Here is a 51,475-nt window from a genome sequence, read left to right as displayed (position 1 = left end):
TTCACCAATACCAGAAAGTGTAGACCCATTAAAAGATAAGCAGGATTGACTGTATACTTGAATACAGATGATCCTGCTTTTTTGTATCAAAAAATAAATTTCAAGGAGGTTAGAAGTAACATGTCAATTGCTACACAATTTGACTTGATTTTACGTGTGTTAATCGCGGGCGCTTGCGGATTTGCGATCGGATATGAACGAGACGCCCGCGCTAAAACAGCTGGATTGCGAACGCATATTATTATTGCGGTTGGTTCGGCGTTAATGATGATTGTATCTAAATACGGATTTATGGATTTGTTGGGCAATAAAGGGATCGAGTTGGATCCTTCCCGGATTGCGGCTCAAATCGTCAGTGGCATTGGGTTCATTGGTGCTGGAACAATCATTGTCAAACATGAAGATGTCAACGGGTTAACAACCGCGACTGGCTTGTGGACAACGGCTGGCGTCGGGATGGCTATTGGGGCGCGAATGTACGTTGTTGGAATCTTTTCGGCCTTGTTAGTTCTGGGGACTCAGATTATGTTACACCGTGACTTGGCCTGGTTACGATTACCCCACTATAGTGAAATCAGGTTGAAGGTTAAACATGGACATCACAACATTTCGGTGATTCAAAAAGCACTTCAAAAAAATGATATTACCATTGCTAGTATTCGAGTCAGAAAGGCAGAAGCACTAGATAATGTGCGAATGACGGTTCAATACCCAGAAACATTTAGTAAAGAAAAATTAACGGAGATTCTGGAAGCCATTCCGGAAATTGTGGCGATGGAAATTTATTAGAGTCTTTCAAGCATTTTTGTTTTCACATTGGATGGGGAAATGATAGTGTAAATTTAAGAACATAAATAATTACTCAAACTTATCTATAATAGGAGGTTTTTACATGAAAGTATTTGTAATTGGAGCTCATGGCCAGATTGGCAAACTCTTAGTGGCACAATTATTGGCACGTGGCGATGAAGTTGTCGCTGGAATTCGAGATAGTAAACAAAGTGCCTTTTTTGAAGATCAGGGGGCCGAAACTCAGCTGTATGATTTAAACGAACAGCCTGAAGAATTGGCTAAATCCCTAACGAATGTTGATGCAGTTGTGTTCAGTGCCGGATCTGGTGGTAAAACAGGTGATGATCAAACACTTTTGATTGATTTGGATGGTGCTGTTAAAAGTATGGAAGCTACCGAAAAGGCAGGCATTAAGCGATTTGTTTTAGTAAGTGCGATGAATGCTGAAGACCGAACCCGTTGGACAGCGATTAAACCATATTATGTTGCGAAACATTATGCAGATCTCTATCTTAAGGACGAAACAAGTTTAGACTATACCATTGTAAAACCTGGTGCATTGACTAATGATGCTGGCAAAGGTGGTGTTGTTATTGATCAACAAACTGGTAAAATTGCGCGGGAAGATGTGGCAGAAGTACTTATATCAGTATTGCATAATCCTAATACAATCAAAAAAGAATTCGCAGTTAGTACGGGAGAAACGCCAATTAATGAAGCAGTGAGCCAGCTGTAAGCCCTCGTATGAAAGTAGTTAAATCGTTTTCATGAAACATGTTCCAAATAAGGTACTTGAACCTTAAATGGAACATGTTTTTTATTTTGGAAACGCCTGTACAACGGCCAAATATTGAGGTTATAATGTACCTGTTGAAAGCGCTTCATGCTTTGTAACCATTGGCCAAAGGTTTTTCAATTATTTTCTTAGAACATATATAAGCAATTATTATTTGAGGTGATATTAATGAACGATTGGATTAACAACAAACTTCTACCACCAATTATGAAGTTTGTTAATACCAAAGCGATCACAGCCTTAAAGAATGGTATGTTAGTCAGTTTACCATTCATTATGGTTGGATCTGTATTTTTACTGTTGAGTTCATTTCCACTGCCAGCTGTTGCTAATTGGATGAATGCGACAGGGCTGACTCCATATTGGACACAAGCATATAATGCTTCATTTGGTGTTTTAGCTATTTTTGCGGTTGTTGGTATTGCATACAACTGGGTAAAAGATGATGGGTTTGAACCATTACCTGCCGGAATGACAGCATTAGTTAGTTTCTTTCTTGTTATGCGTCCATCAACACCAGTACTGAATGCAGCTGGTAAAACAGTTATTTCAGCAACACAAGCTCCTACAATGTTAGGCGGATTTATTGATCGAACTTGGCTTGGTGGCCAAGGTATGATTGCCGCAATCATTATTGGATTGTTAACAGGCTGGGCTTATTCATGGTTCCTCAAGCATCATATTACGATTAAGTTGCCTGAGCAAGTACCACCTGCAGTATCTGATTCATTTGTAGCTCTGATTCCAGCTTTTGTAATTGTGACAGGCTGGTTGTTAGTGTACATTTTGTTTGATGTTACTGCTCACACAACAATGACACAGTGGATTTATCAAGTAGTACAAACACCATTACAAGGTATGACTGATTCATTTGGTGGTGTCGTAGTTATTGCATTACTGATTCCCTTTTTCTGGTTTTTCGGTGTTCATGGTGCAGTTATTGTTGGTGGAATTATGGGTCCCATTTTGCAGGCCAATGCTCTACAAAACGCTGCAATCTTCAAGGCACATGGTGTTGTTACTGCTGCAAACGGTGGCCATATCTTTATTCAATCACTATTGGATCAGTTTGGTACTGTTACTGGATCTGGTATGACAATTGGATTAGTTGTATTTATGGCGTTCTTCGCAAAATCGGCGCAGATGAAGAGTATCGGAAGATTATCTTTTGTTCCAGGATTGTTTAATATTAATGAACCTGTTCTTTTCGGTGTTCCGGTCGTTATGAATCCGTTGTTGATTGTTCCATTTATGGCGATGCCGCTTATTTCAATGGGATCAACTTATTTATTAATTAAAGTTGGTTTTCTACCATATTTGAATGGTGTCTATATTCCATGGACTACACCACCAATTATTTCTGGATTATTAGTCGGTGGTTGGAAAATGATGATTTGGCAGGCATTTGTACTAGTACTTTCGTTCTTTGTTTACTTGCCTTTTGCACGCAAACAAGATCAAATGTTATTAGCACAGGAAAATGCTGCCGAAGATTCAGAGGCACATACTAAAGAAGCAAATGCCGCTGCAACAACAGAACATGCAACTGATTAATTTAACTAAAAAGTCTATTTATGGCGATGAAAATCAAAGTGAATAGATTTTTTTATCAGAGTAATTGTAAGCGCTATGAAACTTTTGGAAAAAATAAGCATTTTAATGTAAAACGCTTGCAAAAAATCTTATGCTAAAAATATAAAGAATTATAAAAATGAGAGGAGTTTATTGAATATGAGTAAATTAAAGGATGGTTTTCTATGGGGTGGCGCTGTTGCTGCTCACCAACTTGAAGGTGGCTGGCAAGAAGGCGGCAAAGGTGTCAGCGTCGCAGATGTAATGACGGCGGGAGCTAATGGTGTTCCACGTGAGATTACAGATGGTGTACTACCTGGAAAGAACTATCCTAATCATGATGGGATTGATTTTTATCATCGCTATAAGGAAGATGTAAAGCTTTTTGCTGAAATGGGCTTCAAGTGTTTCCGAACATCCATTGCTTGGACACGGATTTTTCCAAACGGCGACGAAGACAGACCAAACGAAGCTGGATTGCGTTTTTACGATGACTTATTTGATGAATGCCACAAATACGGTATTGAACCAGTCATTACATTGGCACATTTTGAGATGCCTTACCATCTTGTTAAAGAGTACGGCGGTTTCGCAAATCGGAAGGTGATCGACTTTTACATGAACTTTGCTGAAACATGTTTTAAACGGTATAAGGACAAAGTTAAATACTGGATGACATTTAATGAAATTGATAACCAGAGTGATTTTAATAGTGAATTTTCACTTGCAACCAACTCGGGAATTTTGTTTAGCAGTGTGAAAAAAGAAGATCGCGAAGCTGCTATGTATCAGGCCGCTCATTATGAACTAGTGGCAAGTGCTAAAGCTGTTAAAGTGGGTCACAAAATTAATCCTGATTTCCAAATTGGTTGCATGATCAACATGACGCCAATTTATCCATTAAATGCGGATCCGAAAAATATTATGTTGGCAGAGCGCATGATGCAACGCCGTTATTGGTTCTCTGATGTGCATGCTAATGGCGTTTATCCAAATAATATTGAAACTTATTTGAAACGCAAAGGCTATCGTAAAGATATTACCGATGAAGATCGCGAAATCTTGAAACAAGGAACCGTTGATTACATTGGTTTGAGCTACTATAACTCTATGACCGTTAAGGCTGACGGCATTGATTTGGATGGCGATATTAATCCGGAAGAGCCAGTGACCAAGAATACGACTTTGCAAACGAGTGAATGGGATTGGCCAATTGATCCAGTTGGATTGCGTTATTCTCTAAACTGGTTAACTGATCGCTATCATTTACCATTGTTCATTGTTGAAAATGGTTTAGGTGCCCGTGACAAGGTTGAGGCCGATGGTAGTATCCATGATCCTTACCGAGTAGATTACTTGCGAGCTCATATTGCTGAAATGGAAAAAGCAGTTGCACTTGATGGCGTTGACCTGATGGGTTACACACCATGGGGCTGCATTGATCTTGTTTCTGCTGGAACGGGTCAGATGTCCAAACGTTATGGCTTTATCTATGTCGATAAAGATGATGACGGAAAAGGCACGTTGAATCGTTCAAAGAAAGACTCATTTGATTGGTATAAAAAGGTGATTGCCAGCAATGGTGAGGGCCTAAAGTAGCGTGTTTCAAAAGGCAAATAGCTTTTGAGCAGTAGCCTAGATAACCGAATGATTCGGGTTAGGAATCGTTTGGTTATCGTAGCTAGGCGGAGAAAGGTGCGACTTGTACTTACCGGTTTTTGGTATAGTACAATCGACATCGACGTGAATACTAGTGCCTTTTTAAACACATTTCAGATAAATTAAGACAGTATATTCAAAAAGTTTAGAAAAAAGAGGATCTGAAATAAAGCATTCCGGTCATCTTGTTGGAACGGATGGCTTAATTTCAATCCTTTTTTCATACATAACATAAATATGAAGGAAGTTAATCACATGAAATATTATATTGGCCTTGATATTGGTGGGACAACGATTAAATATGGCTTGGTTGATGAAACAGGTAAGATTTTGGAGAAAGATGCCGTCAAAACTAGCATTAAAGGCGAAGAAATTCTCAAAAATATTGCTACGATTGTCGATAAGTTTAAAGCAGAAAAAAACATTACAGCAATTGGGGTAAGTGCCCCTGGAATTGTCCAAAAAGATGGTTTCATGACAACCGGTGGCGCCATTAAAGACTTTTTTGGGATTAATTTGAAACAAGAAATTGAAAAGCGCACCAATATTACCACTACAGTTGAAAATGATGCGAACGCAGCTGCTTTTGCAGAACAATGGAAAGGTAATGCAGTTGGTTTTCATAGCTATTATTGCATGGTTGTCGGAACTGGCATTGGTGGTGGCCTGGTCATTAACGATCAGATTTATCGTGGTGGTCACGGGATGGCCGGTGAATTTGGGATGATGTCAGTCATGGATGTGAATGATGATCAGGATCTGCAACTTAACAGCCTTAGTTTCACAGGGGCAACTGTATTTGGTCTACTGAATTACTACAACAAGCACAGTGGTAAGCCAAAAGTGACGGATGCTAGAGTGGTTTACGATTTGGCAGATAAGCAAGACAAAGTAGCGTTAGAAAGCCTGGACTTTTTCTATACAGCCCTTGCAAAAGGAATCATTAATTTGATGGTTGCAATTGATCCAGAAATTGTGCTGATTGGTGGAGGGATCTCTGCTAATCCTAAGTTTCTTGATGGATTGCATGCAAAAATTGCTGACATGAAATCGCGTAACTCTGATGTACGTGATTTAAGGTTTGCGGAAGTAAAACCGGCTAAATTACGGAATGATGCTGGCATTATTGGTGCTGTTTATCGCGCTATTCAAGCAGAAAAATAATCTAAAAAACGCCGGAGATAGACATGCATTGTCTGTCTTTCTGGCGTTTTTATGATCCTAGGAATTTTCGGTTTACCAATGGGGTTATTGCCGTGGAAAAATGAAAACTTGTGTTAAAATGTAAGTGTAAACATTAACAAGGAGGTCCGATCGAATGAAATTGGATTTTTCAGTTGCGGTGCACAGTTTATTTTACTTAGAAGAAAACAGTCCGCGTAAGATTGCTAGCCGAGAATTAGCCGCTTCTTTAGATCTCAATGCCGTGGTCATTCGTAATATTTTATCAGTCCTCCATAAAAAAGGGTACATTGAGGGAACAGTTGGGAAAAATGGCGGTTATCAACTAAAGAGAGCGCTCAAAGATATTAACGTGGGGGAGTTATACGATTTAACAATCCCACCAACTTTAAGTTATGCGCGATTTATTACGGGAAAATCGGAAGGTGTCAATCAATCAGATCATATTTCTGATAATATGTCGGAAACCTTAACTGATTTATTTACACTTGCCGATGATCAGTATCGAGCATTCTATCACCGCTTTACCCTAGCGGACCTGAAGCAGGATTTATATCACCATGGATATTTTAAACAATTAGTCAAAAAAAACGATAAGTGAGATGAGTTTTCTATGGATTATTATGATCAACATGTACATACAGATTTTTCATTTGATTCAGATGAAAAAATGGCTGCATATTTAAAGCTGGCTGGTGAAAACTTTGTCAGTACAGAGCATTTAGATTTTAAGGCAAAGGATGATAAAAGTGGGGATGACCTGTTTGATTATGACGCCTACTCACGTGAAATTAAACGTTTAGAAAAAGAATCCGGTAAGCACATTTTTAAAGGCGTGGAAATCGGCTACTTTGCTGGACGTGAGGCCGACATTCATGCTTATCTGAAACAACATGCCTTTGATATTAAGCTTTTGAGTTTCCATCGAAGTGCTGAGTATGACTTTAGTGACAACATGATTTCCCAGATGGATCCATTGGAAGTAACGGATAAGTACTATCGATTAATGTGGAAGGGAATCAATGCCTTTCACGATGCCGATGTCTTAGCTCACTTTGATTACGGTGTACGTAACCTTAATTTAACTTCAGGGATGTTTGAAACAACGGCGGGTGTATTGTTAGCTAATATTTTGAAGCTTGCTGTCCGTTATAATATGGCCTTTGAATTGAATACAACTAGCATGTATAAATATCATAATATCGGTTTGTACGATTATGCAATTGAAATTTATAAGCAGCTTGGTGGGAAACGTTATACGATCGGGTCAGATGCCCATGAAGCTAATTCATATATGAACAATTATGAAAATGCGGTTGAAATGTTGAAAGCTCATGATATTCATCATGTGAATGTCTATCGGAAAAATGCCATGGTCGTTGTGCCATTGGACGATGTGGATGAAGGTATTAAGTACTAAAATAAAAGAAAAGGCGTTTGAAAATCAGTTTTGATTTTCAAACGCCTTTTTTGCATGAAATTGAAAAGAATGTATAGCAGGCAAACGTTTATTGCCAATTTTTTAACGATAATATTAAAATGTGTTAAGTGAAAGTTTAGTGCCTATACTGATAGATAGGGAAGAGCAGTTGAATTCAACTTTTTAAATGTAATAAAACTCGTTTGTTAATTATTTATGGGGGTGGCTAATTTGAAAAAACACGACAATAACAAGCAGACAATCATTGAGTTGTTTAAGCAACTTAGTATTTTATTTGAAACAAGAGATGATTCAATTAAGATAAGCAGATTTACTTCTGTTTTAGATCAAGGGATTAAAAAAGTCGAATCAGAACAACAAACACCACAATTGGAGGTTCGGGCTGTATACACGAATATAATGGAGTATACATTTGTAGATAAAATAAAACTATCTAAAAAAGAAGCCAAAATATTACAAGAGATTAACGACTTTTCACATTCTAAAGGGGTGTGGGGTGAACTTAACATGTTGTCTACTTCAAACTTTTGGCCAAGTAATTAATAGAGCGTTTTAAAAATTCATAATTTTGGTAATTTGCAAGAAACAATAGAAGATATATTTTTTTACCGTTCATAATTCACGTTGAATTATGGACGGTTTTTCAACTGTATTTAAATTGATCCTCTGAAAAACGCAAATGGTGTAAAATGGGAAATTAGCGGCATCGAAAATAAATTTTAAATTGTCTCACTTTTGAGGGGGAGTAAGCTAATGACTGAAGAAAAAATAATGAAATATGGTTTCTGGTTTGCGATTGTTTGTCTGATTGTATCTCCATGGATAACAGTAGTTGCGGGAAATTGGGGAATTGGAATAATGACGACAGGAATTCTTGCAATTGGAACTTACTATGAATTTTTACCGAAATTTCGCGGAAGTTTCCTTAGAGTATTGGGCGGCATTTTAGCTATATTAGGAGTCTCTTTTTTGGAAATTATTTATACTTTTATCGTTTTAGCTATCTGTCATTCCTAAAATTGACTAAAGAATGACAACTAATAGTTTTAATTTTTAAAATTGAGGAGAAAAATTCGAATGACCAAAGAAAAAATAATGAAATATAGTTTTTGGTTTGCAGTTGTCTGCCTGATCGTGTCTCCATGGATAACAGTAGTTTGGAAAGGATGGGGCAATAGCGTGACGGTAGTTGGGCTCTTTTTAATTGGTACTTATTTTGAATTTTTACCAAGATTTCACGGAAGTTTTCTTAGAACGTTAGGTGGCATTCTAGCCATTTTGGGAGTAATTATTCTGGAAATTATTTATAGCATAATTGTTTCTGCAATAGCTATTCCTAGTTGTTAAGTTCATAAACTTAAGCAGTCTCTTATTAAAAAAGCGGAAGTAGCGTTAAACAACAATTATTCAAAGTTGAGCATCATTCAATTTAACCAAAAGAGGGAAATGATAAGTATGCATATGAGACTTTTAAATTTTAGAACATTACTGCTAAGCCTGTTAACGGCATCTTTAATTGTGATGGCAATTCCCGGTGGTAATCCTGGGAAGACCAATGATTTGCTCCGAATGGTTTCTTTTGGATTAATAGCACTAGCAATGATAGTCGCACTTATCAGTTATTATCAAGATACGCAGATCTGAATACTCAGTAGTTTCTATTTGAGATTACTTGCATAAGAGGAGCTTTTTTAAATGCAAGCGCTGAATTAATAGGAGTAGAGGTGAAAGCATGAAAAAGTTTATACGATCGAAATCGTTGATCACAGTTTTGATGTTTGCCGGTTCTCTAATTATAGCTGCCGATCCGTTGGACAGCTATAATACACGTAATATTGTGGATAATATCATTGGCTGGGGGCTGAATCTAACTGGGGTAATTTTGTACATAATACGTTTATCAAGAGATAAAACAATGACAGCTAGAAAAAGATATTGGTACACGATGACGATATTTTCAATGGCTTGTTTAGCATTTATTTTGTTGGCGCCAGATAATCTAAGACCATATTCACTGAGTATTATTGTTCTTGGACACTTTGTTGCTTATTTTCTAAATAGGTCTCAATCATTAAAAAAATAAGATTATCGAATTTGACGTTAATCACGAACTATCGCACGTTAATCGAAAACATCACTGTTTCTATTGTGTCGTTGATACAATTTAGTTAAACTAAAGAATGTGATGCAAGACGCAGATTTGGTTTAAAGGGAGCCAGGATGAATGAATTTTATGATTCATCTAAACTAACAGATAATGGTAGAATTTGGGATTGGTGAATATCTTGTTGAGAATTTTGCGCTAATTTTTATTGTTTTAAGTACAAATACTTATCTGAGACATGATTTTGGGTTGAAAGTAGTCGCTTTAAATTTTGGTATCAGTATTTTTTGCGCAATTTTAAGTATGATTTTGGAAGATACTGCTCACTTACCGCTAGTTTTGGGGGCAATCATCATCGAAATTGTCAGACAAAGAAAATTGAAAATCAATCCCAAATACGTGAATATGATGCTAATTAGTGTCATTATTCAAATAATCTTAATCTCCATTAGCGGATACATTAGTACGACAATTTTGATGTGGGCAAATCATTTCCATTCCATTAAGGCACTTTCGCATGTCGGCGGGATATTGGTATTTCAGGATATAACAATTGATTTATTTTTTACCATACTCTTATTCATTTGGTTTTATCGACATCGCGTGTGGTGGCGTCATTCGATGAATCAGATTGAAGATTTAGGCTTATCCACTCGGATTTTTTGGATGCTAGTGATGATTTATGGCTCTATTCAAACCATTTTGATTATTAGCGATATTCAGGACATCACAGCGACGATCCAGGCCGCTAGTATCGTTATTTTTATGTTGATTATCATTTTGATGAGTTGGCAGATGCAGTTTTTCATCAAAACATATGCTGCTCAACAAAATATTAAAGATGAAGGAATCAGAAATCAGCAGTTACATGACTATTTAGCCAGCATAGAACAGCAGTATACCGAGCTACGCCAGTTTAAACACGATTATCAAAATATTATGCTTTCAATGACAGAATTGGTAAAACATGATGATCAAACTGAATTGCAGGAATATTTAAACGAATTAAAAAATAAAAAGCATTTAAATGAGTCGCTAAGCAAAGTTAGCATCAGTGAACTCGATCATCTTAAAAATGAAACTCTGCGTGGACTAATTATTCAGAAATTCTTTGAAGCACGCAAGCAAAAAGTTGAGTTAGATCTGGAAATTGAACAAGATGACCTCTTAATCGAAAAACAACTTGTTGATATTGTTAGAATTATGGGTGTCCTTTTAGATAATGCGATTGAAAAGGCCGAAGAGATGCCAGATCATAAGGTTAGCTGTGCGCTTATTAAAACAGACGATACAGTTGAAATCTCAGTGGAAAATTCTGTCACTTTGCCATTTAATCTTCAAAAAATATTTGAGCGCGGTTATTCATCAAAAGGATCAAATCGAGGCTTGGGTCTGGCAAATGTCAAAGAATTGGTTAACCAAAATACAAACTTTTATTTGGACACACAGTTGATACAACAAAAGTTGCGGATCACTTTAATTATTACGGGGGAGAAATAAGTGTTTTCAATCTATTTACTAGAAGATAATGTTGAACAACAAGCGTATTATGCGAAAGTTATCAAAAATACCATCATGATTAACGATTATGCAATGAAGTTGGTTTGTGCAACAAATGATGTTGAAAAGTTAGAAAGCAGTATCCTGGATCAAGAGCAAGGACTGTTCTTTTTAGATATGGAAATTGGGTCGCAAACAGATGCCGGATTAAAGCTAGCTAGTAAAATTCGACAAAAGATGCCTTTTGCTCAAATTGTCTTTATCACAACTCATGATGAACTGGCCTTTTTAACGTTAGAGCGAAAAATTGCGCCACTGGATTATATCTTGAAAGATAAAACGCTTGAAGATATTAAAAGTAAAATAATTGAGGATATCAATTTAGCACGGGCTCAGTACGTTGAAGCATTGTATCATCAGCAAAAACTATTTGGCTATCGAATCGGATCGCGTTATTTTTCCGTCCCAATGAATGAATTGGTGATGTTATATACGGTTAAGGAACGACCAGGAAGTGTTACGATGATTGCCAAAAAGCGGCAAGCTGAGTTTCCAGGCAATCTCAATAATTTAGAAGAAAAATATACTAATTTATTTCGCTGTGATAAAAGTTATTTGGTTAATTTAGACCATGTGACAAGTTTCGATGCACAAGCCAGACAATTACAGTTTAATCAGGGACTAGTTTGCAAGGTATCATTTCGAAAAGCACGCGACTTAACTAAGTTAATGAAAGACAGAGAATCTTAAAATGACTCTACAGTTCTTATACTGTAGAGTCATTTTACGTTAATCAGAAGAATTGATACGTTTATCTTTTGTTTGTTTACATCACTTCATTTGATTATACACTATAAACATACCAAATTTGTGAGGTGATTACTATATTGTCAGTAGGTTAATCTTTAGGGTAATGAAAAAAATAAGTATTTATGGGGAAAAAGATTATTTTATACGAGATTAAATTTAAATTTATAGTTATTCCAATGTTAATCGTTTTAATACTGGATATTTTAACTCCGGCAATAATACAAGTTAACAACACAAATGTACTAGATAAATTAGATAATAATGTTAACGCCGCAAGTAATGCGCATACAAACATTGATAATATTAGTCAATCTCAAGAATTAGAAAATGCCGATTCCGTTGATTTTGATGTCAACAAACTTTCTAAATCTGATTATGCTAAATTTAATGCTATGTTAGACGAAGAAGTTGCTACGTCTGGTTTAACGAATGCAAAAGACAAGATTGCTTTTAAAGAAGCACTTAAAAGCTTATTCGATTCCAAGTCCAGCAATTATAATAATATTGCAGATGCGCAAGATCAATTTGTAGAAAAATCGAGTTCGTCAGAAAATACTTTAATGACTGATTTAAGTGCGAAAGATGTGCATGCCAAGGGGAAACATGGTTTGATAAGTGATAGTTTTGCTGGACATGCAATTAATTTGGCATTGTCTGCCGCAACTGGTGTTGGCGTTTCGGCTATAAGAAAGGCGTTACTAAAGATGGGGAAATCTGCCGCTAAACATTTTGTTAAAAGAGTTTTAGTTTCAAAGTTAAAACATTGGGGATTAAAATATACGGGAGTAGCTATCGGTGGAGCAGTCAGCCTGATTTTTGAAGTTGCTTCGCCGGGTTACCCAATTGCAAAATTTCTTGATAGGCACGATAAGAAGAAAAATAATGGATACTTGGAGTTCTCATAATGAAAAAAGTGATAAGGTGGTTTCTTGAATATCTACCACAAGGATTAGCACTAATTTTACTTGATTATATATTTAACCTTGTTAAATATGTTAGTGGTTCTCGCTGGATAGCTTTAATTGTTGGATTTTTAATCCTTATTCCGCTACTTATTTTGGCTGAAAAAATCAGTAGTTTCTTAGTCTCACTTGTTAAATAATTAAAAATGATTAGCTTCTTATCGACTCGGTCAGTGTTTTACACATATTTTTCGATTTTTTTTACGCAAATTGTTTTTTAAAATATGAGGTCAAAGAAGCTGTCAACATAATAAAAACTACAGGAGATCATTATGAAAGCAGATAGTAAAACTTTAAGAATTATCGAATGGGGACTGTTTGCAGCCTGTCTTATTTTTAATCTGATTTACTTGGTGGGCGGAAAAACGTACGGTGCGGCCCTCACAGCAACAATTTGCGGAATTATTTGGAGTCTGCTGCAAATCATTGGAATTATTACAGACTTGTATTACTGGCGTAAGAACGAGCATAGCAATGAAAAAGATAAATTATTGAAGTGATTTTTACAATTTCACACTTTCGTCTTTTGGAAATGCTTACGTTAATCGTGAAAAATTGCACGTTAATTTTTTCTTTTCCTATGTTAGGTTATATGAATATACAATATATCTATAGAAAATTTCTAAAACAACAAATAGAAATTGGTCAACAATAATTTTCAACTTCATTAAAGTTCGGTATGCATAAATAATGAGCATGTAAACTAATATTTGCTGGGATGTAAACTACTGGTTTCTATGCAATCAACTTATTTATTGGCATAATTATTTTTGTTGATTTAGTAAAATCAAGATTTACATTTTATACAACGCGAGATAAGTATCCAAGCTCTGGGGGGAGTTAATAAAAATTCAACGTGAAATATGTGGCAATGAAAACCGGTCATATACGAGGTTGGGATATAAATAAGAGCTGGTAGTTTTTTACCGGTTCTTATTTTTTCGTAGACATTGAGGAAAATTTAAACAAAAATTATTTGTTAAAATTCCCGTCAAAAATTACATTTGCAGATTTGTGGATGGAATTTTTGACGGGATTTTTTTTAAAATGGTAATGAGGCTGTATTAAATATGGCAACAAAAAATTATTAAATATTGAATTTCTTGGAACCTTTTATCTGTGACTAGCCACTAATAGGTGTGGGGGCAAAAGTTGGGGGGATAAACGCATTGAAAAAAGGTATAGAACTAGTTCTTCAAGCAAAGCGGGGTGATAGAGAAGCGTTGTCTACGTTATTGATTGATCGGCAATCAAAAATGTACAAAACTGCGCTATTATATGTTCACAATCAGGAAGATGCTTTGGATATTGTGCAAGAGACTTCCTTACAGGCATTCTTGAGTATTAAACATCTACGGCATCCACAATATTTTGACACGTGGCTGGTACGTATTTTGATTAATGTATCGCGTCGTTTTTATAATCGTGATAGACCTATATCAGAAGTGGTTGAATTGACAACGGATTGTCATAGGCAAGTGGATCTTCATCAAGATTTGATGCAAGATCTTGCTATGGTTCCGGAAAAGTATCGTCTAGTGCTGATTCTTTTTTATTTTAATGAATTACAGGAATCTGAAATTGCAAAGGTTTTGCGAGTGCCAACGGGTACGGTTAAAAGTAGACTGAATCGCGGACGTGAATGGTTACGGGAGAAAGGAGATGTCATCCGTGAATATTAAATGGCGTCAAGAAACAGACAAGATAGAAGTTCCTAAGACTGCTGTGACGCGGGCGATAACTCAAGGACTCGATCAAGCCACCCAACACCAGCGTCATCATCGAAGACTTGGATTGATAATCACAGTTGCGGCGCTCCTCTGTATAACACTGTTTAATCCATTGACCATTCAAGCTGGAGGCGTTGTTCCTGCAATTCATCAATTACTTGATAAAAATAGCCAAAAGACACATAACTATGATCCGACCATGAACAAGATATTTGGTGACTTATCAGATGTTTCATCTTACCAGTCTGTGAGTTCATCAACAGTAAAAGTAGATGGATTAAAAATTCAAATTAGAGGTGTAATGATGTCCGCGGGCATTAAAGCATTTGTCGTTGATTATAGGGGTGCTCATATAAATCCTGCGGCACTTCGTCGGCAGGATGTACAGGTGACACTCAATCAACATCAATCAGTTATAGATCTTGAGCAAAACTATGGTCAAGTTGCTCTCGGTCATTATCGTCAATTTGTGGCTTTCTATGTTAACGATGACACGTCACCTAGGGATGATAGTATTGATATTCATATTGGACATGTTAATGGATCTTCACAAAATGTTTCGCTACCAACAATCAAAACCAAGGCGCTTCCTGTAACTGTGCATAAAATTACTGCAAAGGTCGGTAATTCTACAGTTGGCCAAGGTTCGATTGATCAAATTGATACAACCCCACACTCGTTTGTCCTCAATTATTCAGTATCATTTGATCAGCAAAAAGTAACTAAAAAAACAGCTAGTCTTATTCGTAAAGCGGCATGGGTATCGGAAGCAGATGTCATTGTTAATAAGAAAAAAATTGGAGATCTGATGTTAGGTTCCAGTGGAACAAAGGTTGATGAGTATCAGAAATTAAATCAAGTCACAACAAAATTTCAATCCATTTTTGCCTCACAATGTTATGTCAATAGTAAAGGTAAGTACGTTGCAATTCGAAGCCTTAATCCTAACGCTATCGTGCGATTTAAGTTGGAGATTCCTGGTCATAACTCCCACGATCGTGTATTGGGTTACTTAAGGGTGCCGATTAATTCATTAATACCATAGTAGTTATCGAAATTATGAATGAAACTAATCACTTTATTTGGAGGATGTAATTATGAAAAAGAAGATTATTACAGTGTTACTTGCATCGATGATCACTATTTCTGGTGGTATGGCAATTGCTCATGCCGACAATCACGGCGATACCAACTGGAGTAACCAATATCGGGTTTGGAGTCCCAACGATCATACCCCCGCACGGAGAAAAACAAATAAGACGGCGTATTATAACAAAACGACCGCTACAAATGTCGGTTATCACACGATTTGGGCCGCGTTGTATGACGGTCGCGATGCATCAAGCGGACATAGTTATAAAAGCTATAAGGGTGATGTGAATTATTTATGGAATAATGCGGTTGAGAAGCATGGCAAAGGTGTTTCTGTTCGTATTAATTCTAAAAGTTGGAATAACGGATATGCAAGAGGTGCATGGAGTCCAGATAGCGTTAGATAAGGATACACAGTACATTAGTCCAAAACAGGGCAGTCTGTTTTTGGACTTTTTTTGAAAGGTAAGTGAACAAAATGTATAAAGTATTCATTCAGCGAATTGATTATCGAATAACATTGGCAAGTTTCACACTATTGATGATTATTAGCGGTGTGCAGTATTTGCAATCAGCTATACAGATTTCTGCCAGAGAAGGAATTTTTCATGATTCCCCGTACACGAGTTGGCTTTCGATGGACCAATTCAATTTTATTCCGATCCTTTTTTTCTTGTTGGTTCCGCTCCTTGCTTCAATTCCCGGAGCAACGTTAATAACCAAGGATTTGAAAGAACATTTTACACGTCAATTGATTTTACGACTAGGTGGATTGAAAGTTGCTTGGGGATATCTTTTAACTAGCCTTATTCTCGGCAGCATATTGGTTGGGGGAACCTTATTGATTAACTTTTTAGCATTCTTTCTCTTGTTACCTAATACAGTTCCAGATATATTTTTAAATCTGAATATTGCTGTGATTACACAGGATACGATGTGGGTTTCGCTGTATTATACCCAACCGTTCCTGCATGCCTTGTTTTCGATTGTAGTTGCCACTGTATGGAGTGGCCTGTTTGCAGCATTTGCGACGTCAATGGCTTGGTTTATTAATAATCGTTTTTTTGCAGTAGCGTCTGGATTAATCTTACAGGTGGGATTAATGCTGTTGAATATGGTCTTTCCATTACCAAGACAAATTAGTTATATTCCATATGATTTTATGCATGAAAGCGCGAGTGCAAATGTTAGTGGAAAAGTTGTGTTGATTATGACACTAGTTATGACAGCAGTGATTATCCTACTTGCGTTGATTGGAGGGAGAATTCGTGCTTATGAAGCAAGCAATTAAACAACAACGAATGTGGTTTAAATGGCATAAGCAATGGTTAGTTTTTCTGGGCCTACTGGCATTTTGTAGCAGTGTTCTTGTTTGTCACGGTATATCGGCTACCACGGGTACATTTGCTTTGCAGAACTCATTATTTGATCGATTTCATTTTTTGGTAGTCTATTTTCCTTTCACTATCCTCATTACGTTACTGGTCCAGCAAACACGTTCTGTTGATATTGCAGCAACAGGAACGCGACGGATTATTTTCTATCAAAGGTTAATGCGAACAGCGATCATACAGACCGAATTTTGTTTACTATGGTTGCTACTGGTTTGCGTGCATTTGAGTATCACGGCTGCCATAGTACATATGAATTGGTTGCTATTCTTGATGAGCATGGTGACTGTTTGGGTGAGCCAACTTCTGGTTAACTTTATTGTAGTCTGCCTGATGGTGCATCTACGAAGTAAAATTGCTGCTCTGATAGTTACTTGGCTAATACTTGCTGGTTTATTCTTAATTGCAGTCAATCATATTCCGACACTAATCTTTGCCTTTTCTGTACCACAAACCCCGTTACGATCAGCGGGCAACGATGTTATGCTCATTGGTTTAATCTTATTAAGTGTAAGTAGAATGGATGCTCTGACTACAAAGGAGGTTCTTTAGATGTGGCGATTAATAGCCCATCAACTTTATTTTTTTTTGAATATAAATCGGAACCGTTTTATTTTTTTTATGATTCTCTTTGGTTTATTTGTAGGTGGAGTAGTAGTACAGACAGCCGGGAATCCACATTTAAGGATTTTAACGGTTATGTTAGGCGGGACTGTTGGTAATGATATGGTTGGTCAAACTGTTTTTCCAACTGGTTGGTTTATCACACTATTATTACCCGTTCTGGCACTTGGTGATTCCATCCCTCAGCTTTGGCGACAGCAAGGTGTACAAATATGGGGGACAGGCTTCACCCGACGACAATTTGCTTTGGTTGATGTGATTCTCATTGTTACGTACGCAATCAGCTATTGGTTAATTGTTTGCAGTGCACTTTTAGTGGTCCAACTACCGAGGGAGGTTTGGTTTTTGGCAATACTTTTACCAATTATGATCTTTATGTTACTGATTGAGACATGGCTCAGCTGGTTGAATCAATATGTAGGAGTTGCTTTTATCATTATTTGGTTAGTTTTGACCGTCTACACAATTTTGCCATTTAATCCTCTGAATTTGACCATGTTGATTCGTGAATCATCGGTTCAATTCATCTCAATATTGATGATGAATGGAAACTTTTTATTGGTCATCGTTTTGTATGTTGGATGTTTTCCGAATTTAATTGAGAAATGGAGTGAGTGAATTTGGATTTAATTATTGCGCGACAGCTTAGTCGCAAATTACGTAATGGCACCATGTTACTTCAGGACATAAATATGTCAGTTGAAAAAGGAGAAATTCTTGCAGTAGAGGGTGAAAATGGTGCTGGAAAAACGGTTCTCTTGAAAGCATTGTTGGGGTTGACACCGTCTTCTGGGGACCTGATTGTGGATGATCGGCGTTTCAAGTTAGGTGATGCCTATCCAATTAAGGCAGGAATTCTTATTGAAAACCCAAGCTTAATTAATGAATTTACTGCTATTAGAAATCTCAGATTACTTGCAACGTTATTACCGCAAGTTACTGATGATGAGGTACACACTGTATTACGCAGCCTTAACCTTGATCCTACAAGTAGAACTTTGGTCAAGAACTTTTCCCTCGGGATGAAGGAGAAACTTGGCATCGCCCAAGCCTTACTTGGACATAACCCACTAATTGTTCTTGATGAGCCAACTAACGCTCTTGATGATAAGAGCAAAATGAATCTTGTGTTACTTGTGCGCAACTATCGAGATCTTGGGAGTACTTTCTTGATTGCTTCCCATGATCAAGACTTTATTAAACAAGTTGCGACTAGGCGGATTCGGATGACGGAGGGACACTTGAATGAAAAAAGCCAACTGGTTTAAGTTTGGAATGGGTGTACTTGTCGGTTTAGTCGTTTTGTGGTTCACGGTGAATCGCTATCAACAGGTTAATGCAAATAGCCATCAAACGATCAAAATCGTTAAAATTTATCAAGATCAGATAATTCATCAACCGGCAGTGAATTTCTCATTTCATCAAGTGCATGTAAAACGAAAATCGGCCAATTATCAAGTATCTGCAAGGTTTACTATTAAGCAAGTTGATCCGCTATCATATGGTGATCGTGGCGTAAATTACAATTTTTGGGAAAACTTGCGTCTTGTAATTCCTTACAGTATGTTGGGTGTTGCTCAGGTACATAATTTGGATGGAACGGCGATTAAGTACCAATCAATGACCAATACAAAAACACATGATGTCTTATTAAAATTTCTAATTCCAAATGAACAATTTAATTTGAGAAGTGAGAGGCCATACTTGTTGTTTATGGTACCTTCTAAAAATGGTTATATTAAGTATGAACTTGAGCTTTGAATCTTATACAATTGATCGGGTTAAGGTTTTTTTGTAAGATATTTAACAAAAAATGAACTCATCGATAATCTGATTATCAGACGGTTGATGAGTTCTTTATTCATATATTTATTTTCTGTCTATTTGGGGACCTTTGTAGAAAATTATTCTTACGTTAATCTGTAAAAACTATACGTTAATTTTTTGCTTAGTTATTTTAGTAAATATGGAGATACACTATAAATATAATGACAGGGTATGCAATCACCAAGTTATGGTTCTATATTATTGGTGAGAATTTTAAAGGATCATTTAAATCTACTACNGTTTCTGCCTAAGCGATCTAATTCAGTGACCATTACAATATCGCCTTCACGGATATAGGCCAGCATTTTTCGCAGTTCAGGTCGCTTGGTGTTAGCCCCACTTAACTTATCTGAAAATAGTTTATCAACGCCTTTTAAAGCCGCTAACTGTCGATCTAAATGTTGCTCCTTGGAACTCACACGCGCATAACCAATTTTAGCCATTTTCAGCCCTCTTTTTGGACAGTTCTAATGAACACTTTTAATGCCTAGTATAGCACAGAAATAAAAAAGGCCACTAGGGTATACCCTAGTGGCCATTTAACATCCTTCTAAAACTCATCAGAAATACTTTCATGGTTAAACTTGGGGTTTAACCTTATTGATTTAACATCCTTCTAAAACTCATAAACTTTAGAATTATGCCTAATAATGGGGTTTAACCTTATTGATTTAACATCCTTTGGATTTAGGTCAAGAATCTGGACACATTTTATGTATAATTTAAGCGACTAATTTTTCCTTTTCATTTGGAGTTAAATAATCAATGCTACTGTGAATCCGAGCACTGTTATAAAAGCTCTCAATGTAGCTGAATATTGCAGCATTTGCTTCTTCAAAATCCTGATAATGGTGTTGGTAAACCTCTTCTTTTTTCAAACTGGCGTGAAATGATTCCAAACATGAATTGTCATAGGGACAGCCACGCTTGCTATAAGAATGGCGAATATGGTGTTGCGCTAAGATCTGTTCAAAGCCAGCACTGCGGTACTGGCTACCCAGATCGGTATGCACAATTAAGTTATTAGTCGTCTTTCTAGTTTCAAAGGCTTGTTGAAAAGTGCTGATCACAAGATCAGCAGTCATATGACGGCTGATTTTATGGGCAATGATTTTACGTGAATATAAATCCTGAATGCTTGATAAATAACACCAGCCATTGGCTTTGGTGTGAATATAAGTTATGTCTGCACACCACTTTTGATTTGGACTGGTTGTACGAAAATCTTGCGCGAGTATATTTGAATAATCAGTCGCATCAATATCATTAGTTTGTTGATAATGCCACTTCTTGCGCGTGATTGATTTTAACCCCATTTGGCGCATTAATCGTTGAACTAGCTTAATACTGGCAGTCTTACCTTCTTTTTGTAACGCTTTTAGAATTTTAGGTGCCCCGTAGATACGTCTAGAATTAAAGTAAATGCGTTTAATCGACTGGCTAAGTGTCTTACGACGCTTGGCTTGTGGCGATACATGATTCTGCTGATGTTCATAGTAAGTTGAGCGTGGAACTGAGAGTACTTTACAGGTTTCTTTGATACTATGGTGCTTCAAATTAATATCAACGGCTGTCTGCCAGTCATCTGGGTTTACTTTTTGGCGAATATGGTTAAGGCTTTTTTTAAGATGTCATTCTCACTTTCTAGCTGTTTCAAACGTTTTTGCAACGCTAAAACATCTGATTTGGAAATTCCACTTCCTTTGTCTTCTTTATATAGATTAATCCATTTGTAAATAGTTACATTTGATACACCATATTCGTCTGTAAGATCAGCTACCGGGGCGCCATCCTGGTACAGCTTGACAATCATTTTTCTAAAATCTACTGAGTACTTTTTCTTGGTCATAAAAACACAATCCTTCCTATTATGGAATTATACTAAATCGTGTCCATGATTTCATACTACCTTCAAATATCTACAAAATTACGTCCTTTTGAGGTGAAATATGAGAATAACTAAAAGTGCTTTTTCAATAATTTCTATTCTACTTGGTTTTTATATGTTTATCACCGGTGCGGTTTCTACTTTAGATGATGAACCGGCACGAATGGCAATGTTGGCAGGTTTATATTGGGTATTTTTTGCGGCTGGATTGTGGTTATTTAAGTCGGAACGGCCAACGCTTTTTAATGCCATCATGATCGTTGGGGTTACAATTATCATGATGCAGTATTTAATTTTAAATTTTAATATTATGCTGATTTTTCAAATCGCATTACTGTTAATCATGATGACGTTCCATTTCTTTAAATGGATTTAAAAAATACTATAAATTTCCAACTAATTAATTTTAAATACACGAATTGGATATGTATTTTAGTGTCATTACAAAATTGTTAGGAAGGATAAAAATGAAGTTAACTAAATTTAATTTATATGCATTGGGTATCTTTTATTTTATCTATGGTATCTGGGCATATATTATTTTTATGGGAGAACCGCCAGCCAGTGCAGTGAGAAATAGTGTCGAAGCAGGAATTAGTTTCTTTTATAACATCCAAGGAACCTATGAATCAGTGCTATTGATGTTACTTCCTATGATTTGTTTGCCCTTACTCTTTGCCAATAATCTTTCTCAAAATCGTTATACTGGTTTTAATAAGTTTTTGATCACCAGAGTAGGTTCACTTCAACGATATATACGGAATTTCTTTGTTAAAACTTTTGGGATCACTTTTGTTGCGGTTCTCATCTGGCAATGCTTGTTACTACTCGAAATTAATTTATTGATGTCACCAATTAAAATTCTGCGTTCCAGTAGATCCCTAAAAAACTCGCTAGGATATATTTTCTCTCAAAATGGTTATGTAAATTTATTTTGTTTTGTCCTTTTGGCTTCAATTGGTTGGGCCATATTTGTTTGTTTAGTGTTGGTAATTAGCCTATTTATTAAAAACCCATACATTTTTTGGGGATTAGGTTTAATGGTCGGATTACTGTTGTTCCTAATTCCGGCGTTATTAGGAAACGGTCTGGTAAGCTATTTGTTCTTTCTTCCCATTTTAATTATGCCGGGGAATCAGATTATCGGTAGTGATATTCCAAGCGTACCGCTCTATATTCAGTATGGGCTAACTGCTCTGATGTACATGAGTGTCACTTTAGGATTGACCATATTATTTATTAGAGGAAAATTCTATGAAGAAAATCATCAATAGCAGTTTTTTATTATCCACACGGATTTTTCTCATTGGTCTGGCAGTTATTGCAGTAGGTTTCGCTTATAACAGTAAGGATTTATTTTCAGGTCTAGGATTGAATAATATGCAGGCGCTTATTTTCAATAATATTTATATTCTTTTGGCAGCTAAACAGAGTTGGCAGCTTGATCACATTAGCCCGCTATTGATTCCTAGAATGGGGAAAAGATTTTACAAACAATTTATGGGAATGACTGCGGTTATCCGTGTTGGTCTGTATATGGGAATAGAAACGATTCTTGCCTTACTAATTATTCCAATTTATGCGCAATTGGGTGGGATTACCTTAATTTTTATTTTAGTTAATTGGTGTCAGGGCATTCTTTTTGAAATAAGTATCAATGCTTTTTTATTCAGAATTAATAAAATATTTGGTCTGATATTAGCAATGAGTTTAAATATTATGGTGCATTACGAGGTTGTCATGAACATTTTAGGAAGGGCGGCAGGAATGGTACAATGACAAATTTATTAACAGTTGAAAAAGTCACTAAAAGTTATAAGAAAACAGCTGTCTTAAAAGACATTAGTTTACAGATAGCCGATAAAGGACAAATTATTCACTTGAAAGGAATTAATGGTTCAGGAAAATCGACACTGTTTAAATTAATTGCGGGGCTAGAAAAACCAGATCGTGGCAAAATTTTATTAAGTTCTAAAACTAATTTAGGAGCTTTGATTGAAAATCCTGGATTCTTAGAAAATTTTAGTTTGATATACAATCTTCGTTATTTGGCAAGTATCAAGTCTCATTTGGACGAAGTGTATGCTGAAGAGCTTTGTCAAACATTGGCATTAGATTTACATACCCATACCAAAATGAAAGACTACTCTGTAGGGATGCGTCAAAAGGCTGGCATTATTCAAGCCATAATGGAAAAACAGAATCTTGTTTTGTTGGATGAACCATCTAGAGGGTTGGACCAAGAAAGCCTACAAAAATTTGTGACACTTATGAATCAGTTACGTCAACAGGGTTGCAATATCGTAATTGCTTCGCATGAAGTTTATGAAAAAATGGAGATTGATGAATGTCTAAAATTAGAACACGGGACCTTATCACGTATTTAAAACCTTTATTTCTTTTCTTCGTAGGGACATTAATGTGGTTGGAATTAATAGATAGCTATTATCAATCAAGTAAGCAATTGTTTTGCTTACAATATTCCGTAAATGACCTTACGATAAGTTCTTTAGCACTTTTTTGTTTATCAATTTGGCTGTACTTGTTTGTCATTGTTCAACCGGTTAAGGTACATAACGCAATACAAAATATGGCGTATTTTAGATCAAGAAAAGTCGAAGATAGCAGAGTTTTGATTGAAAGCGCAAAACGATGGACAATCATAACGTTAACCACGATTGTTTGGGATGCTTTGTGCTACGGTCATGTTTTTTGGTGGGGAATCTTGATGACTTTGCTGAGCTTTTTGTTGAGCTGTCTGCTTGTTAGCAGAATGAGGTTATCAAGTGAGTTAATTGTTTTGCTGGTGCTGGTCCAAGTTATTACACGACTAGTATTTAGGCTGTAGGTTTAAATATCATAGACTTTGGGCAAAAATTCAGTACATATTTTTGAGAACAAATTGAACGAGTCATGATCGGTTTGTCATTCAAAATGTTGCTGATGTTGTTTATAAAGTCAATGAAGGCCATGTGAGCGCTTAAATGGGCATTAATTTCATTAGGCCTCTTAAAAAATTAATCTATTGTTGTTATACTGATTAATGGAGAAAAGCAAGGAACATGAGAATGGGCATCCGTATTGAGTATAAGATTTTGCAATTGCAAAATAACCTTGTTAAAACGAAAAGGAGATCTAAAAATGAATGTCGATGCTTTGATTAAAAAGTACCCAGAAGTAAAAACAATGCAGGATTTGAGGCCTTTTTTCTGGCGGAATCCAGATTATGGAAAAGATGCTAAGCTCTCAGTTGGAATTGAAGATATCTTTGATGCTGAAGCACGTTTTCACCGTTTTGCACCATACTTTGAGGTCGCTTTTCCAGAGACTCTGGCAAACCAGGGAATTTTAGAATCACCATTGATTGATTTACCGGATATGAAAGCTCGCTTAAATAAAACCTTCTCTAATAAAATTGAAGGTGGTTTATATTTAAAGGCCGATAACTATTTACCAATTTCCGGCTCTATCAAATCTCGTGGTGGCATTTATGAAGTTTTGAAGTTTGCTGAGAAAATCGCAATTCGTGAAGGTGGTTTAATTTATGCCGATAACTATGCGGTATTAGCCAGCAAGAAGTATCATAATTTGTTTTCTAAATATGGGATTGCAGTTGGTTCAACTGGTAACTTGGGCCTTTCAATCGGAATTGTGGCACAAAAATTAGGTTTCCGGACTTCCGTTCACATGTCAGCTGATGCTTCAAAGTGGAAGAAAGACAAATTGCGCGCCTTTGGTGTAAATGTCGTGGAGTATAATGATAACTTCACGCATGCGATTACAGAAGCTCGTAAAATGGCAGCTGAAGACCCAATGACTTACTTTATTGATGATGAAGGTTCATACGATTTATTCTTGGGTTATTCAGTAGCTGCTTTACGTTTACAAGCCCAATTGAAGTCACAGGATATCAAAGTCGATAAGGATCATCCTTTATTTGTTTACTTACCAGCTGGAGTTGGTGGCAGTCCAAGTGGAGTTACCTTTGGGTTGAAGAAGGTCTTAGGCAAACACGTTCATGCAATTTTTGCAGAGCCTACTCACATTCCTTCTGTGACGCTGGGAATGGTAACTGGCTTAAACGATAAAATTTCTGTTTATGATATTGGAATTGATGGGACTACCAAAGCGGATGGGTTAGCAGTTGGTCGTGCTTCACGAATTGCTGGTAAAAACATGCGGACTTTGTTGTTAGGAACGGCAACTTTCAAAGACGAAGATATGATGAAAGATGTTGCGCGATTATATGACACGGAAAAGATTGGCTTGGAACCTTCAGCAGCTGCTGGATTCTCAATTATGGATCAATCGTTAGGCGAATTAGCAGCTGATTTTCCATTGAAGAATGCTAATCATATTGTTTGGGCAACTGGCGGTAGCATGGTGCCAGACGAAGATATGAATCATTATCTTGAAGTTGGCCATGATGAGTTAGCTAAATAATTAAATCTAAGGATCAGATTTTGCTGATCCTTTTTTCATACGCTAATTTTGACTTAATTACTAGTTTGCTTGTAGAATTAGGAAAACTTAAAGATTTATTTTTAGAATTTACGGAACGGAGAAAACAAAATGGGATTCTGGGCAATCTTAGCTTTATTTATTATTGCGCTTGCATGTGGTATTCTTGCTGCGAAACAAAGAAATAAGAATCGAACATTTGCAGTTGTTCTTACAGTAATGATGATCCTAGCACTGGCGATTGTTCTTTATTTAACGTAGTAGAGAACTAACTTATTTGAAGAAATATAACTATTGAAAAATATTTTTATAAGCAACAATAGTGATATCAACTGGAGCAATTTTTCTTAGTATCTTGTTTGTGTCATTAATTTTTACTGTACTTATGAGTTTTAGTTAATTCAGAATGATAAACTATAGTGGTTCCTAGACTTAAAAATAAAACGTAGTAGGATTTCAAAAGCAGACGCGGATAATTGGTTTTAATCGCTTGTATATTTAATTTAATTTGTTAAAAATGTCAACGATTTTTGATGTGGGACAAAAAACAATCACTTGTTTGTACATATGTACAGTGTATGTGATATAGTATACTTATTAAATGAATAAAATAAGGAGGGATAAATATGACCGTCAAATCACGTAAAGTTTCTAATGCAACTGTACTAACAATCCCTAGCAGTTTCAGAATTCCTAAAAATGTGACTTTTGAACCCAGCATGAATGATCATGGCGATATTATTTTTAAAAGAGTAGATGGACTTTCAGATAATCGAAAAAATGATATTCATGATTTTATGGATCGTTTTAAACCAGTTGCAGAATATTTAAAGGATAAATAGACAATAATGACAAAAATTAAATATCTGTCAAAAAGTGATTTAATCGAGATTAATAAATATGCTGTCCAAATGACTGGTGGAACTAATTTTGGAGTTCAATCTTATGAGGCTTTAGATGTTATAGCTAACCAACCTGGTCAAATTGTTTTTGGACATGAACTTTATCCAACTATTTGGCTCAAAGCGGCTTTTATTTTGCAAAAAATCACAAAAAAACATGTTTTTGTTGATGGTAATAAACGAACTGCACTTTTTGCGGCACTTAGGTTTTTAAATGATAATAACTATGTCGTTAAGGATGATAGTGTAATTAATAATTCTGGATCCTTAGTTCTAGCAGTTACCAATTCTTCAGATGATGAGAAAACCATGCAGGAAATAGCACATTGGCTTAAAATCAATCATTATCATAAAGATTAAAAAGGCAATTGGAAATGTATTTTTGTTATTTGCAGTTTAACTTGGGGGATAATTTAGATGGGCTTTTGGGTTTTACTTGCTGCATTTATTGTTATGGTTATTTGTGGCCATTACGCTTTTAAGAAACGAAACACCAATAAATTGTTGGCGGGAACATCTGCTATTGCGGCGGTAGTGGCCTTAATTGCGGTAATTTATTTAGCTTGAAATAAGATGATTGATAGGCACATTCTGAAGTTAAATCTGAACTTCAGGACGTGTTTTTATTTTTGCTAAATATCCACACGCGTTATACTGAAAAGGGAGCATAACAGAAAGGTAAGGCGGTTTACATGGCAATTCAACATAAAGAAACAATTCCCGATAACATTGAAGTGATTGGGGCGCATGTTAATAATTTAAAAAATTTGAACGTGACAATTCCTCTCAACGCATTTGTGGCGATTACGGGGAAATCCGGATCAGGAAAGTCCTCACTGGCAATGGGTGTTCTCTATGCTGAAGGGGCTCGCCGTTATTTAAATTCACTATCGACCTACACGCGGCGCCGAATTAGCCAAGCCGGTAAAGCAAATGTTGATGAGGTGAAGTATTTGCCTTCAGCGTTAGCATTACGTCAGCGGCCAACGGTACCTGGCGTCCGTTCAACTGTGGGAACCATGACCGAGAGTTTAAACGTTCTGCGCTTAATGTTTTCCCGATTAGGTTCCCATGTATGTCCAAATGGGCATCGGGTTCCACCGACATTAGAAGTTGCAGAAAATATGGGTTATGTCGTTTGTCCCTCTTGTGGGGTGAAGTTTATGGCGCCTGGTGCGGAGAGTTTTGCGTTTAATTCGGAAGGAGCTTGTCCAACCTGCAATGGGATTGGTAAAGTCCGTCAACTTGTTAAAAGTCGGCTAATTCCTGATGAAACGAAAACGATCCGCGAAGGTGCTGTGGCCTCATGGCGATTACCAGGCCGTAACTTTATGATTTATGTGGCCGAACAAATTGGAATCCCGATTGATACACCCTTTAATCAGATGAGTGCCAAAGACCAACAACAAGTTTGGCACGGTGAAAATAAAAAATATGCGATTAATATTCCTTCTAAAACGGGCAAAATTTTTCATATGGATAATGCGCAATTTGAAAATGCCTATGCCGCTGTTGAAGATAGTTTAGCGACGACAACTAATGAACGGGCAATTACCCGCTTGAATCGGTTTTATTCATTTGATATCTGTTCCACTTGTCATGGGACCAGGTTTGCGCCCAAACTTTTGCAGACAAAGTTAGTTGATAAAAATATTTCTGAAGTTTCAAAAATGACCATCACCGAATTAACTCAGTTTATGCCGAAAATTGTACCGTGGTTACCAGAAACGATGCGTGAACTTGGGACTAATTTAGTTGGTGAATTACAAGATAGTGTTCAACCTATTTTAGATCTAGGCTTGGATTATTTAACCTTGGACCGTGAAGGCGATACGTTATCAACTGGTGAGCTCCAACGTATTCAGTTGGGTCGCACTTTGCGGAGCCAGACAACGGGAGTTCTTTATGTCCTTGATGAGCCTTCAGTTGGACTTCATCCGGCTAACGTTAGCGGATTAATTAAAATTTTGCATCAGTTGGTGTCTCAAGGAAATTCGTTAGTGGTTGTGGATCATGATACACGAATTATTTCCGCAGCCGACTACGTGATTGAAATTGGTCCAGGAGCCGGTAAAAATGGTGGAACGGTGGTTGATCACGGAACTGTGTCAACTATTAAGAAGAGCCCACAATCACTCATTGCACCATTTTTAAATGGAACGGCCAAACTGCTGGTCAGAAAACAGGTTCCTAAAGCAAAGTTGTTTGATAAAGGCGATCTTACCATCGGGGTCTCTGAGCGATTTAATCTGCATAATGTGGTTGCTCATTTTCCTAAAGGACGCCTTAGTGTGGTATCCGGATATTCAGGTGCCGGAAAGACAACGTTGATCTTAGACAGTTTAATACCGGGAATTAAGGCAGCTATCAAAAAGGAACCTTTGCCCGCCCATATTAGTCAGTTAGATCGTGCGCATATTCATCGCGTGGTCATGGTGGATTCAGTGCCGGTCGGTAAAAACGTCAGATCAACGGTTGCGACTTATTCTGGAATTCTAGATACTTTACGAGTTTTGTTTGCGAATACAGATGAAGCGAAACAGCGACAGTGGACTGCCAGTCATTTTTCTTACAATGTGACTTCCGGTGCTTGTCCAAACTGTAAAGGAACGGGAACAATTTCGCTGGATATTCAGTATTTACCAGATATGGTGGAGACGTGTCCTGTTTGTCACGGTAAACGATATAATGATGAAACGCTCGCTGTAAAATGGCATGGCTATACAATTGCAGATATTTTAGCGCTTGATGTGGATCATGCCTTACCAATTTTTGAAGATGTACCAGCCATTAAATCAATTCTGGAAAAACTATCCGAAATGGGGTTGGGATATCTTGTATTAGGCGAGAGTACCCCAATTTTGTCTGGTGGTGAAGCCCAGCGGTTGAAGTTAGTTTCACAAATGGGTCGTAAACAAAATGGGACGTTGTTTGTGTTTGATGAACCGTCAGTTGGGTTACATCCGCTTGATATTCAAACGTTGATTCATGTGTTCGATCGGTTGATTGATCAAGGGGCGACGATTATTATTATTGAACATGACTTGGATGTCATTGCCAATGCAGATTATGTTGTTGATCTTGGGCCAAAAGGTGGTCAATTTGGCGGAAAAATTATTGCGGCTGGCACACCTCAAGAAGTGGCTAACACGGCCAAAAGTGAGACTGGTAAGTACTTGAAAGCCCATTTTGAGTTGTTTCAGTAAGATGTAAGTTAGACTTTCATATGGGTTATAAATAATTTTATTCTTATGAAGGCTATAACTATACTGGATATTTTTGTGGAAAGATGCTATGCTTAAGTCAGATATAGAAAAGGCTTTCATATCAATATTCTTACTGGAGGAATAACCTATGCGAATTAACAAGAATGATTTAAATGATGTATTGAGCTCAGAACACGGCCCGTTTATCACAATGATTGTGAATAATCCTGCTGACTTAAAAGAGATTCAGCATACAAAAATCACTTTCAAAAACTTACTAAAAGAAGCAAAAGGTAAATTAACCAAATTGTTTCCTGAAGTTGATCGCGAGGCCTATTTAAGCCGCTGGAGTATTTACGGCGACGACAATAGTTTCTGGTTAAACGATGCAAGTGAAGCAGTCGTTTTAATTGGAGATATGGATAAGGTGGAAACATTCCAGCTTTCTGGAAACTGTGTGAACCAAGTTTCAGTTTCCGCTCAGCCTAATGTTTTACCAATTATCCAAGAATTACAGCTAAAATTTGAATACTTATTAATTGGGCTTAACCAAACTTCCTTTGAACTTTATCGTGGGGATGGTTATGATCTTGAAAAAATTCACTTAGGTGAGGATGCGCCTCGCACGTTAAAAGAGGCGCTCGGGGATAATGAATTAGTCGGCGGTGAAGTGTCATTCCGTGGAGCTTCGAATCATGGTGGTGATGTGGCAGTAGCTTATCATGGCCATAACGAGAAGAGCCAGGAAGTTACAAATGATCAAATCAATTACTACCAAATGGTGGATCAGTATGTTACTAAAAACTATGCTCATCCAGAAGGTTTGATGACGATTGTATTTGGATTACCTGAAAATCAGGCTCGTTTCCGTCAAGTCACGAAAAATAAAAACTTGTCGCATCATTTATGTGTGGAAGAATCGCCTAGTGGTTTGAGCATTGATCAATTAGAAAATAAGATGCGCCCAGTTGCTCGTAAATGGTTCGAAGGAATCATGAATGTGCAAACGCAACGGTATGAAACTGCGAAGGACAAGAATAAGGCAACGAGTGATATGCGTGAATTGGTGCGCTGTGCGGTGGCTGGTCAGATCGACACATTGTTTGTAAGAAATGATACAACGGTGATCGGAATGATTGATGAAGAAGGCAAATTGGACACTGATACAACGGCGGCTAAAAACAATAATTTGGTGAATGATATTGTGGATAGAACGATGAAGAATGGTGGAAGAGTAGTCTTGCTTGATACAGAAGATATGCCAACCGATAAGGTAGCGGCGGGAATATTGAGATACTAGATAAGTGAGTGAAGAAAAGCGGTAAAAGGCAATAAATAAGTGCACCGGTGCGGGATCGCAATTCCGCGTTAGGTGTACTTATTTATTGCCTTTTGCTTTTCGAAGCTGTCCTCAAACTCAGCGGAAAAAGGAAGCAAAGATCAGCGGCCGTATGCGGGATCGCAATCCCGCGGGAGGCGTGTCTATTTTTTTACTCTTGTTTTGTCGAGCTGTCCTCAAGTTTCAATAAATAAAAATATTTTAGAAATTTACCTTCACCTGTTTTTGTTGAACTAAGCTACCAATTTGAACAATTTGTTGATTTTTATTTACTCGATAAAAAATAGCGTATTTTTTTCCAATTAAAATTCTTCGAGTTAGCTTTGAAAAACCGTAAAGTGATGTGATGTCTGAAAAACGATTCGGATAAAATTTTAAAGAAATGACAGTTTTATTAATGAGCCGAATAAATTTTTTTATTTGTGTTTCAGATAATCCCATGTTTTGCCAATCTTGAATAACGCTATTTAAACTTTGAGAGAATGAGTTTGAAAATAGTATTTGGTATTCTGTCATTATTTATGCCAACCATATTTTTGGAATTTTTTGGCGAATTCGTCTTCTGTTAATATATTTTGTTTTTCGAAATCATCGAATCCTTTTTCAATTTCTCTACGATCATATTCTCTTTCTGTTTCATTGATTGTTAATTCAATTTTTGAACTTTGTTTCTGATAATCTAATTCCATTCCTTCAACAACACCACTGCTTTTGGGAAGAATAACGCCTAGCGAATTGCCAACTTTCCGAACCTTTATTTTTTTCATTAGTTTACCTCAATATGAATTTTGTGTTTGTTATAACATAATTATAACTTAATGCCTTTGAAATGTCTAATATCTGTGAGTGTTATTAATTCATTAAAATCTCCATTGCGTTCGTTCCCTAATAGTTCGATAATTAGAGATGTGACTTAAATTACGGGAAATGATAATGGGGATGCAAATTATGAGCAAGTCAACACGAGGAATTTTATACGCGTCAATTGGAGCTATCTGTTGGGGAATTTCTGGTCCGATTGCTCAGATCCTATTTGCAAACTACCATATGAAATTAACTTGGTTGATCGGTTCAAAAATGTTATTTGGCGGGATACTATTACTTGTGTTTGGCATGTTGCAGAAAAAGCAACGGCCAAAATTGTTTGCCATTTGGCATGATAAAAAAGCAATTATTCAATTACTTATTTTTACAATTTTTGGGATGACGGCCATGCAAGCTGTTTACTACAAAGCGGTTGCGGTAGGTAATGCCGCTACAGCCACGATCTTACAGTTCCTATCCCCAGTATTTATTGTGGTCTTTACAATTATTCGTTATAAACGAGTGCCACGGCGAGGAGACGTTTGGGCGATTGTCGCTGCGTTAGTGGGAACCTACCTACTGATTACAGGTGGAAACCCAACATCTCTAACAATTTCACCAGCTGCTTTATTCTGGGGCGTGGTTACTGGAGTGGCAGCTGCCGCCTATGTCTTACTCCCAGAAAAAATATTAAATCAATATGGTTCATTAACTGTTTCTTCATGGTCCATGCTAGTTGGTGGTGTGTTATTTATGTTCATTCAACCTGCTTGGCGTGATGTTCCCCACTTTGATGCAAAGGGTTGGGCTGGTTATCTGTTTATTGTCATTTTTGGTTCGGTAATTGCGTATTTTATTTATTTGGCAAGCTTGGCTTACATTTCGGCGACCGCTACAGGCCTGTTGGATGCCTTTGAACCCTTATCCGCAACCATTGTGTCTGTGGTGTTTCTCAATCTAAAATTTGGTGTGATGGAAACAATCGGAACTATTTTGATTTTAAGCACCGTATTTATTCTGGCAATTGCTAATCGTCACTCATCATAACTTAGAACTGATATCATGCTACTTGGCATGATATTTTTTTAGACTAATTTGTTTTGCACTGGCTGCACCCCCCTAAAAAGTGCTAGAATGCAATTGAATGAAAGCGGTTTATATGTTCTGCTTATTGGGGGGAAAACAAATGCAATTTAGACTGGTTATTAATTTTAAATTCATAGAATGGCAGGGCTACGGTTAAACATGAGTTACATGTTGTGATTGTGGGGGCTCTCAAATTTTAAATGAAGGATTGGTGAAAAGGATGCATAAAATTCCATCAACAGCTTTTGCTAAAGCTGGTATTTATGAAAAAGAAAAAGTAGATTACATTAAGAAATGTTTTACGCCAATGCGTGTTTCGATCAATGATCAAATTTTTCCGCGAAGTCAGAAGAATTCAGACAAAGAAAGTCATAAAATTGGTAGAGAAATTTTTGGACTGGCAACACCTGAAACAATTGAATTTAATGATACAGAAATTCGAGTGATTGATAAGGATAAAAAAGTGGTCGAGACTACGAAAGCAACGGATGTTCAATATATTCAATTTGGTGTTATAAGAAGAATGACTACCTATATGTGGTCACCTGGTTTTTATTATGAATTAACGATGACACTGGGAACTTCATCTGGTAATTACTATCTTCTAAATGGTGATTTTGCAGTTTATGAGCAATTAAAAGCATGGGGTGAAAAACAAAATATTGAGATTGAAGATCCATTTGAATTGGCTTCAATCACCACCGATGCTCACGTTTTCGGAGCAGGTGATCCTAGCACCTGGGGAACATTGCTTGATAAAACGTTTATAACCAAAGTGGCTAAAGTGGCCGATTTGAATTATCCAGAAGAAGTTTAACTTTAGTTTTAAACAACTGATCATTTCAGAAATAATATAAGAAATGATCAGTTTTTTTGTGCTCACGATTTAGAAGCTATGGTTTGCTTTTATGCGGTGAAGTGCTATGTTTTAGATGAGTGGAAACGATTTCGGATCCATATATGTCATTAGGATTGAGTTAGAAGGAATTATTGATGCAGCATCGCTATTTAAAAATGTTAATATATTTTTGCGTTTGGATGGGATTAAATATACTGTGGGTACTGCGTTCAATTTCGTACCCAACTGTTGATTCTACTATGTTAGTTGGCAAAAGCATCGCCTTACATTTTGCGCCAATCGTGGGAATCACAGTCCTATTATTGATGACGTTGTTTAAATGGCGTCCGCTCAATCTTGTGGCTTTAATTTGGTTGGTTTTAGCAACGATTACTGCTAGACCACCGATTTATTTACTTTCAGTGGGAATGTTCGGTGGAATTTTGGTTTTGATCTGTGATGTTTATCTCACGGTGATTATATGTAATCATGATCAACCGGTAAAATATGTAAATCAAATTGCTGTTATATTAGGAATCGCCTTTTTCCTGTGTTTATTATCACCAAAATTGAGTGCTCAGTTTGCAAGTAGTGGTTATTCAGATCCCGTTACGGCAACAAAAACGGAAATTACAGTAACCAAAAAGAATACCAATCAGTTAAAGACTAATAATGTGACGAGGATCACGCCGCGGCATCCTAAGATTTATTTAAATGGCGTTGGCGACATTAATCTGAAAATTAGGCGAATTGGAATTTTTTATTTCTCGTATGCGGATTATGTGTATAAATGGTAAAAACTAAAAAATACGTTTCCATTTACAGCGGTTTAATGGCTGTGTGGAAACGTATTTTTTGTAGCCTAAAGGTTGAAAGTACAAAAATGACTTCAGTTACTGATACTAAGCAGTTTAGTTCACCAAAATCAGGTTAACTACCGTTCTCTGGCTCACTTGGCCTGGAACGGGGTGGGCCGATTTGAAGCCAAACAGTTCACTTGTCTTCAAACTCGACCTTTATCTAAGCAAGAATCGCTAAGATAAATTTCACCCATGAGGCCAAAACGCCTCCGAACTGGAAAAGTTGTTGTGTTTAGATAGTTCGTATGAACGTTGTCATAATAATCTTCGTGTTAAATATAATCAGTTTTAAAACTTGCATCAGTCTGGAAGCAATGGGCTCAGTAGTGCCATTTATCTTAACGATTCATCGTTTAGATAAAGGTCGAGCTTAGAGACGTGTATTTCGGCTCTAAGTCGTGCCCACTACGTTCCAGCCCAAATTGCTGGAAGACGGCATTTTAATCTAGTTTTGTTACCATGAACGTTTTTGTATCAAGCAATTGGCTGTAATTTTGTACTTTCAACCTTTAGTTGTAACATTTAATTTAATAAGAATGCCACGGACTGGTAAGGCTTAAGTTCCAGCTGGTCCTGCAGTTCAATTGATTCATCATAATTTGAAATTAAAACTTTTCCATGCAGTTTTGTCATTTCACTAGGCAGCTGAACAGTTGTCGCTTTTCCATAGAAATTATTTAAAACCAATAAAGTTTGATTTCTATAAGTTCGTAAATAGGCAAAAACTTGATGATCATTTTCAAGCAAGGGTTTAAAATTGCCTTCAGAAATAATTGGCATGGTTTTGCGCAATTTAATTAGCTTTTGGTAGTAAGTGAAGATTTCTCCGTGATCAAGTTCATCTTGGACGTTTACTTTCGCTTGATTAGTTGGCATTAACCATGGTTTATGTGTCGAGAACCCAGCATATTTGGAATTATTCCACTGCATCGGAGTACGACTATTATCTCGAGATTTGGTTTTAATAATCTCAAAAGCTTCACTTGGAGATTTACCAGCATTTAAAAGTTCTTGATAAGCATTTTTACATTCAATATCGACATAATCTGACATTGAAGTGTAATCGGGGTCACTCATCCCGATTTCTTCACCCATGTAAATATATGGCGTTCCTCGCAACAGATGCATTGTTGTGGCCAACATTTCGGCCGATTTTGCCCGGTAATGAATCGGATCACCAAAGCGATTAATGGCACGTGGTTGATCGTGATTATTCCAAAACAACGCGTTCCAACCGCCACCCTTAGCCATTCCCGATTGCCATTCGTTCAGAATCCCTTTAAGTTTCATAAAATCAAAAGGCATTTTACTCCATTTTTCACCATTTACATAATCTACCTTTAAGTGATGAAAAGTGAAAACCATACTGAGTTCATGATTGCCAGGCAAGGTGTATTGAACACTGTTAGCAATTGACGTTGACGACATTTCACCGACAGTGATGGCATCTGGATCTTGTCCAAAACTTGCTTGATTCATTTCTTTGAGATAATCCTGAACAATTGGGGTATCTGTGTAAAGAGTTTTACTAGCAACGTTTGTTGGTGCATCAATTAATTTTTCTTCTTTACCCGTGACATTAATGACATCAAAGCGAAAACCATGTACACCTTTCGCACGCCAGAAATTAATGACTTTGTAGAGGGCTTGCCGAACTTCCGGATTGTGCCAATCAAGATCAGCTTGGGAAGGATCATAGAGATGTAAATAGTACTTACCAGTATTGCCAAATTTAGCCCAAGCCGGGCCACCAAATTTAGATTCCCAATTGGTAGGAAGATCACCATTTGGTTTTGGATCGCGGATGTAATAGAAAGCTTGATATTTTTTATTTCCGGCTAAAGCTTTTTGAAACCATTCGTGAGATGTAGAAGTGTGGTTTAACACCATATCTAACATAATACCGATGTGGTTTTCTTTTAATTTTCGAGCCAACTCATCAAAATCAGCCATTGTGCCAAAGCGGGGATCAACTTTGCAATAATCAGCAATATCATAGCCATTGTCATTTTGTGGTGAGACGAAGAATGGGTTAAACCAGATCATATCAATATTAAGTTTTACGAGATAAGGAATTTTTTTAATGATTCCCTGGAGATCACCAATCCCATCCCCATCACTATCATAAAAAGACTTGGGATAAATTTGATAAATTATTTTATTTTGAAACGACATTAAAAAGCCTCCCTAGTTAATTTTTTGACGACGGGCAAAATCCACAAAGCTAAATTTATCAGGTCGATGAACAGATTCAGTAAATTGAAAAAGCGTCGTATCTTCTAAATAAGTTTGACTACGAACGATTACCACATCCTGATGCTCGTTTAATTCAAGCAACTGTGCCTCTTCTTTTGTGGGAGATTCTACAGTGATTTTTTTGGTGGCGTAACTGATGGTTAAACCAAGTTGATTCTCAAAATAATCATATAGAGAATCTGCAGCTACCTTATGCGAAATTTCAGGAACAACACTTTTTAAAATATAATCGTGATCTAAAACAATTGGTTCATTGTTAGTTTTACGAAGACGTTCGACATAAGTTGCCAAAAGTGGTGAAGATGATTGATAATCGAATTTTTCAAGTGGCACGTGCTGGTCTTCAAGGCACAAAACTTCAGTAGTAGAGTTCATGTGCAACGAGTTGTTGAGCTCTTTAAAAGAAGTAATGCCAGAAACCGGAAAATTAAAGCGTTGTAAGTTTAAAACAATTGAACCTTTTCCGCGAATTTTTTGAATGAAGCCGTTTGTAAGTAATTCTGATAGTGCTTTTCGGATGGTTTCTCGAGAGGTTCCATATAATTCAGATAATTGCGTTTCACTAGGTAAGTAACTATCAACTGGATAGTTGTGATGATTAATTTTATCGGCTAAATCTTGATAAATGGCATTAAATTTATTGCGCATTACTATTCGCCTCCTAAAGCGCTTCCATCATATCACTATTTGATTAGTCTATACAAGTAAAAAGGAATCAATATATTTGATAAATGCGTCTAAATGGGCTTTTGAAATCTGAAAGTTGAATAAGCTTTAAATTTGACAACATGTATATACAGGATGTATGATGTAACCGCTATTAAGAAAACGCTTTAAGTAAGTCAAATTTTCTACTCAGTTGGGAGGCAATACAAATGTTTGGATTCGGGAAAAGAAAAAAAGTAGCCACTGATAATGCTATTTATGCGCCGGTAACTGGCCAGGTGATTGATTTGAGCAAAGTCAGTGATCCGGTATTTGCTCAAAAGGCAATGGGGGAAGGTCTAGGAGTTAAACCTAGTGATGGCAAGATTGTTAGTCCAGTGGCTGGCGCCGTCACGATGGTCGCCGGTACAAAACATGCACTGGGGTTTACGATGGCTAACGGCCTAGAAGTTTTAATCCATATGGGTGTTGATACCGTTGATTTAAAAGGAGCACCATTTACTGTCAGTGTTAAGCCTGGTGACATTGTCAATGGCGGCGACGCCATTGCCACCATTGATTTGGATCAAATTCATGATGCGAATCTGGACGATGTCATTATTGTTGTCTTTACGAATTCGGCTGATAAATTGGATCATTTGGATGTGACAACTGGTGAAACTACAGCCAAAGCAAAAATCGGTATGGTAACCGTTAAAGCATGATATGAGGGGGTATTTAAAATGGCAAAAAAAGATTATACCAAACTTGCATCCGATATTATTGAAAATATTGGTGGTAAGGAAAATGTAAAGAGTTTAATTCACTGTATTACGCGACTACGTTTTTATTTAAAAGATGAAAGCATTGCTAAAGATGATGTCATCAAAAATCTAGATGGCGTTATCGATGTTCGGCATGCACAAGGGCAGTATCAAGTTGTGATTGGGGCGGCAGTCACTGATGTATATGATGCAGTGATCGCTCAATTGGGGCAAGAATTCGCAGATCCTGATGCTACTGAGGCGGCTGTGCAAGAAACAAAAGCAGCTGCTGGGTCGGCTAAAGAACCTGATAACAGAAGCTTTGGCCAAAAAATAAAAGATGGGTTTAATGCTTTAATTGGCGTTATTACAGGCTCCATGATGCCAGTTGTTGGGTTATTGGCTGCTAGTGGTATTCTCAAAGGTCTATTGCAGATGGCAGTGGATTTTCACTGGACAGTGCCAACTTCACAAACCTATATTATTATTTCAGCGATGGGCGATTCGGCCTTTTACTTCCTACCAATCATTGTTGGATTTACAGCCGCAAAACGACTTAAGTCTGATCCAGTGATTATGGCAATTATTGGCGGTGTGTTAGTTTATCCTTCATTATTCTCAATTGCTACCGGAACGAAAACAACGGGTACTTTTTTGGGAATGGCATTAAACACAAATTTGTTTGGATTACCAATTCACATGGTAAATTACACGTATAGTATTTTTCCAATCATTGCGGGCGCTTGGATGGCTCACTACATTGAAATCTGGTTAAAGAAATGGATTCCGCAAATTCTTCAAATGATTTTTGTACCTTTGTTTGAAGTTATTATTGTTTCTGCAATTATCATCATTTTTGTAGGTCCTGCGATTACTTTAGTAAGTACAGGAATTTCATGGTTGTTAGATGCAATTCTGAAATTCAATTATCCAATCGCCGGATTAATCATTGGAGGATTCTATCAAAGCTTGGTTATCTTTGGATTGCACTGGGCAATTGTACCGTTGATTGCGAATGATATTGCATCTAAAGGATATAGTTACTTAAATGCAATTGTTTCAATAACAATGGTAGCTCAAGGTGCTGCCGTATTAGCTATTTTCCTCAAATCAAAAATTGCTTCCATTAAAGAGCTTTCAGGAGCTGCTGCAATTTCAGCCTTTGTTGGAATTACAGAACCATCTATTTACGGAATTAACTTGAAGTACGGTCGGGCCTTCTTGACGGCCAGCATTGGTGCTGCAGCCGGTGGATTAGTATCCGGTCTGCTGAACGTAAATATGTATGGATTTACCGGTTCAATTATTGGATTTCCATCATTCTTTACACCTGCCAAATTTGGTGGCGGCATGAGTAACGAAATCAATTTCTGGATTGCGACGGCTGTTACCTTAGTTGTTGCGTTTGGTTGCACATGGGCATTTGGATTTAAGGATGCAGATGTTGCTGCTGAAAAGAAAGTTGTTCGTCGTAAAACCATTGGTAAAGATGCTTAAAATTAAAATGCAAAACAGCGAATCATCTATGGAAAATGGATGATTCTTTTTTTGTTTTCTGAAAATTTAACTTTTTTCAGAAAGAGGGCTTGTTTAAAGGTTTGTTTTGGGGTATTATCAATCTATTCAGAATATTAAAAAATGCTGTGAACAGATGAGTAAGCAAAATACTGAATTATAGAGAGCTAGGGATGCTGAAATCTAGCGGAAAGTTTTTGCTGAAGATGGTCTGGGAGCATTGCAGTTAAATGAAAATTTTAAGCTGCGGGTGTCGAGCCCTTATGAGTTGAGATGAACGTTTTTGCGTTCAATAAAGGTGGCACCGCGGTCAAACGTCCTTTACTTCAAGTTTTGAAGTAGAGGGCGTTTTTAATTTTGGGTAATAAATTTTAAAATATATTGGCATAGGAGAGGAAAGAGATTTATGCATAAAAAACAAGGTATATCAGTCAGAACAGTAGTGGCAATTGGAATTGGAACGGCAATTTTCTTTGTGTTAATGCGTTATATTCCAATTCCAACGGGAGTTCCAGATACAAATATTAATTTAGCATATGGATTTCTGGCATTAATGGGCTCTATTTTCGGACCAGTAGCGGGTGGATTGATCGCTTTTCTAGGCCATATGTTTAACGATTTAACCTGGGGCGAGCCTTGGTGGACATGGATCGTTGCCGATGGTATTTACGGAATTTTATTTGGCCTAACCAAAAAATATTTGAATATTGAAAACGGTGGTTTGACCAAACATAAGTTAGTTATCTTCAATGTCTATCAAATTATTATCAGTGTGTTGGTCTGGGGAATTATTGCACCAACTGGCGACGTTTTGGTATACTCAGAACCAGCTTCCAAAGTTTATTTACAAGGAATCACGTCAGTTATTTGCAATGCACTTTCAGTCGGAATTTTGGGGACAATTTTATTGGTGGCTTATGCCCGAACCCGTTCCAAGAAAGGCAGTTTAAAGAAAGAGTCATAAATTTATGAATAACCCAATTATTAGCTTTCAGGATGTCAGTTTTCAGTATCAAAGCCAGTCAGAACCAACGTTGAATCATTTAAATTTTGATATCTATGCTGGTGAAAAGGTGCTGATTGCGGGACCTTCTGGATCAGGAAAGACCACGATAAGTCGTTTAATGAATGGTTTGATTCCGTCAGCTTATCCGGGAAAATTAAGCGGTAAAATTTTAATTAATGGCCAATCAGTGACAGATCAAACTATATTTGATCTGTCTTTGAAGGTTGGGACTGTTTTACAAGATCCAGATACCCAGTTTGTTGGGCTCACGGTAGCTGAAGATATTGCGTTTGCCCTAGAAAATGATGGCGAAAAGCAGTCAGTTTTGAAACAGAAGGCCAGCGAGTGGGCCAAACAATTAGGAATTTCTGAAATCATTAATAATCACCCTCAAGAAATTTCGGGTGGTCAAAAACAACGGGTAGCGATGGCCGGTGTTTTAGTGGATGAAGGTAAAATTCTTTTATTTGATGAGCCATTAGCGAGCCTTGATCCCGTTGCCGGTCGTGAATCCATTGAATTAATCGATGAGATGCAAAAAAAGGGCGATACAACAACCGTAATTATTGAACATCGAATTGAAGATGTACTTTATAAGTCAGTTGATCGCATTATTTTGGTTGATGAAGGCGAGATTGTTGCAAACGATACGCCGGACACTATTTTAAAAAGCGGTATTTTAGCAAAGCTCGGTTTACGGGAGCCGCTTTATTTGTCGGCCCTGAAATATGCAGGAGTTGACTTGAAACAGGTTGCGCATGTCGATAATGTTAATGATGTCGCGTTAACCGAAAACACTGTGGCAGCTGTAAAAAAGTGGGTGCAACCGCATCATAGTCAAACCCTTGCGACGGACCAAGAACCTGTTTTAAAGGCTAAAGATATTTCTTTTAGCTATGATTCGAAGCAAGTCCTTAATAAACTAAATTTGAGTATTCAACCAGGTGAAATGGTTAGTTTGGTGGGTAGAAATGGCGTTGGCAAAACAACACTGAGCAACATCATTACTGGATTTCTACATCAAAGTTCAGGGAGCTTAACGCTGAATGGTAAAGTGATGGACGATGATTCAATTAAGGAACGGGCCGATCATATCGGGTATGTGTTGCAAGACCCTAACATGATGATTTCAAAAAACACCGTTTCTGAAGAAGTTGCCTTAGGCCTGACGTTGCGCCAAGTTACGCCTGATGAAATTGAAACCCGAGTGGCTGAAACGCTGAAGGTTTGTGGCTTGTTTGAGTATCGTCATTGGCCCATTTCTGCTTTGAGTTTCGGACAGAAAAAGCGGGTTACCATTGCAGCAATTTTAGTTTTAAACCCAGAACTGCTCATTTTAGATGAACCCACTGCTGGACAAGATTGGCGGCACTACACGGAAATGCTGACATTTATTCGTGATTTAAATCAAAAAACGGGAATTTCTGTAATTTTTATTACGCATGATATGCATTTGATGATGGAATATTCAGATCGCGTGGTGGTCCTGAACGATGGCGTGATTGCCTATGATGATCAACCAATGAAGTTGTTTGCCAACTTGGATCTTTTAAAACAAGCCTCGTTAGTTGAAACGAGTTTATTTACACTGGCCCAGCGCGTTAAAGTCGATCCTGAAGATTTGATTGCTAGTTTTATTGATCAAGAAAGGGTAGGTCAGCGCGATGAATAACAACGTCTTGATTGGATATAAACAGCGTGATAACTTTGTGGACCGCTTAACGGGAACAACCAAGCTAATTGGGCTAATTGCATTGTCAGTGATTGGAATGACGAGTTTTGATACACGGTTCTTATTAGTGTTGACAGTTTGTTCATTAGCCCTATTTCGAGTTTCCGGGATTAAATTTCATGAAGTGTCATTTATACTGGGATTTATCACCGTATTTTCTGTGTTAAATCTGATTGCGGTGTATATTTTCGGCCCCAAATATGGGGTTCATCTGTATGGATCGGAACATGTGATTTGGCAAGGAATTGGACCGTACAATTTAACGTGGGAACAGCTTTTTTATGAGTTTAACTTGTTTTTAAAGTATATTTTCACGGTGCCATTGGCGTTAATATTTCTGATGACAACGAATCCAAGTGAATTTTCTTCGAGTTTAAACCGAATTGGTATTTCATATCGAATTAGCTATGCGGTGTCGTTGGCATTGCGGTATATTCCGGATGTGCAAAATGATTATCGGCAAATCAGTAGAGCACAACAGGCACGGGGAAATGAGATTTCGAAAAAAGGAAAGCTCACTCATCGTGTGAAGGTAGCGGGACAGATCTTGTTGCCATTGATCTTTACGAGCTTGGATCGAATTGAGACGATTAGTCAGGCAATGGAGTTGCGTCGGTTTGGAAAACTAAAGAAACGGACTTGGTATGCGGCAAGACCAATGAAGAGAAATGACTTTCTGGCATTAATTGTGATTGCATTGGTGGTGCTGGTTGGTATTTATTTGTTTAAGGTGAATGGCGGAAGATTTTATAATCCGTTTAAGTAAAAGTGAGTGAGACAAGTCGGTAAAAAGAGAATCACAAGCGTGACGGATGCGGGATCGCAATCCCGCATCCGTCACGCTTGTGATTCTCTTTTTGACTTGTCGAGCTGTCCTAAGACTCGGCGGAAAGCAGCAGGCAAAGACGGGCGTATGTGGGATCGCAATCCCGCGAGAGTCGTGCTTATGATCAGCCTCTTGTTTTACCGAACTGTCCTAAGACTCAGCGGAAAGTAGCAGGCAAAGACGGGCGCGTGCGGGATCGCAATCCCGCGGGAAGGATGGTTATATTTTGACTTTTGCTTTGTCGAGCTGCCTAAGACTCAGAGGAAAATGGCAGTCAAAAGCGTGGCGGTTTCCTCACTAAAAATCAAAAAAACACCTATACTATGACTAATAAATATTGTACAGTTCACTTAAGGGGGAAGTTAGGCAATGAAATATGAAAACAAAACAAAAACTGATAACCAAGTTTTAAAGACAATTCAACCTGATAAGTCCATGGAAGCAGGTATGAGACTTCTAGCTCAGTTAAAAAAGGCTGAAAAGGGATCGTTTCATAGTTTGGAAGAGGTTCGACATAAATTATTCTAAATAATATTATCAAAGTGAATTTTAAAAACGTATGGTAAGGCAGTCTATCAACGTTTAAGCTAGAGAATCAGAATATTCTGATTCTTTTTTTAATATCTTTGTGTACTTTTGGACTTCTCGAACGTTATTAGTAGATGTAAGCCGTCGCGACACTTACTAAAATGAATTGGAGGAGAATACAAATGGAAAAGAATTGGTTAAAGACTGCTGTTTCAGTAACAATGTCAGGTGAAGGTCATGAAGAAGGTCTCAAACGAAGTTTCGGCAATATGCCAGAAACTGTCACTGATGATCAAATCAAAGGGCTTGGCAGTGTGCTTGAAGCAGTTTCAAAAGACAAATTTGATTTTGCTACAGTTACCACTACAGAAAAAGTTGTAAATAACTAAGACAAGAAATCCCGAGCACAATTAACGACTATGTATACTAAAATTTAGGAGGACTCAAATATGAAACAATTAGATATGGAATTTGTAAGTAGCTTAGGTAAGGTTCGTCACATTAAGTTGAAATATGTTAGTGAAGACTTAGAGCCAGCAGCAGTTAAAACGGCAATGACACAACTTGCGGGTTTGAAGGTATTCGTGAAAGATGATGAAGAATTATATGCACAACCTCAAGCGGCCAAGTATATTGAAACAATTAATACACCGTTGTTTGATGATAAAGCGGTAAAAGCTTAATAAAAAGGTGATAAACGACTATTAAATCGTTTATCACCTTTTTTTGCATTATTGAATTATTCACTCTAAGTGTTACGATTTTAAACGTAGGCCTGAAAAAGGAAAATGATATTTATTTTTAATATTACATAAAATTATAGGGCTTTTATAGGGGGAGTAATAATTGAATGACTTTTTAAAAGTGAAACATCTTAATATGAAAATTGGAAAACGAAAAATATTAAAAGATATTAATTTTAGCTGTAGAAAGGGACATATTACTGGCCTGATTGGTCCAAATGGCGCAGGGAAGACGACCATAATGAAGTGCATCTTAGGGCTATACCCTTACCATAAAGCGAGTATTATTTTAAATGGAACAGATATTAAAAGTTCAAATATCCTTAACGTCGGGATCGGAGCCTTAATAGAGAATCCATCAATTTATCCATTTTTAACTGGAACTGAACATCTAGTTATGTATGCAAAAGACAAAAACTGTATTGAAGATATTGTTCAAGCATTAAAAATGCAGTCATTCATTAATAAAAAATCTAAAGACTATTCATTGGGGATGAAACAAAAATTAGGCATTGCGATTGCGCTTTTAGATAATCCTCAGCTAATTATTTTAGATGAACCAATGAATGGACTTGATCCAAGCTCGACATATTTACTCAGAAATTTGCTTTTAAAACTAGCAAAGCAAGGAATTACAATTCTGATTTCTAGTCATATTTTAAGCGAGTTAGAGAAGATTATTGACGATGTTGTGATGATCAATAATGGCAAAGTGATTTTGAATGTTTCGAAAAACAAGTTAGAACAACAAAGTCAAAGTACGCTATTTCTAAGTACCAATCATAATGATAAGGCTTTGAAAGTGCTATTGGAGCAAGGCTTTAAGGCACAAGAATCAAATGGGATGATAAAAGCGTTCAACATTAGTTCGAGTAATTTAAATGAACTTTTAGCTGTAATTATTAACAATGACATTCGATTATTGGGTCTTGAGCACAAAGAAAATGGTCTGGAAGATACTTTATTAAAATTGATAGAAAGTGAGAACAACTAATATGTCATCTTTAATAAATCAAGAAATTTATAAACTATGTCATAAAAAGACGGTGCAGTTTACGCCGTTAGTACTTTTCCTTGCGATGTTGGTAGTCGGTATAATAACCAAAAATGGGTCGGATAATCGATTTTATATCGAAGCCGGTTATGCTGGGTTCCAATGGATAACGATTATTTTAATCATAGAATGTGCTTCGATGGTAGCTATGGAATTTCAATATGGAACGATTAAGCATTTGATCTATGAATCCAACAATCGTATGAAAATTTATCTATCGAAATTACTAACAATGTTTCTTTATGATGTGTTATTACATATTTTTACGCTGGTTTTTACCATTGTTATAAAATATCTAACCGTTGGGACAAATGTATCTTTTTCTCAAAATTATCTTTATCATGCATCATTATTTCAGAATTTGTTCACTAATACATTGGTTGATTTTTTAGGATCGCTGATTATTGTTAGTTCAGTATTTATGATGGCTAGCCTGATGAATTCCAGTGCAATTGCGATTGCAGTTGGAATTGGTTTTATCTTTATTGGCGAAGGACTTTCGTCTGCCTTGATTAGTGCTTTGATCAAAAAAATTCCACTGATAAAGTGGAATCCGTTTAATATGTTAAATATAGCCAATCAGTGGTCCAATCCAGATTATTTTTCAACCACCCATTTGACTCAAACCCAATTAATTAACGGGAATATTTTATATACATTGATATTTATCGTGATGTCGTTTTTATTTTTTAGAAAGAAAAGGGTCTAAAAGCTTGTTTGTTAATTAAATCAAGCACCTCACTTTTTATCATATTTGGCCAACTCCTTGTTAAAGTACGGACTAAAGACTACTAAAGCCGCAAATAACATAATGCTTCCAAAAATAACTATAATAGTTGGCAGTGTGTAAAGCCTAGATATTGGAGCACTTAATGCAGCAGCAATCGGATTTGCTAAAGAAAAAATAGTTAGTACTGCACCGATAATGAGGCCAATAGTATCATTGCTGGCCGACATTTGAATTATTGAGAAATAAAGGACAGAAGAAATACTGTTAAATATTCCATATCCAATCCACAAAATAGATATAAAAAAGACATTAATTATTGACGGTTTAACCCATGCGTTAACCCCAAGCAAGATTAACATAATTGATTGTCCAACAAGAAGTGCAGGATAAAATATTCCAGTTTTAAGTCGGCCATGATATTTTGAAAAGGCTGCGGCACCTAAAATGCCGCCAATTGTAAATGAAATATCAATAACATTGTAGACGATCTTGTATTGGTTAAATATATCAACACTATATTTAGGCATGAGTAACCAAATAGACCAAAAACAGAAATTGGAAATTAAGGCAATTGGAATCATAAGACTTATTAGGCGATTATGAACAATTAGTAACAGGCCATGTTTAAAATCGCTCATTGTTTCTCTGAAACTTAGACTATGTTTCTTAATGGGGGCGGCATCTGCTGGAACATGCAAAATTGTGAGATACGAAATTAAGACAGATAAGCCAAGCCCAAGTAAAGCCCATATCGGCTTTCTCCACAGTACAAACAAGACAGAAAGGCCGGATGAACTAACAGACGCAAGTTGGTTAGCTAGAGAAACCCATGAATTTGCTTTGAAAAGCTCTTTTTTATTCTCAACAAGTACCGGTGCAATTGACTCGCTTAGTGGTGTGTAAACTATGCTAAGTAAGGAATTGGCAATCACAACAAGAAATAGTGTTTTTAAATTACTGTGAAATAAATATAGTAATAACAGACCAATAACAACAAGTAAACAACGAATTAAAATAATTGCGCGAAGTAAATTTACTTTGCTTTGTTGATCCACAATGTAGCCTCCGATGAATGATAATAACATTGCAGCCATTGAAATTGTGCCAAGAATTGAAACTAAGGATTGATTTTTTGTAGTTTCGTAAATGTACCAATAAGCATATGTAATGAAAGCACCTATTGAAAGACTATCGAAAAAATCACTTATAATGACACGCCTAATTTTTTTCATAAAGATCGCTCCTATCTAAGGGGGGATATCCCTTTTATCAGTGGATGTTGTGTTCGGGTTAAAAGTCTTAAAGTAAAGGGAGTAGTATCTAATAAGCAAGTTTTCGGGCTGAAGTAAGGTACTGAACACTTTTTTCGTGAATCCAGATAGCTAGTTAATGATTAAAAAATATATTCTGATTTTTAAATAACGATTTTGTTTTATTTTTCCATAACCAATAATTAATGGTTAGGTTGAAAATAGTGTACAACGCAGAGAATTAAAAATCAATTAAAAAATTAAAAAAAGATTGGAAAATAATTATAGGGCTTTTATAAGAATAGTAAGAACAAGGAATAATTGAACTGATTTAGGCTAAAAAATTTTAGAATTGAGACTAATTTTAGTGAACTTTTAACTAAAAGTGCTTTTCTGAACATATTTTCAAATTTAGTGTTATAACGAGGGTGTTGGGGTATTTGAAAATAGAAGACAGTTAACTCAACAAAACGGATGAGGTACTTGGTGGCCGCTGAAGATTTGTTGTGCGGCACCCAAAAAATATAATTGGAGGTTTTTAACATGGCAGATTTTGCAGAAAAAACCGCGCTTTTAGACACGGCAACCAAAGATATTTTTGACTGGAGTGACGATGCAACCCCATTGAGAGACGCAATGTGGGACAAGGTCATGGAAAGTAACAGCCACAACACAGATGCAACATCTGAACAAGCTGCAAAGTGGGAAGATATGAATGATTCCGACTTGAAGGCTGCGGCTGAAAAGCTTCTTAAGTAAGATTAATAAAATCAACTAAAAAGAGTTAGCAAGGACTGTAAAGTTCTTGCTAATTCTTTTCTTGTACATAGAATTGGTGTATATTTTGGATTAATGGGAATAGTAAGGATTGAATAAGTTGAAAACCAAATATGATGTTTATCGGTATACTGGAATTCCGGTGGTTAAGGATGCTTCTGGTAATTACAAATTTAAACTAGATGATATGGGGCATGTTAAACCACATTCATGGCGAACGGGTAAGCACACTAAGGGTAAATTTAAGCAAAGAGGTCAGGTGTTTTTGACCGAGAATAGGCTATTTATTGCCGTAATTACCGCTGAAAAAATGTCGTTTAACCAACGTCATTCAGTAACGCCACTGCAACGGTTTACTTCAGAAACGATCAACGAATCACTTTTAAAAACAGGTACGGAATTGGTGAGGAATTTACAGGATGATTGAATGGTCAGACGCGACAATTAAAGAGTTTCAAACAACGCTGCTAGCTTGGTACGATGCTAATCGGCGTGATTTGCCGTGGCGACAAGATCATGACCCTTATCATGTCTGGGTTTCAGAAATCATGTTACAACAAACGCAGGTTAATACCGTTATTCCGTATTATCAACGCTTTATGGCATCATTTCCAACGGTTGAGAAACTGGCTCAAGCCCCTGAAGAGCAATTGTTAAAGGCTTGGGAAGGCCTCGGGTATTATTCTCGGGTGCGTAACATGCAACGAGCGGCGCGGCAATTATTGACAGATAATGGTGGTCAGTGGCCACATACAAAAGCTGAACTTCAGAAACTAGTTGGAATTGGGCCGTATACGGCGGGAGCCATTGCCAGCATTGCCTTTAATCAACCGGAGCCAGCGGTTGATGGAAATGCATTTCGCGTTTTTTCGCAACTTTTAGAAATTGATGCGGATATTACAAAACCTCAATCGCGGAGCTTGTTTGAAGAGGTCATTCGAAAGATCATTTCGAAAGATCGTCCCGGTGACTTTAATCAAGCCATTATGGATCTAGGTTCTAGTTATATGACTGCCAAAAATCCAGATAATGAGCATTCCCCAGTCAAAAAATTTAATCAGGCTTATTTAGATGGGCGTTTGGATGAGTTTCCAGTCCGTTCCAAACGCCTGAAGCCCGTTGATAAACAATATTTTGCGTTAGTTATTGAAACGCCAGGTGGATTTTTGTTTCAACAACGGGCTAGTAATGAGCTGTTAGCCAAATTATGGTTGTTTCCGTTAGTTGATGCTGATCAATTAAAAGAATCACATCCAGAACTTAATGCGACAACGATTATCAAAGCAGTTGAGGAAAAGTTTGTGAGTGAAACTGAAATTCAGACTGAACTTCAATTAATAGATACGCCAATTGTGAACCATACGTTTACGCATCAAAAATGGCATGTCACGCTGTTATATGCAAAACTTCAAGAGGAACTTGATCTTAGTCATTTTTCGGGTAAAGTAGTTCCAGTTAAAAAATTTGCAACCCTTGCCTGGCCGACGGTTCAAAAGAAATTATGGCAAGCATTTAAAAAACGACAAATTCAATTATTCTAGATAAGAGGTAAATTCTGTGAAAACATTAGTTATTGTGGCACATCCTAATTTAGTGGATTCTGGCACGCAAAAATTTTTGAAAACAAGTCTGGCAAAAATGGATTCGGTGACTTGGCATGTCTTGAATGAAGGTCATTTTGATGTTACGGCAGAGCAGGACTTGCTTCAAGAAAACGATCGAATTATTTTTCAGTTTCCATTGTATTGGTATAGTGCTCCAGCCATTTTGAAACAGTGGGAAGATGAAGTTTTAACCCGGAACTTTGTATATGGAACAGGCCACGCTCTCGCAAAAAAAGAATTAGGAATTGTGGTTTCTACGGGTGATCGTCAAAAGGGGTTCGTAGCTGGTGGTGAAGAACAGTTTACATTATCGGAATTATTGCGACCTTATCAGGCTTTAGCCCACAAAGGGGAAATGACCTATTTACCACCTTTTCCAATTTTTCAGTTTGCCTATCTATCTGAACAAGCAAAACAACGATTACTGGTTTCCTATCAACAATATATAACGAATTCAGATTTTGAGAGTTTTCATGGGCAGGAGCTTTGGTTTGAACAGCAATTATCGAAAAAGATTAGCGAAGTCCAAGGCTCATCTAATTCACAGAAAACGGCTCAGATTCTGGGAGTGATTCAAGATAATCGGGAGAACTTAGAGGAGCTAGGCTGGACACTTTCAATGATTAAAGATGATGAGGATGAGTAAAATGGATACGAATGATTGGGTAGAAAAGCAATTAAAAGAACTCATAAAAACAAGTAAACAGTACGAAGACCGGGCATTTTACTTAGCCCTGAGTGATCTAGTGCAGGAGCAGCAAAAACGTTTGACGCAAAGCCAAGGTGAAGTTGACGGGCGAACGTGGAATCCAAGCAAGTGGTAGAGCAATATTTACCATTTCACAGTAAAGTTAAAGAAAAATTAAAAAATATGTTGACTTCTCATTTTATCTCGCTATAATAAGTTTATTAAATCAAAGGAGATGAAGTCACATGCAACGGACACATAAATTAGTTAGTTTGTTCAATTTAGTCATTATTAGCTTAATTATTAAAGTGCGCGGTGCTGCGACTTTAACCTTTTAGCTAATAATTTTTTAGCGAACCAAAAAGAGGATAAAAAAGTTGCCCATCGTGCTTTCTAAGGAAAGATGCGACGGGCGTTTTTTTATCCTCTTTTTGTATAGTTTTGGCGGTTCACAAATAATTTTTAAGCCTTGTGGTGATAAGTCAAGTATG

Annotated in this window: 62 protein-coding genes and 1 other annotated feature; of the genes, 54 read left to right on the top strand and 8 right to left on the bottom strand. The window is 36.9% G+C overall.

All coding sequences use genetic code 11. The features are described 5' to 3' along the window. Positions 1–120 precede the first annotated feature (120 nt). The 25 genes from IV84_RS01865 to IV84_RS01745 all read left to right on the top strand — a co-directional run bounded on the left by IV84_RS01865 (position 121) and on the right by IV84_RS01745 (position 19,416). Positions 121–789 (top strand): MgtC/SapB family protein, encoded by a 669-nt coding sequence (locus IV84_RS01865; protein WP_046870992.1) that lies wholly within the window; start codon positions 121–123, stop codon positions 787–789. Between the two features lie 103 nt (positions 790–892). Then, on the top strand, positions 893–1,528 hold the full coding sequence (locus IV84_RS01860; protein WP_046870993.1) for an SDR family oxidoreductase: 636 nt from the start codon (positions 893–895) through the stop codon (positions 1,526–1,528). Positions 1,529–1,756: 228 nt separating this feature from the next. Next, a complete protein-coding gene (locus IV84_RS01855) occupies positions 1,757–3,142 on the top strand; it encodes a PTS sugar transporter subunit IIC (protein ID WP_056986029.1) in 1,386 nt (461 codons plus the stop codon). Between the two features lie 177 nt (positions 3,143–3,319). Next, entirely contained in the window at positions 3,320–4,759 is a 1,440-nt protein-coding gene (locus IV84_RS01850) for a 6-phospho-beta-glucosidase (protein ID WP_056986028.1), read from the top strand. 315 nt (positions 4,760–5,074) lie between these two features. Then, complete coding sequence (locus tag IV84_RS01845) at positions 5,075–5,983, top strand: ROK family protein (protein ID WP_056986027.1); 909 nt, start codon at positions 5,075–5,077, stop codon at positions 5,981–5,983. A 154-nt stretch (positions 5,984–6,137) separates the two neighbouring features. Continuing rightward, positions 6,138–6,602 (top strand): RrF2 family transcriptional regulator, encoded by a 465-nt coding sequence (locus IV84_RS01840; RefSeq protein WP_046870997.1) that lies wholly within the window; start codon positions 6,138–6,140, stop codon positions 6,600–6,602. 12 nt (positions 6,603–6,614) lie between these two features. Then, positions 6,615–7,421 (top strand): PHP domain-containing protein, encoded by an 807-nt coding sequence (locus IV84_RS01835; protein WP_046870998.1) that lies wholly within the window; start codon positions 6,615–6,617, stop codon positions 7,419–7,421. 231 nt (positions 7,422–7,652) lie between these two features. Next, positions 7,653–7,985, top strand: coding sequence for a bacteriocin immunity family protein (locus tag IV84_RS01830; protein WP_046870999.1), 333 nt, complete (start codon positions 7,653–7,655; stop codon positions 7,983–7,985). 210 nt (positions 7,986–8,195) lie between these two features. Beyond that, on the top strand, positions 8,196–8,459 hold the full coding sequence (locus IV84_RS01825; RefSeq protein WP_046871000.1) for a hypothetical protein: 264 nt from the start codon (positions 8,196–8,198) through the stop codon (positions 8,457–8,459). Positions 8,460–8,519: 60 nt separating this feature from the next. Further along, on the top strand, positions 8,520–8,789 hold the full coding sequence (locus IV84_RS01820) for a hypothetical protein (protein WP_046871001.1): 270 nt from the start codon (positions 8,520–8,522) through the stop codon (positions 8,787–8,789). A 108-nt stretch (positions 8,790–8,897) separates the two neighbouring features. Beyond that, positions 8,898–9,086, top strand: coding sequence for a hypothetical protein (locus IV84_RS01815; protein WP_046871002.1), 189 nt, complete (start codon positions 8,898–8,900; stop codon positions 9,084–9,086). A gap of 88 nt (positions 9,087–9,174) precedes the next feature. Then, the gene (locus tag IV84_RS01810) at positions 9,175–9,525 is read left to right on the top strand and encodes a hypothetical protein (RefSeq protein ID WP_046871003.1); all 351 of its coding nucleotides are present in this window, start codon (positions 9,175–9,177) and stop codon (positions 9,523–9,525) included. Positions 9,526–9,699: 174 nt separating this feature from the next. Then, complete coding sequence (locus IV84_RS01805) at positions 9,700–11,046, top strand: sensor histidine kinase (protein ID WP_056986026.1); 1,347 nt, start codon at positions 9,700–9,702, stop codon at positions 11,044–11,046. Next, entirely contained in the window at positions 11,047–11,796 is a 750-nt protein-coding gene (locus tag IV84_RS01800) for a response regulator transcription factor (RefSeq protein ID WP_046871006.1), read from the top strand. A gap of 182 nt (positions 11,797–11,978) precedes the next feature. Next, positions 11,979–12,761, top strand: a complete 783-nt coding sequence (locus IV84_RS01795; protein ID WP_056986025.1) for a hypothetical protein — start codon at positions 11,979–11,981, stop codon at positions 12,759–12,761. After that, positions 12,761–12,958, top strand: coding sequence for a hypothetical protein (locus IV84_RS01790; protein ID WP_046871007.1), 198 nt, complete (start codon positions 12,761–12,763; stop codon positions 12,956–12,958). Before IV84_RS01795 ends, IV84_RS01790 begins: the two co-directional genes overlap by 1 nt. A 132-nt stretch (positions 12,959–13,090) precedes the next feature. After that, complete coding sequence (locus IV84_RS01785) at positions 13,091–13,318, top strand: hypothetical protein (protein ID WP_046871008.1); 228 nt, start codon at positions 13,091–13,093, stop codon at positions 13,316–13,318. A gap of 669 nt (positions 13,319–13,987) precedes the next feature. Further along, positions 13,988–14,500 carry a sigma-70 family RNA polymerase sigma factor gene (locus IV84_RS01780; protein ID WP_046871009.1) on the top strand — a complete coding sequence of 171 codons (513 nt, stop codon included), beginning with the start codon at positions 13,988–13,990 and terminating at the stop codon, positions 14,498–14,500. Further along, positions 14,490–15,593, top strand: a complete 1,104-nt coding sequence (locus IV84_RS01775; protein WP_046871010.1) for a hypothetical protein — start codon at positions 14,490–14,492, stop codon at positions 15,591–15,593. The genes IV84_RS01780 and IV84_RS01775 overlap by 11 nt, the downstream gene beginning before the upstream one ends. A 52-nt stretch (positions 15,594–15,645) precedes the next feature. Next, positions 15,646–16,047 (top strand): hypothetical protein, encoded by a 402-nt coding sequence (locus tag IV84_RS01770; RefSeq protein ID WP_046871011.1) that lies wholly within the window; start codon positions 15,646–15,648, stop codon positions 16,045–16,047. 71 nt (positions 16,048–16,118) lie between these two features. Next, the gene (locus IV84_RS01765; RefSeq protein WP_046871012.1) at positions 16,119–16,931 is read left to right on the top strand and encodes a hypothetical protein; all 813 of its coding nucleotides are present in this window, start codon (positions 16,119–16,121) and stop codon (positions 16,929–16,931) included. Continuing rightward, positions 16,915–17,583: a hypothetical protein gene (locus tag IV84_RS01760; RefSeq protein ID WP_141306314.1), complete on the top strand. Its 669-nt coding sequence runs from the start codon at positions 16,915–16,917 to the stop codon at positions 17,581–17,583. The genes IV84_RS01765 and IV84_RS01760 overlap by 17 nt, the downstream gene beginning before the upstream one ends. After that, positions 17,584–18,273 carry a hypothetical protein gene (locus IV84_RS01755; protein ID WP_056986024.1) on the top strand — a complete coding sequence of 230 codons (690 nt, stop codon included), beginning with the start codon at positions 17,584–17,586 and terminating at the stop codon, positions 18,271–18,273. A gap of 2 nt (positions 18,274–18,275) precedes the next feature. Next, positions 18,276–18,923: an ATP-binding cassette domain-containing protein gene (locus IV84_RS01750; RefSeq protein WP_226997951.1), complete on the top strand. Its 648-nt coding sequence runs from the start codon at positions 18,276–18,278 to the stop codon at positions 18,921–18,923. Then, complete coding sequence (locus IV84_RS01745; protein ID WP_046871015.1) at positions 18,901–19,416, top strand: hypothetical protein; 516 nt, start codon at positions 18,901–18,903, stop codon at positions 19,414–19,416. The genes IV84_RS01750 and IV84_RS01745 overlap by 23 nt, the downstream gene beginning before the upstream one ends. Positions 19,417–19,721: 305 nt before the next feature. On the opposite strand, the gene IV84_RS01740 is transcribed toward IV84_RS01745, so the two are convergent. The 3 genes from IV84_RS01740 to IV84_RS01730 form a co-directional block, all read right to left on the bottom strand. Then, positions 19,722–19,925, bottom strand: a 204-nt coding sequence (locus tag IV84_RS01740) for a recombinase family protein (RefSeq protein ID WP_162261344.1), incomplete at its 3' end; no start/stop codon positions are given. 279 nt (positions 19,926–20,204) lie between these two features. Continuing rightward, the gene (locus tag IV84_RS01735; RefSeq protein WP_105782191.1) at positions 20,205–21,089 is read right to left on the bottom strand and encodes an IS3 family transposase; all 885 of its coding nucleotides are present in this window, start codon (positions 21,087–21,089) and stop codon (positions 20,205–20,207) included. After that, positions 21,074–21,331 (bottom strand): transposase, encoded by a 258-nt coding sequence (locus IV84_RS01730; protein ID WP_017866964.1) that lies wholly within the window; start codon positions 21,329–21,331, stop codon positions 21,074–21,076. Before IV84_RS01730 ends, IV84_RS01735 begins: the two co-directional genes overlap by 16 nt. 100 nt (positions 21,332–21,431) lie before the next feature. Here IV84_RS01730 and IV84_RS01725 point away from each other — a divergent pair, with 100 nt between their 5' ends. From IV84_RS01725 to IV84_RS01680, 11 genes are all read left to right on the top strand, one after another. Beyond that, positions 21,432–21,746 carry a hypothetical protein gene (locus tag IV84_RS01725; protein ID WP_046871016.1) on the top strand — a complete coding sequence of 105 codons (315 nt, stop codon included), beginning with the start codon at positions 21,432–21,434 and terminating at the stop codon, positions 21,744–21,746. 91 nt (positions 21,747–21,837) lie between these two features. Further along, a complete protein-coding gene (locus tag IV84_RS01720) occupies positions 21,838–22,644 on the top strand; it encodes a hypothetical protein (protein ID WP_046871017.1) in 807 nt (268 codons plus the stop codon). Further along, a complete protein-coding gene (locus IV84_RS01715; protein WP_046871018.1) occupies positions 22,625–23,149 on the top strand; it encodes a hypothetical protein in 525 nt (174 codons plus the stop codon). The genes IV84_RS01720 and IV84_RS01715 overlap by 20 nt, the downstream gene beginning before the upstream one ends. Beyond that, positions 23,146–23,757: an ATP-binding cassette domain-containing protein gene (locus IV84_RS01710; protein WP_046871019.1), complete on the top strand. Its 612-nt coding sequence runs from the start codon at positions 23,146–23,148 to the stop codon at positions 23,755–23,757. Before IV84_RS01715 ends, IV84_RS01710 begins: the two co-directional genes overlap by 4 nt. A gap of 754 nt (positions 23,758–24,511) precedes the next feature. Beyond that, positions 24,512–25,813 carry a D-serine ammonia-lyase gene (locus IV84_RS01700; protein WP_046871021.1) on the top strand — a complete coding sequence of 434 codons (1,302 nt, stop codon included), beginning with the start codon at positions 24,512–24,514 and terminating at the stop codon, positions 25,811–25,813. Positions 25,814–25,942: 129 nt separating this feature from the next. Continuing rightward, the gene (locus IV84_RS10860; protein ID WP_155386956.1) at positions 25,943–26,092 is read left to right on the top strand and encodes a hypothetical protein; all 150 of its coding nucleotides are present in this window, start codon (positions 25,943–25,945) and stop codon (positions 26,090–26,092) included. A gap of 365 nt (positions 26,093–26,457) precedes the next feature. Beyond that, positions 26,458–26,673: a hypothetical protein gene (locus IV84_RS01695; RefSeq protein WP_046871022.1), complete on the top strand. Its 216-nt coding sequence runs from the start codon at positions 26,458–26,460 to the stop codon at positions 26,671–26,673. A 15-nt stretch (positions 26,674–26,688) separates the two neighbouring features. Further along, complete coding sequence (locus IV84_RS01690) at positions 26,689–27,093, top strand: type II toxin-antitoxin system death-on-curing family toxin (protein WP_046871042.1); 405 nt, start codon at positions 26,689–26,691, stop codon at positions 27,091–27,093. 57 nt (positions 27,094–27,150) lie between these two features. Further along, the gene (locus IV84_RS10855; RefSeq protein WP_155386958.1) at positions 27,151–27,300 is read left to right on the top strand and encodes a hypothetical protein; all 150 of its coding nucleotides are present in this window, start codon (positions 27,151–27,153) and stop codon (positions 27,298–27,300) included. Positions 27,301–27,425: 125 nt separating this feature from the next. Then, the gene (locus tag IV84_RS01685; protein ID WP_046871023.1) at positions 27,426–29,939 is read left to right on the top strand and encodes an excinuclease ABC subunit UvrA; all 2,514 of its coding nucleotides are present in this window, start codon (positions 27,426–27,428) and stop codon (positions 29,937–29,939) included. Positions 29,940–30,087: 148 nt separating this feature from the next. After that, entirely contained in the window at positions 30,088–31,239 is a 1,152-nt protein-coding gene (locus tag IV84_RS01680; protein ID WP_056986022.1) for a baeRF6 domain-containing protein, read from the top strand. Positions 31,240–31,479: 240 nt separating this feature from the next. Here IV84_RS01680 and IV84_RS01675 read toward each other — a convergent pair whose 3' ends face one another. Continuing rightward, positions 31,480–31,794: a hypothetical protein gene (locus IV84_RS01675; protein WP_046871025.1), complete on the bottom strand. Its 315-nt coding sequence runs from the start codon at positions 31,792–31,794 to the stop codon at positions 31,480–31,482. Then, positions 31,794–32,045 (bottom strand): AbrB/MazE/SpoVT family DNA-binding domain-containing protein, encoded by a 252-nt coding sequence (locus tag IV84_RS01670; RefSeq protein WP_046871026.1) that lies wholly within the window; start codon positions 32,043–32,045, stop codon positions 31,794–31,796. The genes IV84_RS01675 and IV84_RS01670 overlap by 1 nt, the downstream gene beginning before the upstream one ends. A 181-nt stretch (positions 32,046–32,226) precedes the next feature. Between IV84_RS01670 and IV84_RS01665 the strand changes: the two genes are divergently transcribed. The 3 genes from IV84_RS01665 (at position 32,227) to IV84_RS01655 (ending at position 34,803) form a co-directional block, all read left to right on the top strand. After that, a complete protein-coding gene (locus tag IV84_RS01665; protein ID WP_226996045.1) occupies positions 32,227–33,129 on the top strand; it encodes a DMT family transporter in 903 nt (300 codons plus the stop codon). A 259-nt stretch (positions 33,130–33,388) separates the two neighbouring features. Beyond that, positions 33,389–33,985, top strand: coding sequence for a hypothetical protein (locus IV84_RS01660; RefSeq protein ID WP_046871027.1), 597 nt, complete (start codon positions 33,389–33,391; stop codon positions 33,983–33,985). 176 nt (positions 33,986–34,161) lie between these two features. After that, on the top strand, positions 34,162–34,803 hold the full coding sequence (locus IV84_RS01655; RefSeq protein WP_046871028.1) for a hypothetical protein: 642 nt from the start codon (positions 34,162–34,164) through the stop codon (positions 34,801–34,803). Positions 34,804–35,388: 585 nt separating this feature from the next. Here the strand turns inward: IV84_RS01655 and treC are convergent. Next, complete coding sequence (treC, locus tag IV84_RS01650; RefSeq protein ID WP_056986021.1) at positions 35,389–37,041, bottom strand: alpha,alpha-phosphotrehalase; 1,653 nt, start codon at positions 37,039–37,041, stop codon at positions 35,389–35,391. 12 nt (positions 37,042–37,053) lie between these two features. After that, positions 37,054–37,770, bottom strand: a complete 717-nt coding sequence (treR, locus tag IV84_RS01645; RefSeq protein ID WP_046871030.1) for a trehalose operon repressor — start codon at positions 37,768–37,770, stop codon at positions 37,054–37,056. Between the two features lie 227 nt (positions 37,771–37,997). Here treR and IV84_RS11175 point away from each other — a divergent pair, with 227 nt between their 5' ends. From IV84_RS11175 to IV84_RS01600, 10 genes are all read left to right on the top strand, one after another. After that, a complete protein-coding gene (locus IV84_RS11175; protein WP_046871031.1) occupies positions 37,998–38,492 on the top strand; it encodes a PTS sugar transporter subunit IIA in 495 nt (164 codons plus the stop codon). Between the two features lie 18 nt (positions 38,493–38,510). Next, positions 38,511–40,028 (top strand): PTS transporter subunit EIIC, encoded by a 1,518-nt coding sequence (locus IV84_RS01635; RefSeq protein WP_056986020.1) that lies wholly within the window; start codon positions 38,511–38,513, stop codon positions 40,026–40,028. Between the two features lie 137 nt (positions 40,029–40,165). Then, positions 40,166–40,371 (top strand) — a binding site (T-box leader). An 81-nt stretch (positions 40,372–40,452) separates the two neighbouring features. Next, positions 40,453–41,010 (top strand): ECF-type riboflavin transporter substrate-binding protein, encoded by a 558-nt coding sequence (locus IV84_RS01630; RefSeq protein ID WP_046871033.1) that lies wholly within the window; start codon positions 40,453–40,455, stop codon positions 41,008–41,010. 4 nt (positions 41,011–41,014) lie between these two features. Further along, entirely contained in the window at positions 41,015–42,724 is a 1,710-nt protein-coding gene (locus IV84_RS01625; RefSeq protein WP_046871034.1) for an ABC transporter ATP-binding protein, read from the top strand. Continuing rightward, on the top strand, positions 42,717–43,550 hold the full coding sequence (locus tag IV84_RS01620; protein WP_046871035.1) for an energy-coupling factor transporter transmembrane component T family protein: 834 nt from the start codon (positions 42,717–42,719) through the stop codon (positions 43,548–43,550). Before IV84_RS01625 ends, IV84_RS01620 begins: the two co-directional genes overlap by 8 nt. Positions 43,551–43,979: 429 nt before the next feature. Further along, positions 43,980–44,138, top strand: coding sequence for a hypothetical protein (locus IV84_RS10850; protein ID WP_155387016.1), 159 nt, complete (start codon positions 43,980–43,982; stop codon positions 44,136–44,138). Between the two features lie 182 nt (positions 44,139–44,320). After that, the gene (locus tag IV84_RS01615) at positions 44,321–44,527 is read left to right on the top strand and encodes a DUF1659 domain-containing protein (RefSeq protein WP_046872520.1); all 207 of its coding nucleotides are present in this window, start codon (positions 44,321–44,323) and stop codon (positions 44,525–44,527) included. A 60-nt stretch (positions 44,528–44,587) separates the two neighbouring features. Next, complete coding sequence (locus IV84_RS01610) at positions 44,588–44,821, top strand: DUF2922 domain-containing protein (protein ID WP_046872521.1); 234 nt, start codon at positions 44,588–44,590, stop codon at positions 44,819–44,821. A gap of 163 nt (positions 44,822–44,984) precedes the next feature. Beyond that, entirely contained in the window at positions 44,985–45,875 is an 891-nt protein-coding gene (locus tag IV84_RS01605; RefSeq protein ID WP_052694578.1) for an ABC transporter ATP-binding protein, read from the top strand. Position 45,876: 1 nt separating this feature from the next. After that, a complete protein-coding gene (locus tag IV84_RS01600; RefSeq protein ID WP_056986019.1) occupies positions 45,877–46,644 on the top strand; it encodes an ABC transporter permease in 768 nt (255 codons plus the stop codon). Between the two features lie 29 nt (positions 46,645–46,673). On the opposite strand, the gene IV84_RS01595 is transcribed toward IV84_RS01600, so the two are convergent. After that, positions 46,674–47,897, bottom strand: coding sequence for an MFS transporter (locus tag IV84_RS01595; RefSeq protein ID WP_046872498.1), 1,224 nt, complete (start codon positions 47,895–47,897; stop codon positions 46,674–46,676). A 561-nt stretch (positions 47,898–48,458) separates the two neighbouring features. On the opposite strand from IV84_RS01595, the gene IV84_RS01590 reads away from it, so the two are divergent. From IV84_RS01590 to IV84_RS10650, 5 genes are all read left to right on the top strand, one after another. Further along, positions 48,459–48,674, top strand: coding sequence for a P8 family protein (locus tag IV84_RS01590; RefSeq protein WP_046872497.1), 216 nt, complete (start codon positions 48,459–48,461; stop codon positions 48,672–48,674). Positions 48,675–48,792: 118 nt separating this feature from the next. Next, on the top strand, positions 48,793–49,119 hold the full coding sequence (locus tag IV84_RS01585; protein ID WP_371861624.1) for a DUF7671 family protein: 327 nt from the start codon (positions 48,793–48,795) through the stop codon (positions 49,117–49,119). Next, entirely contained in the window at positions 49,112–50,233 is a 1,122-nt protein-coding gene (gene mutY / locus IV84_RS01580; protein WP_046872215.1) for an A/G-specific adenine glycosylase, read from the top strand. The genes IV84_RS01585 and mutY overlap by 8 nt, the downstream gene beginning before the upstream one ends. 16 nt (positions 50,234–50,249) lie before the next feature. Further along, positions 50,250–50,942 carry an NAD(P)H-dependent oxidoreductase gene (locus IV84_RS01575; protein WP_046872214.1) on the top strand — a complete coding sequence of 231 codons (693 nt, stop codon included), beginning with the start codon at positions 50,250–50,252 and terminating at the stop codon, positions 50,940–50,942. Position 50,943: 1 nt separating this feature from the next. Further along, a complete protein-coding gene (locus tag IV84_RS10650; RefSeq protein ID WP_226996044.1) occupies positions 50,944–51,120 on the top strand; it encodes a hypothetical protein in 177 nt (58 codons plus the stop codon). The last annotated feature ends 355 nt before the right edge of the window (positions 51,121–51,475 follow it).

Source organism: Pediococcus damnosus (genome assembly GCF_001437255.1).
GTDB lineage: Bacteria > Bacillota > Bacilli > Lactobacillales > Lactobacillaceae > Pediococcus > Pediococcus damnosus.
This window is presented reverse-complemented; position numbering and strand designations above follow the sequence as displayed.

Bases quoted from the DNA above. Each gene is read 5' to 3' on its own strand.
- IV84_RS01620 (WP_046871035.1), top strand. From the start codon at position 42,717: ATGAATAACAACGTCTTGATTGGATATAAACAGCGTGATAACTTTGTG.
- IV84_RS01825 (WP_046871000.1), top strand. From the start codon at position 8,196: ATGACTGAAGAAAAAATAATGAAATATGGTTTCTGGTTTGCGATTGTT.
- IV84_RS10650 (WP_226996044.1), top strand. From the start codon at position 50,944: ATGGATACGAATGATTGGGTAGAAAAGCAATTAAAAGAACTCATAAAA.
- IV84_RS01725 (WP_046871016.1), top strand. From the start codon at position 21,432: ATGAGAATAACTAAAAGTGCTTTTTCAATAATTTCTATTCTACTTGGT.
- IV84_RS01630 (WP_046871033.1), top strand. From the start codon at position 40,453: ATGCATAAAAAACAAGGTATATCAGTCAGAACAGTAGTGGCAATTGGA.
- IV84_RS01820 (WP_046871001.1), top strand. From the start codon at position 8,520: ATGACCAAAGAAAAAATAATGAAATATAGTTTTTGGTTTGCAGTTGTC.
- IV84_RS01810 (WP_046871003.1), top strand. From the start codon at position 9,175: ATGAAAAAGTTTATACGATCGAAATCGTTGATCACAGTTTTGATGTTT.
- IV84_RS01700 (WP_046871021.1), top strand. From the start codon at position 24,512: ATGAATGTCGATGCTTTGATTAAAAAGTACCCAGAAGTAAAAACAATG.
- IV84_RS01785 (WP_046871008.1), top strand. From the start codon at position 13,091: ATGAAAGCAGATAGTAAAACTTTAAGAATTATCGAATGGGGACTGTTT.
- IV84_RS11175 (WP_046871031.1), top strand. From the start codon at position 37,998: ATGTTTGGATTCGGGAAAAGAAAAAAAGTAGCCACTGATAATGCTATT.
- IV84_RS01770 (WP_046871011.1), top strand. From the start codon at position 15,646: ATGAAAAAGAAGATTATTACAGTGTTACTTGCATCGATGATCACTATT.
- IV84_RS01795 (WP_056986025.1), top strand. From the start codon at position 11,979: ATGGGGAAAAAGATTATTTTATACGAGATTAAATTTAAATTTATAGTT.
- IV84_RS01655 (WP_046871028.1), top strand. From the start codon at position 34,162: ATGCAGCATCGCTATTTAAAAATGTTAATATATTTTTGCGTTTGGATG.
- IV84_RS01850 (WP_056986028.1), top strand. From the start codon at position 3,320: ATGAGTAAATTAAAGGATGGTTTTCTATGGGGTGGCGCTGTTGCTGCT.
- IV84_RS01845 (WP_056986027.1), top strand. From the start codon at position 5,075: ATGAAATATTATATTGGCCTTGATATTGGTGGGACAACGATTAAATAT.
- IV84_RS01860 (WP_046870993.1), top strand. From the start codon at position 893: ATGAAAGTATTTGTAATTGGAGCTCATGGCCAGATTGGCAAACTCTTA.
- IV84_RS01840 (WP_046870997.1), top strand. From the start codon at position 6,138: ATGAAATTGGATTTTTCAGTTGCGGTGCACAGTTTATTTTACTTAGAA.
- IV84_RS01790 (WP_046871007.1), top strand. From the start codon at position 12,761: ATGAAAAAAGTGATAAGGTGGTTTCTTGAATATCTACCACAAGGATTA.
- IV84_RS01670 (WP_046871026.1), bottom strand. From the start codon at position 32,045: ATGAAAAAAATAAAGGTTCGGAAAGTTGGCAATTCGCTAGGCGTTATT.
- IV84_RS01815 (WP_046871002.1), top strand. From the start codon at position 8,898: ATGCATATGAGACTTTTAAATTTTAGAACATTACTGCTAAGCCTGTTA.
- IV84_RS10855 (WP_155386958.1), top strand. From the start codon at position 27,151: ATGGGCTTTTGGGTTTTACTTGCTGCATTTATTGTTATGGTTATTTGT.
- IV84_RS01730 (WP_017866964.1), bottom strand. From the start codon at position 21,331: ATGACCAAGAAAAAGTACTCAGTAGATTTTAGAAAAATGATTGTCAAG.
- IV84_RS01765 (WP_046871012.1), top strand. From the start codon at position 16,119: ATGTATAAAGTATTCATTCAGCGAATTGATTATCGAATAACATTGGCA.
- IV84_RS01855 (WP_056986029.1), top strand. From the start codon at position 1,757: ATGAACGATTGGATTAACAACAAACTTCTACCACCAATTATGAAGTTT.
- IV84_RS01600 (WP_056986019.1), top strand. From the start codon at position 45,877: ATGTCATCTTTAATAAATCAAGAAATTTATAAACTATGTCATAAAAAG.
- IV84_RS01865 (WP_046870992.1), top strand. From the start codon at position 121: ATGTCAATTGCTACACAATTTGACTTGATTTTACGTGTGTTAATCGCG.
- IV84_RS01665 (WP_226996045.1), top strand. From the start codon at position 32,227: ATGAGCAAGTCAACACGAGGAATTTTATACGCGTCAATTGGAGCTATC.
- treR (WP_046871030.1), bottom strand. From the start codon at position 37,770: ATGCGCAATAAATTTAATGCCATTTATCAAGATTTAGCCGATAAAATT.
- IV84_RS01660 (WP_046871027.1), top strand. From the start codon at position 33,389: ATGCATAAAATTCCATCAACAGCTTTTGCTAAAGCTGGTATTTATGAA.
- IV84_RS01745 (WP_046871015.1), top strand. From the start codon at position 18,901: ATGAAAAAAGCCAACTGGTTTAAGTTTGGAATGGGTGTACTTGTCGGT.
- IV84_RS01590 (WP_046872497.1), top strand. From the start codon at position 48,459: ATGGCAGATTTTGCAGAAAAAACCGCGCTTTTAGACACGGCAACCAAA.
- IV84_RS01635 (WP_056986020.1), top strand. From the start codon at position 38,511: ATGGCAAAAAAAGATTATACCAAACTTGCATCCGATATTATTGAAAAT.
- IV84_RS10850 (WP_155387016.1), top strand. From the start codon at position 43,980: ATGAAATATGAAAACAAAACAAAAACTGATAACCAAGTTTTAAAGACA.
- IV84_RS01720 (WP_046871017.1), top strand. From the start codon at position 21,838: ATGAAGTTAACTAAATTTAATTTATATGCATTGGGTATCTTTTATTTT.
- treC (WP_056986021.1), bottom strand. From the start codon at position 37,041: ATGTCGTTTCAAAATAAAATAATTTATCAAATTTATCCCAAGTCTTTT.
- IV84_RS01615 (WP_046872520.1), top strand. From the start codon at position 44,321: ATGGAAAAGAATTGGTTAAAGACTGCTGTTTCAGTAACAATGTCAGGT.
- IV84_RS01710 (WP_046871019.1), top strand. From the start codon at position 23,146: ATGACAAATTTATTAACAGTTGAAAAAGTCACTAAAAGTTATAAGAAA.
- IV84_RS01755 (WP_056986024.1), top strand. From the start codon at position 17,584: ATGTGGCGATTAATAGCCCATCAACTTTATTTTTTTTTGAATATAAAT.
- IV84_RS01595 (WP_046872498.1), bottom strand. From the start codon at position 47,897: ATGAAAAAAATTAGGCGTGTCATTATAAGTGATTTTTTCGATAGTCTT.
- IV84_RS01675 (WP_046871025.1), bottom strand. From the start codon at position 31,794: ATGACAGAATACCAAATACTATTTTCAAACTCATTCTCTCAAAGTTTA.
- IV84_RS01695 (WP_046871022.1), top strand. From the start codon at position 26,458: ATGACCGTCAAATCACGTAAAGTTTCTAATGCAACTGTACTAACAATC.
- IV84_RS01805 (WP_056986026.1), top strand. From the start codon at position 9,700: ATGGTAGAATTTGGGATTGGTGAATATCTTGTTGAGAATTTTGCGCTA.
- IV84_RS01760 (WP_141306314.1), top strand. From the start codon at position 16,915: ATGAAGCAAGCAATTAAACAACAACGAATGTGGTTTAAATGGCATAAG.
- mutY (WP_046872215.1), top strand. From the start codon at position 49,112: ATGATTGAATGGTCAGACGCGACAATTAAAGAGTTTCAAACAACGCTG.
- IV84_RS01610 (WP_046872521.1), top strand. From the start codon at position 44,588: ATGAAACAATTAGATATGGAATTTGTAAGTAGCTTAGGTAAGGTTCGT.
- IV84_RS01680 (WP_056986022.1), top strand. From the start codon at position 30,088: ATGCGAATTAACAAGAATGATTTAAATGATGTATTGAGCTCAGAACAC.
- IV84_RS01625 (WP_046871034.1), top strand. From the start codon at position 41,015: ATGAATAACCCAATTATTAGCTTTCAGGATGTCAGTTTTCAGTATCAA.
- IV84_RS01715 (WP_046871018.1), top strand. From the start codon at position 22,625: ATGAAGAAAATCATCAATAGCAGTTTTTTATTATCCACACGGATTTTT.
- IV84_RS01685 (WP_046871023.1), top strand. From the start codon at position 27,426: ATGGCAATTCAACATAAAGAAACAATTCCCGATAACATTGAAGTGATT.
- IV84_RS01835 (WP_046870998.1), top strand. From the start codon at position 6,615: ATGGATTATTATGATCAACATGTACATACAGATTTTTCATTTGATTCA.
- IV84_RS10860 (WP_155386956.1), top strand. From the start codon at position 25,943: ATGGGATTCTGGGCAATCTTAGCTTTATTTATTATTGCGCTTGCATGT.